This window comes from Polaribacter sp. WD7, assembly GCF_003335085.1.
Classification (GTDB): Bacteria; Bacteroidota; Bacteroidia; order Flavobacteriales; family Flavobacteriaceae; genus Polaribacter.
This window is the reverse complement of record NZ_QPEJ01000018.1, coordinates 692,055-749,725: the sequence shown is the minus strand read 5'-3', so window position 1 is coordinate 749,725 and position 57,671 is coordinate 692,055. Positions and strand designations below refer to the sequence as shown.

Below are 57,671 nucleotides of genomic sequence, written 5' to 3'. Positions count from 1 at the left end.
CTACACATTAAAATTTTAAAGCAAAACATACATTCTAAGTTTACACCAAAAAAAAAGCATCTCAATTGAGATGCTTTTCGCGGTCTGGACGGGACTCGAACCCGCGACCCCCTGCGTGACAGGCAGGTATTCTAACCAGCTGAACTACCAGACCGTTGCTAATAGCGGATGCAAATATAATACAGATTTTTATATACACAAGTATAAAATCAAAAAATTATTTGATTTTTTTTCGATTAATTAAATAAGTCGTTAAGATTTCTTGATACCCTTTTTTAATATCTACAGGAACATAATTTATCTGATATTGTAAACATTTATTTTTCAGTTCTTTAAAATAAAAAGATACCAATTGACTATATTTTTGCTGTATATTTTCTGCATAAACGTTAATTTCTGATCCTGTTTCTACATCAATAAATTTTTTGGGACTATTATCAAAATTAAAATCAAATTCTGTCTCTGCATCAAAAGTGTGAAACAAAACAACTTCATGTTTGTTGTATTTTAAATGCCGTAATGCTTCAAATAACTCATTATTTTCTTTTGTAGTCTGAAACATGTCTGTGAACAAAAAAATTAAAGATCGTCTATGAATTTTATCTGCAATTTCATGTAAATATTGGTAAGTTTCCGTTGTTGCATTTGATGTTTTGGTGAGAAGCTGCTCTAATTGATGTAACAACATTTTTCTATGACGTTCACTTCCTTTTTCAGGCGCATAATACTCATAACTATCTGCATATATACTTAATCCTACAGCGTCTCTTTGACGCTTTAACAACTCCATTAAAGATGCAGAAGCTACAGCAGCAAAACCTACTTTATTTAAATTATCTATTGTTTGCTTTTTAACAACAGGGTAATGCATTGACGCAGAATTATCTACAATAATATGACATCTTAAATTAGTTTCTTCTTCGTATTTTTTTGTATATAATTTTTCTGTTTTAGCAAATAATTTCCAATCTATATGTCTTGTACTTTCTCCTTTATTGTATAGTTTATGCTCAGAAAATTCTACTGAAAATCCGTGAAATGGACTTTTATGCATACCTGTAATAAACCCTTCCACTACTTGTTTTGCCAAAAGATCTAAATTTTTAATGTCTGAAGATTGTACTTCTGATAAATTCATAGCTATTTCTTTATATCTTGTGCTCTTATTAAATTATCTGTTGTTTGATGCAATTTTTGCAACAAACTCTTTTTGTAGTTTGTATTACGTCCTAAAAACTGCTCTAAAACAACATACGCTTCTTTAGAAGAATAATTACCTATAGAACTTGCCAACCATCCTTTCGGAAAAAAAATATCTCCTGTTAATTGTACTTCTTCTAGTTTTTCTAAAACTGAATTTAAATGTTTTGTTGACGATTGATGCCTTAACGGATGATGAATATTTTGTAAAGCTATTTGCACCCAAGATTCCTTTTCTCTATTCTCTTTTTGCAACAACGATTTCATAAAATTATCTCTCTCTATTTCATCAGAAGATAAAGAAGGTAACAACCACTTAAAACGTTTTAAGCGATCTGGATTTGTAATTCTATTTTGTTGCTCCTTTAAAATTTCTGCAACCTTTGAGTGATTTATAATTGCTAACTGCATCGCTAAAATAGTATACTCATTTTCATTTAAAAATAAATTCTGAATTGATTTTTCTTTAGCCCAAATTTTATACAAATGCTCTTTGCCTTCTTTTGAAATAGCGATAGATTGAAACAGTCTAAATATTGTTTTTTTAAGATTAGAAGGCAAGTTACTTTCTAATAGTGCAAAAATGCTTTTTTCTGTTGACCTTTGTAATTCTTGCTGTTGCACATTTGTTAAAAATTGCCAATATATGTTTTGCATATTATTAGACAGGTAATTGGTAATCAATTCGTTTTTTTCTGATTGAATAGCATCTAAAAAAACATTAAACGTTTGTAAAGGTGTAATTTCTCCTATCAACATATTTTCATAAAGGTTGATGTATTGATACCCTCTAGAAACCTGATCTTTAATATTCTTATAATCGTTAATGTTATCTTTGTAAATTGGAAAAACACCGTACCCAAAACCGTTTGTATTGTATAAAATTTGACCAGGTTTAAAATCTTTTGTTGCAGAAGTAATATCAAAGGATTTACCCATATTTCTTATGGTAATATTTTTAACGTAACCCCTAGCATCTAACAGCTGAATTTTAAAAGATTGTGTCCAAATTTTGTTTGTCTCATCTTCTGCCTTTTGATGAATTATAAATTTGGTTACGTTTCCTTTTTCATTGGTTTCTATTTCTTCATAAAAAATGGGTCTTCCAGAAGAATTTACCCAAACATCACTCCAACTTTTTATATTTCCGTTCGCATTTTCATCAAAAATAGCTACCAAATCATTCCAATCTGCGTTATTATTTTTATAACTTTTAATATATTTTTGAATCCCTTTTTGAAACTCATATTCGCCTAACAAAAATTCTAGTTGACGCATCATAATTGGCGCCTTGTTGTAAATAATTCTTCCGTATAAAGAACCTGCATTTTTTAAGTTGTCTAATTGTTGACGAATTGCATTTGTTCCTTTTGTTCTGTCTTCTGAATATGCACTTGGGTAATGAGACATCATAAAACTTAACTCATGATTTACTTGAGGGTACACAGGGTTTACAATTTTATCTGCCATAAAATTAGCAAAGACCTCTTTCATCCAAACATCATTAAACCAACGCATAGTAACCAAATCTCCAAACCACATATGAGAGGTTTCATGAGCAATCAATTTAGCCCTTCTTAATTTTTGAGTTTGCGTTGCATTTTTATCTAAAAACAATGAAGATTGCCTGTACTGTATAGCGCCAACGTGTTCCATTCCTCCATATTGAAAAGGCGGAATCGCAACAAAATCCATTTTTTGAAATGGGAATGTAACCGCTGTGTAATTTTCTAGAAAATCTATTGAATTTTGATGAATTTTAAACACCTCATCAACACTTTCACCTATTTTTTCTTCATTATTTTCTCTATATAAAAAGCGCATATCAAACGCTCCTGGATTTTTAATTTCTTCTGTAAATTTGCCTGCTACAAAAGAAAATAAATAAGAACTCATTACATCTGAAGTGGCAAAATTATGCTCTACAAAATCATCTATCTCTAATGCACTTTCTTCAAAAGCTCCTGCTAAAACATTCCAATCTTTTGGCGCAGTAATTCTTAAGTTGTACTTTGCTTTTAAGTCTGGTTGATCAAAACAAGGAAACAAAGTACTTGCTCTGTCTGGCACTAATAATGTATATAAAAAATCTTGATTTCTATTTAATGATTTCTCTCCTGCATCAAAAAAGATTTCAACTGAATTCTCTCCTAAATTCAAATTCTTTTTATCAATAATAAGATGTTCTTTTTGATGATTGATTTCTGCTGTAGCTCCATTTATTTTTAAGGATTTAAGTTTAGATGCGCTTTCATTAAAATCTAAAAAAACATCATATTTTAAATCTTTAACAGTAAATACCAACGCTAATCTAGCATCTATTACTTTACTTTTTTGTTTCGGAATTTTAAAATGAAGGTTGTAAACAAGGTCTGTAATCTGTTGTTTTCTATACTTGGCTAATTCGTGAGAAATACCTTTTTTCAATTGTAATTCTTCTCTTTTAGAAGAACAACTTAAAAAAGATAATATTGCAATAAAAAGGAGTATTAATTTTTTCATCTTTTTCTTTTAAAATTTACAAATATCAAAGTTGTTATTAATTGTGTAAACATATGCGTTTACTATACTTTTATCTGTAAGGATAACAGGCACATTTATTCTATGGTATGCTTCAGTTTCAAATTTATCTAAAACTTTCCAGTTATTTATTAAATTGGTAGATGTAAATAAAAATCCTTTTACTTCAGAGCTCAAGTTGGTCTCTCTAATTCCCGGATACCCTGTTTGTTTTTGCCATTCATCATCAAATGTAAAGCCCTTTAACATTGCTTTCGTAAATTTTCCTTCAATTTCTTTTAATACGTGTTCATTTTCGCAATTTGGCTTTAACGTACCATAAACAAACAATGCTTCTTTTATCATAAATCGAAACTACTAAACTCCTAAAATAAAAAAAGGTTTGACGTTAGCCAAACCTTTAGATTATATAATATTGTTAAACTACTATAATGCAGCATCAATTTTACCTGTATACACGTTTTTAGGAGCAACTCCTACTTGTTTGTCTACCACTTCACCGTTTTTAAAAATTAAAACAGTTGGTATATTTCTTACCCCATATTTAGCTGCAAATTCTTGATTAGCATCTACATCTACTTTACCTACAATGGCTTTACCATCATACTCTGTGTGAATTTCATCAACAATTGGCCCAACCATTCTACAAGGACCGCACCAAGCTGCCCAAAAATCTACTAATACAGGTTTGTCTGATTGTAATACTACTTCATCAAAAGTTGCGTCTGTTATTTCTAATGCCATTATCTATTTTTTAAGAGTTATTATTTTTTTGTAAAAGCAAAAGTAAACATTTTATTTACTTATTTATTTTCAAAAAATTGCTTTTTATTATTTATGTATCAATTGTGTTTATTCCTAACCTAAAATAGTTCTGAGGCAATAGCATGAATATTATCACTTTTACCCATAGAGTAATAATGTAGTACAGGAACTCCTGCTGCTAACAACTCTTTAGATTGATTAATAGCAAACTCAATACCTACCTGTCGTACATCTTTATTGGTCTTGCATTTATCTACTTCAGAAATTAACTCTTCTGGTATGTCAATTCTAAAAACCTGAGGCAACAACTGCAAATGTTTTTTTGTGGCTATCGGCTTAATACCTGGTATTATTGGTACATTAATTCCTGCTTTTTTAGCTGCATCTACAAACGCAAAATATTTCTGATTGTCAAAAAACATTTGTGTAACTACATAATCTGCCCCTGCATCTACCTTCTCTTTCAAACGCTTTAAATCGGTTTGCAAAGACGGCGCTTCTAAATGTTTTTCTGGATACCCTGCAACACCTATACAAAAATCTGAACAGTTATTTGTTTCTACAACATTGTGCAAATACTTACCTTTATTTAAATTTTTAATTTGTGCTACTAAATCTTTAGCGTAAGCATTTCCATCTTTGTTAGGAATAAAATATTTTTGATGACTCATGGCATCACCTCGTAATGCCATAACATTTTGAATTCCTAAATAATGGCAATCTACCAACACATACTCTGTTTCTTCTTTGGTAAAGCCTCCGCACAAAACATGAGGTACAGTATCTACATCATATTTATGCTTAATAGCCGCACAAATGCCAACAGTACCCGGTCTCATTCTAGTAATTTTTCTATCTAACAAGCCATTTCCTTTATCTATATAAACATATTCCTCTCTAGAAGTGGTAACGTCTATAAATGGCGGATTAAACTCCATTAACGGATCTATATTGTCATACAATTGCTGAATGTTATTTCCTTTTTTTGGCGGAATAATCTCAAATGAAAACAATGTTTTTCCGTTTGCCTCTTTTATATGATCTGTAATCTTCATTTTCTATTTCTTGGGCGTTCCCTTTCAGGTCTCGCTTTACGTTTTATCTTTTTTGCTTTGTTATCGATACAAATTTTTTCGTTCCTCAAAATTCACTCAAACTGACAGCCAAAAAGGATGCCACTTCAATCGCTAACGCAACTTGTTTGCCAGCGTTATTGTGTAATCTAATAAAACAATTTTTATGTATTCAAATATTTATTTTAAGACCCTTTTTAAGGTTTAAAAAACCAAAAAGAATCTATTTGTTTAATGCTCTGCTAAATTAGGATGCAACCATTTTCTAGCTTTCTCTTTCGCAATACCCTTTCTTTCTGCAAAATCTTCTAACTGATCGTTTGTTATTTTACCCAATCCAAAATATTTAGCTTCTTTATTGGCAAAATAGTATCCAGAAACTGCAGCAGCTGGCCACATAGCTAAACTTTCTGTTAGACTAACACCTATTTGATTTTCTACATCTAGCAGTTCCCAAATCGTTTCTTTTTCTAGGTGATCTGGACAAGCAGGATAACCGGGTGCAGGACGAATTCCTTTATAACTTTCTTTAATTAGTTCATCATTTGTTAATGCTTCATCTGCAGCATATCCCCAATGTTTGGTTCTAACTTGTTTATGTAAATATTCTGCAAAAGCCTCTGCAAAACGATCTGCAATAGCTTGTGCCATAATTCCGTTATAGTCGTCATCTTTAGCTCTATAACTATCTGCTAGTTCTTGTGCTCCAAAAATAGCTACACAAAAAGAACCGATATAATCTATTTTGTTTGATGAATTTGGCGCAATAAAATCTGCCAAAGCAATATTCGGAATTCCATCACGTTTTTTCAATTGTTGACGTAACGTTCTAAAAACAGCAATTTCTTTACCTTTCTTTTTTACAGAAATATCATCATCATTTATGGTGTTCGCTTCAAATAATCCAAAAATAGCTTTTGGTTTTAGTAATTGTTTAGCAACAATTTCTTTTAGCATTGCTTGTGCTTCTTCGAACAGTGTTGTCGCTTGCTCTCCTACAATTTTATCGGTTAAAATATCTGGAAATTTTCCGTGTAAATCCCAGCTTCTAAAAAACGGACTCCAATCTATAAATGGTACCAGTTCTTTTAAACTCAATTGGGCTAACGTTTGAATTCCAAGAGATTTTGGTTTGATAATTTCTGAGGTTTCCCAATCGATTTTATACTTACGTTTACGAGCTTCTTCTATAGAAATGTATGATTTTTCTTTGCCTCTTTTTAGAAACTTAGTTCTAAACTCGTCGTACTCTTTTTTCTTTTTTGCAACATATTCGTGCGCTGTTTGTTTGTTTAACAAATCACCCACAACAGTAACTGCCCTAGATGCATCGTTTACATGAACAACTGCATTTTTATATTGTGTATCTATCTTAACTGCTGTATGTGCTTTTGAGGTTGTTGCCCCTCCAATTAACAAAGGAATGTTCATGTTTTCACGCTCCATTTCTTTAGCCAAATACACCATTTCATCTAAAGAAGGTGTAATTAAACCGCTTAAACCAATAGCATCTACATTTTCTTTTTTAGCGGTTTCAATTATTTTTTCTGGAGGAACCATAACTCCTAAATCCACAATTTCGTAATTGTTACATCCTAAAACAACACTCACAATATTTTTACCAATATCATGAACATCTCCTTTTACGGTTGCCATTAAAATTTTACCTAAAGCTTGCTGTTCTTCTCCTTTTTCTGCTTCTATAAAAGGGTTTAGATAAGCTACTGCTTTTTTCATTACCCTTGCAGATTTTACCACTTGAGGTAAAAACATTTTTCCTGCTCCGAACAAATCTCCCACCACATTCATTCCAATCATTAAATGCCCTTCTATGACCTCAATTGGTTTTGCAGCTTCTTGTCTTGCTTGTTCTACATCTTCTATAATAAAAGCATCAATACCTTTTACCAAAGCGTGCGTAATTCTAGCTTGTAAAGGATTTTCTCTCCAAGATAAATCTACTGTTTTTGATTTTGCGGTTCCTTTTACAGTTTCAGCAAAATCTAACAAACGTTCTGTGGCATCTTCTCTTCTATCTAGAATTACATCTTCTACATGTTCTAATAAATCTTTAGGAATATCGTCATACACCTCTAACATTGTAGGGTTTACAATTCCCATATTCATTCCATTTTGAATGGCATAATACAAGAAAACAGAGTGCATTGCTTCACGAACAATATTATTTCCTCTAAATGAAAATGAAACGTTACTTACACCACCACTTACAGAAACATTGGGTAAATTTTCTCTAACCCATTTTGTAGCTTCTATAAAATCGATAGCATTTTTTCTATGCTCGTCCATTCCTGTTGCTACAGGAAAAATATTTAAATCGAAAATAATATCTTCTGAGGCAAAACCTACTTTATTTACCAAAACATCGTAAGATCGTTTTGCAATTTCAATTCTTCGTTCGTAATTATCTGCTTGTCCAACCTCATCAAAAGCCATTACAATTACCGCAGCTCCATAACGTTTTATTTGTTTGGCTTCCCAAATAAACTTTTCTTCTCCTTCTTTTAAAGAAATGGAATTTACCACACATTTTCCTTGAACTACTTGTAAACCTGCTTCAATAATGTCCCATTTAGAACTGTCTATCATAATAGGAACTCTACAAATATCGGGTTCTGCAGCAATTAGATTTAAGAAACGAACCATTGATTCTTTTCCATCAATCAAACCATCATCCATATTAATGTCGATGATTTGCGCACCTCCATCTACCTGATGTCTTGCAATATCTAGAGCTTCATCAAATTTTTCTTCTTTAATTAAACGTAAAAACCTTTTAGATCCTGCTACGTTTGTTCGCTCTCCAACGTTTATAAAATTGCTATTCTCGTTCAAGATTAATGGTTCTAATCCTGATAAACGCATGTATTTCGTTTGGTTTATTTTCATCTTCTTTCTACCCTACTAATTAAGACTCTGAGATAAGTTCTGCATGAGGTCTTGGTTCGTATTTCGACGCTATATCTGCAATTACGCGAATATGATCTGGACTGGTTCCACAACACCCGCCAATAATATTTATTAAATTCTTTTTTAAATACTCTTCAATTTGTTCACCCATTTCTTCTGGAGTTTCATCATACTCTCCAAAAGCATTTGGTAAACCTGCATTAGGATGCGCAGAGATTGCAAATTCTGTTTTATTGGCTATAGCTTCTAAGTGGGGTTGTAATAAATTGGCTCCTAAAGCACAATTAAAACCTACAGATAATAACGGAATATGAGATACTGAAATTAAAAAAGCTTCTGCTGTTTGTCCAGACAAAGTTCTTCCTGAAGCATCAGTAATGGTTCCACTTAACATTACAGGAACTTGAATATTGCGTTCATCTTTTACCTCTTCAATGGCAAACAATGCTGCTTTTGCATTTAGGGTATCAAAAACCGTTTCTACCAATAATAAATCTGCTCCACCATCTAATAACGCTTCTACTTGTTGTTTATAGGCAATTCTTAACTCGTCAAAAGTAACGGCCCTGTAACCAGGATCGTTAACATCTGGAGACATACTTGCTGTTCTATTTGTAGGTCCTATAGAACCTGCGACAAAACGAGGTTTGTGTGGTTCTTTAGCCGTAAATTCATCCGCAACTTCTTTAGCTATTTTTGCAGACTGATAGTTTAGTTCGTACACCAAATCTTCCATTTGGTAATCTGCCATAGCTATTGTTGTTCCAGAAAACGTATTGGTTTCTATAATATCTGCACCTGCTTCAAAATACTTACCATGAATGGTTTTTATAGCTTCTGGTTGGGTTATAGATAGTAAATCGTTATTACCTTGTAACGGAGTTGGATAGTCTTTAAAGCGTTCTCCTCTAAAATCTTCTTCTGTAAATTTATAGGCTTGTAACATAGTACCCATTGCACCATCTAAAACTAAAATTCTTTCTTGTAAAGCTTTGTAAATATTTGACATATTTTAATATTCTTTAATATGTCATCAGGAAAAGTGAAGTTTTTTCGCTGTTATCTTTCAATTTTTTTCCTGAAACGTAATTCTGGATAAATTGTAGAATGTAGCACCTTCTTTTATCTTTAAAATAAAGATCTTGGTTTTACCAAGACAAGGGTTGCTAAGGTTTCAACGGGTCTAATCCCTCTACCTTTCGTGATAACGTATTAATAAGTTTATGAACTAAATTCGATACAAAGTAACGAACTTTTTTTATGATTTAATAATGAATATCAATTTTCTTTAAAACTATCATCATAATAAAATAGTTATTCAAAAATATCTGATGATAAATATCTATCTCCTCTATCGCAAATAATAGCTACTACTACACCCTTGTCTATAGAATTGGCTACTTTTATTGCTGTAGCGACAGAGCCTCCACTGCTCATCCCAGAAAAAATACCTTCTTCTTGCGCCAAACGAATAGTCATTTCTTTAGCTTCTTCTTGACTAACTTCTAAAATTTGATCTATTTTATTAGGTTTAAAAATAGCTGGTAAATATTCTTCTGGCCACTTTCTAATTCCTGGAATTTTAGCTCCATCTTTTGGTTGTGCTCCTATAATTTTAATAGCTTCATTTTTACCTTTAAGATAATCTGATACACCTGTAATGGTTCCTGTTGTTCCCATAGCAGAAACAAAATGCGTTACCTGACCTTCTGTATCTCTCCAAATTTCTGGACCTGTTGTGTTATAATGAGCTTTAGGATTATCGAAATTATCAAACTGATTTAAGCGAAAATATCCTTTTTTATATTTTAATTTTAAAGCATAATCTATAGCACCTTCCATACCTTTATCTGCAGGCGTCAAAATTACTTTTGCGCCATATGCACGCATGGTTTTTACTCTTTCTATTGTAGAATTCTCTGGCATTGTAATTACCATATTTACACCCAACACTTTTGCCATTAGTGATAAAGCAATACCTGTATTTCCACTAGTTGCCTCTACTAAAGTATCTCCTTTTTTAATATTTTTCTTTTTTATGGCTTCAGAAATCATGTAATAAGCAGCTCTATCTTTTACACTTCCTCCTGGATTGTTCCCTTCTAGTTTTAACAGTAAGGTTACGCCTTCTTTTTGAAATATGTTTTGCGCTTCCACCAACGGTGTATTTCCAACAAAATCTATGATACTTTTAGTTTTCATTTAATTTCTCTTTTGAAATATTTTATTTTCTGATTGCACAGTAACAACCGAGTTTTCTGGAATAGATTCTGTAATGCAAACATTTGCTCCTACCACAGAGTTGGCTCCAATAACTACATCTCCTCCTAAAATTGTTGCGTTTGCATAGATAACAACTCCGCTCTGTATGGTTGGATGTCTTTTGGTTGATGCCAAACTTTTCTTTACTTGAATTCCTCCAAGAGTTACTCCTTGAAATATTTGTACATCATCTCCAATAATAGCAGATTCTCCTATAACAATACCTGTAGCATGGTCTATATGAAAAGATGCTCCTATTTCAGCTCCTGGATGAATATCTGTACCTGTTGCACCATGAGCAAACTCACTCATCATTCTTGGTAAAATAGGAACTTCTAATTTTAATAATTGATTGCTTAAACGATAGACCGCTATGGCATAAAATCCTGGATATGCTAAATAAATTTCATCTAGACTTTTAGATGCTGGATCGTTTTTATGAGCAGCTATAGCATCTAAGTCTAATTTTTCTCTAATTTCTGTAAAGTAACTTTCGTAAGCAGCCCATATTTCTGCTCCGTTTTCTAAAGATAATCTTTCTATAATCTTTAAAAATTGCATTCTTGTTTCAGGACCACTTTTTGACAGGTGGTTTACATCAAACAAATTATTGATTAATTGTTTGGTAAAGCTAGCTACAGCATCTCTTAAACACATGCTGTAATTTGTAAATGTAATTTTTGACACTACTTCTTTCATCAATATTAGGCTTCTGGAGCTAATTCTACTTCTAGTCCGTCTATTTCTGGAGTCATTTGTATTTGACATCCTAATCTACTGTTATCTTCTACATAAAACGCTTCTGCTAACATGGCATCTTCATCATCAGACATTTCTGGTAATTTGTGATCTGATTTTATATAACATTGACAGGATGCACACATTGCCATACCGCCGCAAACGCCTATTGTACCTTCTTCTGCTAATTCATAAGAACGTACAACTTCCATTAGGTTCATTGCCATATCGGTTGGTGCTACAACTTCATGTGTTTCACCATTTCTGTCTGTTATTTTTATATTGATGTCTTGCATCTTATTTTATTTTATAATGGTCTGCAAAGTTACACAAACCTGACATTGTAAATAAACAATTTATTAGAATAAAGCATTTTGTTTCAAAAAAGTTTAGCCCAGATTGAAGCATTTGTTTGAGCTCTTTTTACCTTTTTTGGTAAAAAAGCGAGTGCTGAAAGCTGGAAATAGCTTCTAATAAATAGTATTTTTTACCTGTAAGATGTTTGAAACCTTATAAGTGTTGAACTTGTATTATTCTATAGCTTTTACTACGGCCTTTGGTGCTTCTTTTTTAGTACCATCAAAACCTTCTACACCACCAACAGTTGTGTACTTCATTACATATTTTTTGTCTGGAAAAATACGTTTGTACGCACTTTGACACATTAGTGTTGCTTCATGAAAACCACATAGAATTAACTTTAGTTTTCCTGGGTATGTATTTACATCTCCAATAGCGTAAATACCTTCTATATTGGTTTGGTAGTCTAATGCGTTGTTTACTTTAATGGCATTTTTTTCTATTTCTAAGCCCCAATTTGCTATTGGTCCTAGTTTAGGTGATAGCCCAAATAACGGAATAAAATGATCTGTATCTATAATAAAACCGTCTTCTCCTTTTTTCTCTACAACTACACCAGTTACCTTATCTTCTCCAATAATACCTTTTACTTCTGCAGGCGTAATTAAATTGATTTTACCTAGATTTTTTAATTCTTGAACTTTTTCTACAGAGTCTAATGCACCTCTAAATTCGTTTCTTCTGTGAATTAATGTTACGTCTGATGCTACATTTGATAAGAAAATTGCCCAGTCTAAAGCAGAATCTCCTCCACCAGAAATTACTACTTTTTTGTCTCTGTACAATTCTGGTTCTTTTATAATGTATTCTACACCATTATCTTCAAAATTTGCAATATTAGGTATTAAAGGTTTTCTTGGTTCAAAAGACCCTAAACCTCCTGCAATAGCTACTACTTTTGCATGGTGTTTTGTACCTTTATTGGTGGTTACTATAAACGTACCATCTTCTTGCTTGTCTATAGTATCTGCACGTTCTCCTAACGTAAAGCCTGGTTCAAATTGTTTAATTTGCTCCATTAGTTTATGCGTTAAATCTCCTGCTAAAATTTCTGGATAAGCTGGGATATCATAAATTGGTTTTTTAGGGTAAATCTCTGAACATTGCCCTCCTGGTTGCGCTAAAGCATCTATTAAGTGACATTTTAGTTTTAACAAACCTGCTTCAAAAACTGTAAATAATCCTGTTGGTCCTGCACCAATAATTAGTATATCTGTTGTAATCATATTGCTTAAATTTGTCAATTTTGAGATTTCTTGATACGTTTTTTTTTATTCTTTAAAAAACACTCAAAATGACAGTTTTTCTTTTATTTTTCTACTAAACTTTTTGTGAATTCGTTTAGCTTTTCTACTTTTTCTTCAAAGTTTCCTTTGATGGTTTTTCTATATTCGTTTAGGTTTTTTACTAAATCGTCTACATTTTCTGGAATAACATCTTCAAAAAATTGACGTAATCTTTTAGCGGTTGTTGGCGATTTTCCGTTTGTAGAAATTGCTACTTTTACATTTCCTTTTGTTACAATTCCGCCCATATAAAAATCGCAATATGGAGGGTTGTCTGCTACGTTTACCAGTTTTGCTTCTGCCCTACAATCTTTCCAAACTTGAACATTTACTTCTGGAATATCTGTAGTAGCTACCACCATATGTCTACCTTGCAAATATTTTTTATTGTAACTATCTTTTACTAAGGTAACACATCCTTTTTTTGCCAATTCTATAGTACCTTCTCTAAACATAGGAGAAACCATTAAAACCTTGGCATCTGGACTAGATTTTAAAAGAAATGTTAATTTTTCTTCGGCAACAAAACCCCCACCAACAATTAAAACGTTTAAGTTTTTTGCTTTTAAAAATATGGGATATAAATTATTTCTTTCCACTAAATTAATCCTCTTAAATCGTTAGCATAAAATGTATGCAATTCTGCAATGCTTTGTCGATGATTTACAACTTCACCTAACAAAATAATAGCAGGGTTTTTTAAATCTTTTTCTGCAACTATATCTTCTATAGTATCAACAGTACCTATACCTACTTTTTCATCAGGTCTTGTGCCATTTTGAATAATAGCTACTGGTAAATTGTGCTTACCCTCTGCTTTAAACAGCGCTACTATTTGAGCTAACTTACTCATACCCATTAACACGACAACTGTTGCGTTTGATTTTGCAGCAAGTTTAACGTCATTAGATAATTTGTGCTCTTTAGTTGTACCTGTTATAACCCAAAAGCTTTCTGCACTTCCTCTTTTAGTAACAGGTATGTTTTGGCTAGCAGCAACTGCCATTGATGATGAAATACCTGGCACCATGGCAACTTCTATACCAAAATTGGCTGCATACTCCATCTCTTCTGCACCTCTACCAAAGATAAAAGGATCACCTCCTTTTAAGCGCACTACATGTCCGTCTAATTTTGCACGAGAAACAATTAACTCATTAATTTGTTCTTGTTGATATTTATAACAACCTCTTCGTTTTCCTACAAAAATCTTTTCGGCATTTGGATTGATATACGCTAGCAATTTTTCATTTACCAAAGCGTCATACAACACAACATCAGCAACCTTTAGAGTTTTAATCGCTTTTATAGTGATTAAATCTACATCTCCAGGACCAGCACCAACTACTGTTAACTTTGGTATTTTAATACTCATTTTTTCTATTTAAATAGCTTTTGCTGCTACGGTTGTTTCTGCTTGCCTATATGCTCTTACTTTGTCTAAGAAAAGACTAGCATCATTGATATACTTTCTTGCAAAATCTTCTGTAGGTGCAAATTTATTAATTTGATAGATAAACTCAGAGAAAGTAGTTGTTAAATCTATTTTTTGTGATGCCACAAACAAATCATCAAACTGCGCAATAATACTTGCATGGGTATTTGTTTTTTTATTTGCTGATAATAATGATGCTTTTGCTGAATTTACCATAGATTGGTATGCATAATAGATTGCGCCAGAATATACTTGGTTTTCTAAGGCTTCTTTTGCATTTTCTATTTTTTCATCACTTTCTAAAAATAAAGTCGCAATTAAATCGATTACTACTCCGGCACATTCTCCTATACCAATTGCTTTGACATATTTTTCTTCTTCACCCCAATCTATAAAATCTTCTTGGGTTAAATTGGTAACATCTTGTAAGTCTTGTAAGAAGTTATAGAAATATTTTTCTCCTTTTTCTTTATAATAATCAACAAATTGTTTTCCGTTTGCATTTGCTTCAAAATCATTTAAAATTCTGCGTAACGCTTCTGGTCCTCTTCTACTTGGTACCTTTACTACTTTGTCTGCAAAAACACCATTTCCATCACCTAAATTACCACCACCTAACAATACTTGTAATGCTGGTGCAATTAATTTGTCTGATGTTCTTACCGTCATCCCTTGAAAACCAATATTTGCCATATTGTGTTGGCCACAAGCATTCATACAACCGCTAATTTTAATTACCAAATCTTGGTTTTCTAAATACTGAGGATATTCTGCTGCAATAACTCTTTCCAATTCTTCTGCAATACCTGTACTACTTGCAATACCCAAGTTACAGGTATCTGTACCAGGACAAGCTGTTATATCTACTGCTTTATTGTAACCTGCTTCTACAAAACCTAATTTTTCTAGTTCCTGATAGAAGTAAGGTACTAAATCTTCTTTTACAAAAGGAATTACAATGTTTTGACGTAAAGTTAATCTTACTTCTCCTGCTGCATATTTGTCTACTAAATCGGCTAACAAACGTGCTTTATCTGTATAAAAATCTCCTAATAATACTTTAATACCGATAGCTACATATCCTTCTTGTTTTTGTGGAATTAAGTTGGTTGATTTCCACAAAGTAAAAGCTGTTTCATCTTTAATAGTAACTTGTGTTGCTTTTACAGCAACAGGAACTGATGGCACATATGCATCTGCATCAATAGGAACACTTTTTAAAGCAATGGCTTTTTGTTCTTGTGCAATTAATTCTCTAAATGCATCTAAACCAATATCTTTTAATAAGAATTTCATTCTAGCTTTAGCTCTACTTTTACGCTCACCATATCTATCAAAAATTCTTAAAACACCTTCCATTACTGGAATAATTTTATCTGATGGCAAAAAGTCATATAAAACATCTGCATGTCTTGGTTGAGAACCTAAACCTCCTGCAACTAAAACTTTAAAACCTCTTACACCGTCTTGAATTTTAGCAATGTAGCCTAAATCATGTAAATAAGACAACCCAGTATCTTCATCTGTAGAAGAAAAAGAAACTTTAAATTTACGTCCCATTTCTTGACAAATTGGGTTACGCAAAAAGAATTTATACAATGCATCTGCGTACGGAGAAACATCAAAAGGTTCGTTTACATCTATACCTGCCGTTTCTGATGCAGTTACATTTCTAACTACATTACCACAGGCTTCTCTTAATGTAACATCATCACGTTCTAGTTCTGCCCACAACTCTGGAGTTCTATTTAAATCTACATAGTGAATTTGTATATCTTGACGGGTGGTAATATGCAATCTTCCTCTAGAATACTCATCAGAAACTTTAGAGATTCTTCTTAATTGATTGCTCTTTAACTTACCATAAGGTATTTTTATACGAATCATTTGTACGCCTTCTTGACGCTGACCGTAAACACCTCTTGCCAAACGTAGGCTTCTAAATTTTTCTTCGTCTATTTGTAGATTATTAAATGCAGCAATCTTATCTGCCAATTCAATAATATCTCTTTCTACAACTGGATTTTCTATTTCTGTTTCAAAACTTCTCATCTCGTTATCTATTTTATAAAACCTACTCCTACAGTATTGTTTGTTTTTGGATTAATTAAAATAAATGAACCATTAGATTTGTTGTCTTTATAAGCATCGAAAGACAATGGTTTACTTAATTTTAATTGTATATCTCCTATTTGATTTAACTCTAATTCTGATGGATTTTCTTCTACCCCAGAAAAATCTGTTTTAATAATACTTTTTAGTTGTGTAATTTTTGCCTGAGCATCGTTTACACCGTGTTTGATATAGTATCTTTGTGATGCTTGTAAAGGTTCTTTATCCATCCAACAAATTGTAGCATCTAATTGTTTTGCTATGGTTGGCTGTTCAGCTACTTTTACCAACATATCTCCTCTGCTTACATTAACGTTGTCTTCTAAAGTAATGGTAACAGAACTTCCTCTTTTTGCTTTTTGATATTCTTTATCAAAGAAATTAATACTCTTAACCTTAGATGTCGTTAAAGATGGAAGTACTGCAACTTCATCTCCTACTTCTATATCTCCTCCGTAAATTTTACCTGCATACCCTCTATAATCATGATACTCTTCCGTTTTTGGTCTGATAACCGTTTGTACAGGAAAACGAGTTTGAGATTCATCATTAATATCATCTGCATCTAATCTTTCTAAATGGTGCATTAAGGTTTCCCCTTGATACCAATCCATATTATCAGACTTATCTACTACGTTATCTCCTTTTAAGGCAGATAATGGAATAAACGTTAAATTTTGACCTTTGTACTCGCTTTTACTAGCTAAGTATTCGATTTCTCCTTTGATTGCATTGAATTTTTCTTCAGAAAAGTCAACCAAATCCATTTTATTTACAGCAATTACAACATCTTTAATTCTCAATAAATTATTGATGAAAAAGTGTCTGTACGTTTGCTCTACAACCCCGTTTCTAGCATCAATTAAAACAATAGAAGCTTGTGCTGTAGAAGCACCAGTTACCATGTTTCTGGTATATTCTATATGCCCAGGAGTATCTGCAATAATGAAACTTTTTGAAGGTGTAGAAAAATAAATATGTGCTACATCAATAGTAATTCCCTGTTCTCTTTCTGCTACTAAACCATCTGTTGCTAAAGAAAAGTCTAAATAATCAAACCCTCTTTGGCGACTTTTTTCTTCTATGGCTTCTAATTTATCATCAGTTAGTGATTTTGTATCGTATAAAATACGACCAATCAAGGTACTTTTACCATCATCTACACTACCTGCTGTTGCTATTTTTAATACTTTCATTTTTATTATTTTGTGGTTATTGGTTTATGGTTGTTGGTTATTCACTAAAAACTACCAACTAAAAACCAGTAACTATAATTTAGAAATACCCTTGTTGTTTACGTTTTTCCATTGCTGCTTCCGAACGCTTATCGTCAATTCTTGCACCTCTTTCTGAAATGGAAGAATCTCTAATTTCTTCAACAACTTTTACGATATCTACTGCATCTGACAATACTGCAGCGGTACAACTCATATCTCCTACAGTTCTAAATCGAACCATTCTTTCTACTACTTCTTCCTCTTCATCTCTATACACAACAGCATCATCTGCAGACCATATCATACCGTCTCTAACAAATGTTTTTCTTTTGTGTGCAAAATAAATAGAAGGAATTTCAATTTCCTCTTGTTCTATATAAGACCAAACGTCTAATTCTGTCCAGTTAGAAATTGGAAAAACACGTACATTCTGGCCTAAATCTATACGACCGTTTAACATATCAAATACTTCTGGACGTTGATTTTTCTCATCCCATTGTCCAAAATCATCTCTAACAGAAAAGATTCTTTCTTTTGCTCTCGCTTTTTCTTCATCTCTTCTAGCTCCTCCAATACATGCGTCAAAACCAAACTCTTCAATGGCATCTAATAAAGTTTCCGTTTGCAACATATTTCTACTTGCGTATCTTCCTGTCTCTTCTTTAACTCGTCCAGAATCGATATTATCTTGTACATTTCTTACAATCAACTCAACCCCTAATTCTTCAACTAATCTGTCTCTAAATTCTATAGTCTCCGGAAAATTGTGTCCAGTATCGATATGCATTAAAGGAAAAGGAATTTTTGCAGGATAAAATGCTTTTTGTGCCAAACGCACTAACGTTATACTGTCTTTTCCTCCAGAAAACAGCAACACAGGTTTTTCAAACTGTGCAACTACTTCTCTAAAAATAAAAATTGCTTCACTTTCTAAAGCATCTACTTGTATTGTCTCTTTGCTCATTTTTATATTTTTTTAGATGTGTAAACCACATTCGCGGTTACTCTCTACTTTTGTCGGATCGAAATATGTAAATTCATTCGGCAATTCTCTTTCTTCTAGATAAGTATCTAACTCTTCATCAGACCAATTGTAAAAAGGACTTACTTTTACAATACCATCTTTACTTTGAGAAACTACATCTATACTATCTCTAAAAGCTGTTTGCCCTTTTCTTAAGTTTGTAAACCAAACATCTGGTTGATGTTCTGCCATAGCTCTAGAGAATGGCTCTAGTTTTACTTGCTTTGTAAAAACTGCGTGTTTTGGATCATCAATAGATGGCACTCCTAACACAATGTTTCTATGCGCAACGGTTTGCTTTGGCACATACAAATGAATATTTAAATTCAATTTTTGAATAATTTCTTCTGCATGTTTATAAGTCTGTACAGTATTATAACCTGTATCACACCAAATTACTTTAATATCTTTTTTAACCTCGGTAACTGCTTTTAAGATGGCCACTTCGTAAGGTCTAAAATTTGTAGTAATTACTGGGTTTTCTGATAAAGAAATAGCCCATGTAATAATTTCTGATGGACTTTTACCTTGTAATTCTTTATTTACTTGTTCTAAATTTAGGTTCATTATTTTCCCCATTTTATTTTATTCCAGATTCTTTCGTGAAAGAAATACAAAATCAACTTTGTTAAAAAATCTACTGATGCTATTGAGGTTGCTAGAGCTATTTCTCCTGTTAAAATATAAGAAACCACTAATGTATCTAGTGTTCCTACAACTCTCCAGCTTAAAGCCTTTATAACACTGCGTAAAGGTTTTTCAGAGTTCTTATCTTCTTCAAAACCCTTACCCTGTGTTTTTTTGCTAAAAATGATTTGGTTTAAAATCATAAAAAATCAATTCAAATATTACCCTATTTGTTTAGTAGGGTATGCAAACATACATCAAATATTACATTATAGTCGTATAAAAAACTTAAAAATAAGCTAAACCCTATAGATTTAGTAGATTAATAAAAAAATATAGAAATTTTTAAGAATATGTAATTACTACAAGGTTATCGTTCTAAAATAAACATTGCTTTAATTGAAGGTTTTTAGCAATCACAGAGATCTGCCAGCGTTGTGTTTCTAAAGATTTCTAATGAACTGTCTCTAACTTGAATCATTAGTTTGTGAACTGCACATGTATTTTCATCAGGACAATCAGCACATTTTTCGTAAAAATTTAAACTTACACAAGGCACCATTGCTATTGGTCCTTCTAAAACACGCATGACCGATGTCATTTGAATGTCTTTTGGTTTTTTTAATAAGTAATAACCACCACCTTTTCCTTTTTTAGAACCTAAAAAACCGTTTTTTCGAAGTGTTAGCAATATGCTTTCTAAAAACTTTAAAGAAATATTTTCACTATTAGATATCGTGGCAATTTGAACAGGAATATTTCCTTCTTGCCTTGCTAAAAAAGTAAGTGCTTTAATTCCGTATTTTGTTTTTTTAGAAAGCATATAGCAAAACTAAGCAAAATAAATCTAATTAATTTACTTCTAATGCTTGTTGAACATCTAAAATGATATCTTCTACATTTTCTAAACCTACTGAAACTCTTACTAATCCATCTGTTATTCCAACTTCTAATCGATCTTCTTCTGATAAACGCCCATGTGTGGTTGATGATGGGTGAGTAACAATAGTTCTTGTATCTCCTAAATTTGCAGAAAGTGAACACATTTTTATACTATCTAAAAATTTTCTCCCAGCTTCTATCCCTCCTTTAATTTCAAAAGCAACTATGTTACCTCCTAACTTCATTTGTTTTTGAGCCACTTTGTATTGAGGATGTGATTGTAAAAAAGGATATTTTACCAATTCTACATTGGGGTTCGTTTCTAAAAACTCAGCTAATTTTAGCGCATTTTCGCAGTGTTTTTCAACTCTGATAGATAGCGTTTCTAAACTTTTTGACAATACCCATGCATTAAAAGGTGACATTGCAGGCCCTGTATTTCTAGCAAATAAATAAATCTCTCTTATTAAATCTTCTCGCCCAACAGTAACTCCTCCTAAAACACGACCTTGACCATCTATCAATTTTGTAGCTGAATGGATTACCAAATCTGCACCAAACTTGATTGGTTGTTGAATGTATGGAGTTGCAAAGCAATTGTCTACAATAAAAATTAGATTATATTTTTTTGCTATACTGCCAATTAATTCTAAATCTAAAATATCGACTGCAGGATTTGTAGGTGTTTCTATGTATAAAATTTTTGTATTCTCTTTGATTAAACTTTCTACTATATCAACTTCATCTACCTTAAAATAAGACGTTTCAATATTCCATTTTGGCAAGTATTTGGTAAACATACTGTGTGTTGAACCAAATACAGATCTACAAGAAACAATATGATCTCCTGCATTTAACAATGCTGCAAATGAAGAAAAAATGGCAGACATACCAGTAGCAAAAGCATACCCAGCTGCTGCTCCTTCCATAGCTACAATTTTATCAACAAATTCAGTTGTATTAGGATTTGTAAATCTACTGTATAAGTTTCTTTGTTTTTCTTCTGCAAAAGAAGCACGCATCTCTTCTGCATCATCAAAAACAAAACTTGAAGTTAAATATAATGGTGTTGAATGTTCAGAAAACTGAGTTCTTTCAGTCTGAGTTCTTATAGCTTGGGTTTCAAAGTTTTTCTTCATTTCTATTATGTAAACTATCGTCTTTTTGTAAACTAATTATTTTAATATCGATGTCTTGACACAATTTTTTCTCATTGTTCAAAAAAATTAATTGTCTTTGCCGCAAGAAGGCTCAAAATGACAGTCTTTTTTTTTATTTGGCAAGTCTTAAAATATCACCAAAAACACCTCTTGCGGTTACTTTAGATCCTGCTCCTGCTCCTTGAATTACAATAGGTTGCTCTCCATAAGACTCTGTATAAATTTCAAAAATAGCATCAGAACCTTTTAAAGATCCTAAAGGAGTATTCTTAGAAACAGACACTAACTTTACAGCTAAATCGCCTTTATTTTTAGATAAATCTCCACTTAGTTCTCCAATATATCTTAATACAAAATTAGATTTTTGGTTTGATTTTATTTGTTCATATTCATCATTTAACAAATCTATTTTTTCAAGAAACTCATTTGCAGTTCTTTCTCTTAGGTTTTTTGGAATTAAATTTTTAATCTTAACATCATCCAATTCATTTTCTAAATCTAATTCTCTTGCTAAAATGAGTAATTTTCTAGCTACATCATTACCTCCTAAATCTTCTCTTGGGTCTGGTTCTGTAAAACCTTTATTTATAGCTTCTTCCAATACTTTAGAAAACGGAACATCTTCTACTGAAAATGTATTGAATAAATAGCTTAGTGAACCTGAAAAAACTCCTCTAATTTTAGTAATATTTTCTCCAGACTCGTGCAACAATCTAATGGTATCTATTAATGGTAAACCTGCACCTACGTTGGTTTCATATAGGTATTGCTTTTTATATTCTTTTAACTTTCTTCTTACTTCTTGATAAAATTCGAAAGACAAAGTGTTTGCTATTTTATTGCACGATACCAAATCAAAACCAGCCTCAATAAAAGGAATATAGTTACTTACAAAAGAAACACTAGCGGTATTATCTACAGCAATTAAATTTTCTAAATGATGCTCTTTTGCAAATGTAATAACATCATCTATAGTTTTAGAACTATCTCCTTTATGCATCAAATCGTCTTGCCAACTTATAGCTACTCCATCTTTATTTAATAATATCTTTTTTGAGTTTGCAACCGCAAAAACATTTAACTGTATTTTGCGCCTTTCTAAAACTGATTGCGTGTTTTCAATAATTTGGTCAATCAGGGTTCCGCCAACCAAACCTTTTCCAAAAACGGCAATATTTATTTTTTTGGTAACTCCAAAAACCTGACCATGAATTACATTAACAGCCTTATTTAGTTCTTCTTTTCTTACCACCAAACTTACATTTTTACCCGTAACCGTGTTGTTAAACAATACGGGCACAATTTGATTTTTGATAAGCGCGTTATAAGGGTGATGAAACTCGCTTAAATCTTGCCCTATAATAGAAATTACAGCAACTTCTTTTATAACAGAGATTTGATGAACATCTTGAGATTGAAAATCATTTTCAAACTCTTTTTCTAATGCATTTACTGCTTTTTTTGCATCTTGTCTATTTACAACAAAACCAATTCCGCGTTCTGAAGAACCTTGAGAAATAATACTAACACTTATATTATACTCACTTAAAACCTTAAAAATTCTAGCATCTACCCCAACTTTACCCAACAAACCTCTACCTTCAAAATTCAATAATGCTACGTCATCTATTGTAGATATCGTTTTAATTCCTGTTTTAGAAGACTTTGAGGTAATTAACGTACCTTGATCTTCGTTATTAAACGTATTTAAAATACGTAAGTTGATATTTTTTTCTACTAAAGGAATTATAGTTTTTGCATGTAACAATCGGGTACCAAAAGTAGCCAACTCATTGGCTTCAGAAAAAGACAATTCTTTTATCTTCTTAGCATCAGCAACCAATTTAGGGTCTGCAGTAAAAATTCCGTTAACATGTGTATAATTTTGTAATTCTGCTGCATCTAGGTAATTGGCTAATAAAGCCGCAGAATAATTACTACCATTTCTACCTAAAGTAGTTGTTTCATTATTTTTAGTAGATGCTATAAAACCAGTTACAACATTAATTTTTGTGTTATTTCTTTTAAAATAATTACTAATATTCTCTAATGAAACGCTATTAATAGGGGTTGCATTACCAAAAGTATCATCTGTAATTAACAAACCTCTTGTATCTGTAAATTTTGCTGGAATTCCATTTTCTTGCAATAAAGCAGTTACCGTTTTAGCTGCTACAATTTCTCCTTGTGCTAAAATTTGGTCTTTTACTTTATTACTATAATCTCCTAACAAATAAATTCCTTCTAAGAGTGTATTTACAAGCTTGAATTCTTTAGAAAAATCAACATTTATACCTGTTATATTTTGGTATTTTTCAATATCATGTAATTTTTGTTGATATGCTTTTTTGTGAGCAGCAAGCTGAATTACTTCTTCTAAATTGTCAGTTGTATCTCCTCTAGCAGAAATAACTATTGCTATTTTTTCTTTGGATTCAACTTTGGATTTTATAATGTTAATTGCATTGTAAATTCCATCTCCATTAGCTAATGATTTTCCTCCAAATTTTAAAATTTTGATTTTTTTATCCTTAAAATCTGGATTAAAAATTGGTGCAATTATTTTTTCTAATTGATCGTATTCTATCAAAAAGGCATCATGACCATGCACAGAGTTGATTTCATTATACGTTACATTTTCTTTAGTTAATGCAATTTTTTTGTGAGTCTCTCGATTTTCTTCTGCTGTAAAAAACAAATCAGAATCTACTCCAATAATATGAATATTTGCACTAATTGTATCTAAAACGTCAATCGATTTTTCTCCTCCAACAGTAACATCAATTGTTTTTAAAAGTTGATTCATCAATTTATAAGATGACAATTGATAACGTTCTTGTAACTTTTTACCATGATGCAACAACCAACTCTCTACATTAAAGAATTCTGAATTTTCTTTTTTTGAACGATGAAAACGTTCCTTAAAAGATTCTGGTGTTCTGTAGCACATCATTGCATGCATGCGCGCATCATGAACTGGGTTTTTAGAGTTTACTAAAAATTGTTCTTGAATTTGACAATTGGCAATTAACCAATCTGTAGATTTCCAATCTGTTGCTATTGGAATAAAATGCTGCGTTAATGTATTTTTTAACACAACCATTTCCCAAGCAATTCCGCCGCCTAAAGAACCTCCAATCAAAGCAAAAAGTTGCTCTATTTTTAGTTTTTTCAAGCCTTCTAGAAAAATTCTAGCAATATCTCTAGCAATAAAATCTTTATAATTGTCTATTAAAAACTCATCAAATCCGTTACCCGGAATATTAAAAGACAATACTGTATAGTTGTTGGTATTGATTGCTTTTGCTTTACCAACAATATCTCTCCACCAACCATTTTTACCACCAACTTCACTATTACCAGTTAGTGCATGATTGATTAAGATTACTGGTGCTGTACCTAATTGTTGTCCAAAAATTTGATAACTCAAATTCAGTTCATTTGTTTTTACACCAGACTCAGTTGTAAAGTTTTTTATTTTAATATGCTCTAATGGCTGTCTCATGCGTAGGTAAATTACTACAAAAATTCTTAAAAACTATAATGAATACACCCTTCAGGTTTTAAAAACCTGAAGGGTAGTTGTATTAAATTTTTGAAAAAGCAGTTTTTAAATCTGTTTTTAAATCTTCTATATCTTCTATACCCACAGATAAACGAATTAAATCTTGAGAAACACCAGCACTTTCTTGTTGTGCTTCGTCTAATTGTTGATGTGTTGTACTTGAAGGATGAATGATTAACGATTTTGTATCTCCTATATTTGCTAATAAAGAAAAAATCTTAGTTTCATTAGCTATTGTTTTTGCAGCTTCAAAACCACCTTTAGCACCAAAAGTTACAATTCCGCTTTGTCCTTTAGGTAAATATTTTTTTGCTAAGGTATTGTACTTACTACTTTCTAAACCAGGATAGTTTACCCATGCTACTTCTTCTTGTGCTTCTAACCATTTTGCCAATTCTAAAGCATTTTTAGAATGTTGTTGAATACGAACAGGTAACGTTTCTAAACCTTGAATAATATTGAATGCATTTGTTGGGCTAATTGCACCACCAAAATCTCGTAATCCTTCTAAGATTAGTTTAAAAGTATATGATGCTGCGCCTAAAGTTTCATAATATTTTAAACCATGGTAACCTGCAGATGGCTCTGTAAATTCTGGAAATTTACCATTAGACCAATCAAAAGTACCCCCATCTATAATTGCTCCTCCTAATGAGTTTCCTTGACCTCCAATATATTTTGTTAACGAATGAATCACAATATTAGCCCCGTGTTTTAATGGGTTTAATAAGGCTGGTGTTGCCACTGTATTATCTACAATAAAAGGTACTTGTGCTGCCTTAGAATGTACAGCAATTGCCTCTAAATCTAACACATCTAACTTAGGATTACCTAAAGATTCAACAAAAAATGCTCTTGTATTGTCTTGAACTGCCTCTGCAAAATTATCAGGATTAGAAGCATCTACAAATGTAGTTGTAATACCCAATCTAGGTAAGGTAACATTTAATAAATTATAGGTACCACCATACAAGCTACTAGAAGCCACAATATGATCTCCAGCCTTTAATAGTGTTAATAATCCTGTAGAAATTGCAGCTGTACCAGAAGCAAAAACAACAGCTCCTATACCTCCTTCTACAGCTGCCAAACGCTCTTGTAAAATTTGATTGGTAGGGTTGTTTAAACGCGTGTAAATAAAACCCAATTCTGCTAAGGAAAATAAATTTGCAGCGTGGTCTGCATTATTAAAAACATAAGACGTTGTTTGGTAAATAGGCACTGCTCTAGCTCCTCCATTTGCAGTAACATCATGTCCTGCGTGCAACGCATTTGTTGCTAATTTGTGTGTACTCATTTTTCTATTTTTTTGAGTTAATAAATCATTAAAACAAAAGTCAAATGCATCAATTTTATTTTGATGTACTTACTAGAAAAATGTTATTAAGAAATAGAATTTTCTATACATAGAAACTTCTTTTTTGTTATCTATCCAATCTCATATTTGAGATACCAAAACAAGTTTGGTACTTGGGTAGAATTTAGCACCTTCTTTAAAAGTTAAAGGGTTGCTAAGGTTTCAACGGGTCTAATCCCTCCGCCTTTCTTGATAACATTTCAATAAGTTATTGAACTTTGTAAGTACAAATATTGCAACAGAAATATTTAAAATCCAAATAAAAACAACTTTATTTTATTTTAAGTGAGATTTTCATAACTATTAGTTAAAACTATTATCTAATAAATAATTTTTCTAGAAATTTGATGAAATTTATAATAATGATGTAAATTTGCACTATTACTAAGAGGAAAAATTTGAACTGATTGCAACCTCTTGTGCTGAAACGACTTCAGCACCCTTTATATAGTATTAGGAGATTTGTCAAAAAAACTCTATGATATGTTAAGGTCAAAAATGCTAAAGCAGTAATATACTACTTCTTTTAGCGACAAAGCAATCAAAAAAATTATATGTTCCTTTTTTAAGGAATACTAATAAACAAACTCAATTTATTGATTGAGGGTTATTTTAATTAAACAGATACATTAAATTATGTCGTATTTATTTACATCAGAAAGTGTTTCAGAAGGACATCCAGATAAAGTTGCAGATCAAATTTCTGACGCTTTAATTGATAATTTTTTAGCTTTTGACAAATCTAGCAAAGTAGCTTGTGAAACCTTAGTAACTACTGGTCAAGTAGTATTAGCCGGAGAAGTAAAATCTGACACCTACTTGGATGTTCAAAAAATTGCTAGAGATGTAATTAACAAAATCGGTTACACTAAAGGCGAATATATGTTTGATGGAAACTCTTGTGGAGTTTTATCTGCCATACACGAACAATCTCCAGATATTAATCAAGGTGTAGATAGAGCTAAACCAGAAGAGCAAGGTGCTGGAGATCAAGGAATGATGTTTGGTTATGCTACTGATGAAACTGAAAACTATATGCCATTGGCATTAGAACTATCTCACAGACTATTGATTGAGTTGGCTGAATTACGAAGAGAAAATGAAGCCATTACTTATTTAAGACCTGATGCAAAATCTCAAGTAACTATAGAATATTCTGATGATAATGTTCCTCAAAGAATTGACGCAATCGTAATTTCTACGCAACATGATGATTTTGATGAATCGGAAGAAGTAATGTTGGCAAAAATTAAAAAAGATATTATTGAAATTTTGATTCCGAGAGTAGTTGCAAAATTACCGATTCATATTCAAAAATTATTTACAGATAACATTACTTATCATATTAACCCTACTGGTGTTTTTGTAATTGGTGGTCCTCACGGTGATACTGGTTTAACAGGTAGAAAAATTATTGTAGATACTTATGGAGGAAAAGGCGCACATGGTGGTGGAGCATTTTCTGGAAAAGACCCAAGTAAAGTAGATAGATCTGGAGCGTATGCAACAAGACATATTGCAAAAAACTTAGTTGCAGCTGGTTTGTGTAAAGAAGTTTTGGTTCAGGTTTCTTATGCTATTGGTGTTGCAAAACCAACTAGTATTAATGTAGAAACTTACGGAACAGCAAAAGTAAATTTAACCGATGGAGAAATTAGTAAAAAGGTTGAAGAACTTTTTGATATGCGCCCTTATTTTATAGAACAACGCTTAAAATTAAGAAATCCTATTTATTCTGAAACTGCAGCCTATGGTCATATGGGTAGAACTTCTGAAATAAAAACCGTTACATTTACCAATCCTATGGGAGAAACTATTTCTGAAGAAGTAGAAACATTTACTTGGGAGAAATTAGATTATGTAGACAAAGTAAAACAAGCCTTTACATTATAAACAAAAAACCTCATTAAAATGAGGTTTTTTTATGCTTTATTTTAAAAAAATAATCTCAAGCCTAAGAAAGAACTTGAGATTAAAACAATTAACAAACTACTAAATTTACTGTATAGTAAGATAAGACCCTTTGAAACTCTGATTTAGTACCATCATAACCAAAGGCTTACCAATTTGGTTTCTTTTAACTTCAATAGACGCTTTACCATTTGCCATTTCTATAGATTCGCTTCCTGTTGGTGTTCCTAAACTTTTTATCGTTTCTCCACCAGAAAGACATTGAAAATATACTCTTTCTTCATAATCTAAACAACGTAATCCTTTTGCATCTTCTGCAATAGCGGTAACTAAATAATTACCGTTTTTTAATGCTTTATAAGATAATTGTAAGCTTTTTGCTTTTCCGTTTTTTGTGAATCTGTAATTGACTTTTAACTTATCCGTTACAGTTTTTCCATCTGCAGTATAACCTACCGATTCGAGAATATTTTCTCCGTTTTTAAATTGTAAAGACCAATTTAAACCTGAAGCAGGAAAAGCTTTTGTATCTCTATTTTTTATACCTAAACTTTTACCATTTGAAAATAATTCGACCTTAGCACAATTACTGTACACACTTATGTCTCTTTTTAATCCTTTTGGCCCTTGACGCTCTGTCCAGGTATGAGATTCTATGTATGTAAAAGGCTCTTTACCCCAATAACTTTTAAACACATAAAATGCATCTTTTTTATTGCCAGCTCTATCTACTAACCCTTTTTGATTCATATACGGAATAGCATTTTCTGGTCTTAAAGGAGTACCAAAATCTTTAAATGCCCATTGTGCATTTCCAATAAAAGTTGAATCGTTTTCTGAAATTCTTAAATGCCAATCAAATAAATCTACAATATAGTTTTCTGACCAATCTCCAATTTGAGCAATGTTAGCTACATCTGTTTGCACGATAGCTTCTTCCCAACCATCTGATTGAATTTTACCTTCTCCTGTAATTGGGTTTTCTGTATGGCGCCCAAGGTGACTTGACCCTCCGTATTCTGTATGTAAAAAAGCTTTGTACTCTTTTTTGTATTTATTTATTGCTTTTTGATAACTTTTGTAGCTTCCAGAATACCATCCAGACCAAATTGAAGGAGAAAAAACATCTACAATATCTGCTCCTTCATAGTATTTTCTAATGGCTGTTTTTCTTGTTGGATCTAATTTGTGCGCTAAATCGTTTAATTCTGATAAAAATTCGGTCATTTTTTTTGTGCTCCCTCCGTCTTCAAAATCTGGCAACCAGTACATTTCGTTACCTAAAGACCAAATAATAATACTTGGGTGGTTGTAATTTTGGTTGATGATTTCGGTTAGCATGTTCTTGGTGTTCTTTTTCCAATTGTTATTGCCTACACCACCTCTACACCAAGGCAATTCATCCCAAACTAAAAGACCTAATTCATCACAGGCTTTGTAAATTTCTGGGTCTTGAGGATAATGGGCTAAACGCACGAAATTTGCTCCCATTTCTTTTATCAACTCCATATCTGCTCTATGCTGTGCGTTGCTCATTGCTGCTCCAACACCAGCATGTTCTTCGTGCCTATGCGTACCTCTTAGCAATACTCTTTTGCCGTTTAAAAAAAAGGCTCCATGTTCTTTAAATTCAAACCACCTAAAGCCTACTCTATCATTAACTTCATCTACAATATTTTCATTATTAATTAAAGCCACTTTAATAGTATAAAGATTAGGAGTATCTGTAGACCATAGTTTAGGATTATTAATTTTAGGGAAGTTAATTTTTACTTTTCCATTAACAACATCAAAACTATTTTCTGCCACAATCTTTCCTGAATCTTCTGTAATTGTTGCTTTTACTTTTAATGATTCTTTAGCATTTACAACAATTACAGATGCTTCTACAGAAGCTGATTCAAAAGAGACTTGGGGGGTTATATATTTAAAGTTTTTTAAAAATGTTTTTGGTTTTTCTTGCAACCATACATCTCTAGTAATTCCTCCAAAAATAAAGAAATCACTTTTTTGAGAAGGTATTATTTCTGGATTATAACTATTATCTGTTCTTACATAAATTTCATTTACTCCATTTTTAATAGCCGAAGAAATATCAACAGTAAAGCCAATATAGCCGCCTATATGACCACCTACTTTTTTAGCATTTACATAAACCTCTGAGGTAATATTTACACCTTCAAAATACAGTTCGTAAACTCTATTTTCTTTTTTAGAAATACTTATTGTTTTTTTATACCAACTTGTATTTCTTCTGTAACCTGGTTCTAAATCTGTAGCGTCTAAGCTATTCCATGAATGTGGTAGATTTATAGCTTCCCAATTTTGTATTTGAGAAACCTCTGAAAAATTTTGAGTACTATTTTCTAAGTATTGCCAATCTTTATTGATATTTTCTTTTGTACGTAATATATTTTTTTCTGTATTATAATTACATGAACACAGAGAACATAGTATTACTAAAGAAATAAATATTTTAATTATTGAGATATTAAATGACATTGATAAAGTTTTCATCAAAATTAATTAGAAATACTATTTTAACTCTCTATTATTATCAGTTATTTTATTTTTTTTAACCTTGTTAAAGCTTCTAAAAAATAATAATCTCCATACACAATAGGCTCATCCATTTCTGCTCTTTTAGACCAATCTCCAGAGCTATGATTTAAAATAAAAGGAGCTTTTACATTTTCTGCAAGAATATAATTCTTAGACTGTAAACTATTGAGTACTTTTTTACTATAGTTCAGATAACTTTCGTTATTTGTATAACCATATAGTTCTATTAAAGCTGAAGCTACTATAGCTGCTGCAGAGACATCTCTTGGTTCATTAGGGATATTTGGGGCATCAAAATCCCAGTACGGGATTCCGTCTTCAGGCATATTTTTATGACCTGTAAAAAATGAAGCTGTAGCTTTAGCTTGCTCTAAATATTTTGGGTTTTTAGTATACCTATATGCCATAGTAAAACCATAAATTGCCCAACCTTGACCTCTTGCCCAAGAAGAATCGTCACTAATTCCTTGGTGTGTAACTCGTGTATTCACCTTACCATTTTCTGGATTATAGTCTAATACATGCCAAGTACTATTATTGGGTCTAAAATGATTTTGTAAAGTTGTATTTGCATGGGCTACTGCTATTTTATGATACATACTGTCTTTAGAGATTTTTGTAGCTTCAAAGAGTAGCTCTAAATTCATCATATTATCTATGATTACTGGAAAACTCCATTTATGTTTGTTAAAATCCCAAGAGCGTATACTTCCTACTTTTTCATCAAACCTAGTAATTAGGGTTTGTGCACTTTTTACAACTATATTTTTATAATGCTGATTTTCAAAACTTTTTAAACCATTACCAAAACTACAAAATACTTTAAACCCCATATCATGGGTATGGTTATTAAACTTTTCTTTTTCTACAAAAGCAGTCCATTTTTTTGCAACCTCTTTATATCTATTGTCTTGGGTTAGTTCAAAAATTTGCCATAGATTTCCTGGGAAAAATCCACTTGTCCAATCTTTAGATGGTACTTTTTTTATTTTTCCTTCTTTAATAGTATAACTTCTAGGAAAAGCTAAAGAATCTATAGGATATTGTAACAATTGCTCATACCTGAGATTTAATAAAGAATCTACAGAAATGTCTTTTTCATCAACTTTTTTTAAATTGGGTTTACAACTTGTAATTAAAGTTGTAAACCCAATAATGAAGACAAATAAAATTATTTGTTTATTGTTATCCATATTAATAACCTGTATTCTGTGGTAATAAATTTGGATTTCTTGCTAATTCATCTGGAGGCAATGGTAATAGATAATCTCTATTAGCGTCAAAACTTGGTTTTGCACCTTCTAAACCAGAAGCTCCAAAAACATCATTTCCTATTCTTCTTCTAGCAATATCATACCATCTTTTAAACTCAAAAGCCAATTCTAATCTGCGCTCTTCTAAAACTGCAGTTCTTAAAGCGTCTTGAGACAATCCAGAAAGATCTTCTGGAAAAGTAGAACCGTTTCTAGCTCTTTCTCTAACTCTATTAATATAAGAAAGTGCTTCTGCAGAACCTGCTTGAACTTCGTTTAATGCTTCTGCAGCAATTAATAGTACCTCTGCATAACGAATCATAGAATAATTGTGTTGAGAAGCCCTACCATTGTTATTAGCTGTAGTACCTGTAAATCTGGTATATTTTGCAATGTGAGGACGATTTACAGCTCTACTATTAAAGTTTCTATAATTTGTAAAAGGTTCTACGTTTCCGTCAAAAACTCCTGTTGCATCAAAACTTACAGCTTTTCTATAATCTCTATCATCCCAAGAATTGTAAACAGTTAAAGAAGGTACTGCTACAGACCATCCGCCTCCAATACCATATTGTTCATCTGATCTTATTCCTGTTAGTGCTGGTTGATAATCTTGACCTGCATCACCGCTTCTAAAACCATTAAAATCTAATGCAAAAATTGGTTCTAAAGATCCGTCAATTGTATTTGCATTGAAAAGATTTTGAAAATCTGATTCTAAAGCAAGGTTGTAAGCAGATTCATTATCTATAACACCTTTTGCTTCATTGTATGCCTCTTGAAAATTACCCATTGTCAAGTGTACTAACGCTAAATAAGAATGTGCTGCAGATTTAGCCGGTATTGTTCTAGAAGCCTGTCTATTAGGCAACCATTGTTTTGCAAATTCTAAATCTGACAAAATTTTAGCGTATACATCTGTTGCAGAAGTTTTACTGATAGACCCTGCTGCTGCTGCATCTGTTACTGGTTCATCTAAATAAGGAATATCTCCAAACTGTCTTACCAAATGAAAGTAAGCAAATGCTCTAATAAAATAAGCTTGCGCTAAAATCGGATTTTTTTGCTCATCTGCTGCATCTACCAATTCTGCTCCTGCAATAGCTTGGTTTGTAGCAGCAATCATTTGATAGGTTCTTCTCCAAAAATCTGGAATCATACCGTTATCTGCTGGTACATTAAAGTCATTATGCTGAATTCTTCTGGCAGCAGTTGTAGGGTCTCCTATATCTACCATATCACTTCGTAACATAATAGTTAAAGACATTTTTCTTCCCCAGAAATCTTCATGAGTCATATGTCCATACGCTCCGTTTACTGCTGTTTGAATATCTTTTGTTGATTGAAAAAATCCTTCAGGAGCTAATAACCCTACTGGTTCTTCTTCTAAATCTGAACATCCTACTACGGTCAAACCTATAAGTAAGAATAGAAATTTGTATGCTGTTTTCATCTTTATAATTTTTTATTTAGAATTTTAAGTTTACACTAAAGTTAACCGATCTTAATGTTGGATAGTTTCCAAAATCAAATCCATTGGTTGTATTAGCTGCAGCGCTATTTCCTCCACCAGAACCAAAATAACTTACTTCAGGGTCTAACCCAGAATAGTTGGTTATTGTAAATAAATTTTGTGCGCTTATTGATAATCTTACATTTTGTAAGCCTAATTTTTCTACAGCATCATTAGGTAAAGTATACCCTAAGGCTATATTTTTTAATCTTATATAACTACCATCTTCTACAAAACGAGAAGAAATTTCTTTACCTCTTAATCTTGCGCGAGGAATATCTGTATTTGTATTTGTTGGTGTCCAAGAATTTAAAATAGCTGTAGTTGCATTAGAATCTCCGTTAAACAACTGAACTGCAGTTAAATTCATAACATCTCCACCTTGAGCTCCTTGGAAGAAGATATTTAAATCGAAATTTTTATACGTAAAGTTATTTGTAATACCAAAAGTAAAGTCTGGTGTTGGGTCTCCTATAATTTGTTGATCATCTGTAGAAATATCACCACTACCATCTAGGTCTGTAAATAATTGATCTCCTGCTTCTCCTCCTGGTAATAATGCTGTTCCTGCTGGTAAACTTCCACCTTGATATACACCTCTGTATTCAAATCCCCAAAAAGCACCTAATACTTCTCCTTCTCTTAAAATATGAGTACGATCTATATTAAAATAGCCTGGTGATGCATCTAAAAATAAATCAATTCCTTCTTCATCAGATAAAGAAATAACTTCATTTCTATTTGTTGATAAGTTAAAATCAGTAGTCCATCTAAAATTTTCTGTACTAATATTTCTTGTATTAAGATTAATTTCTAACCCTTTATTATTCACTTTTCCTACGTTTCTTAAGCTACTAGGGTTTAAAAATCCAAAATATTGAGGTTGCCCATTATCTGCTAAAATTAAATCTTCTGTATCTATATTATAATAATCTAATGATAGAGATACTTTGTTATTGAATAAGCCTAAGTCTACACCAAAATTAGTTTGTAAAGAAGTTTCCCATTTTAAATTAGGGTTAGCACTTTGTAACGGAGTTACCGCACTTATAGTTTGTGCATTGGTTACAGCAAAAATATTTTGAAAGCTAGCTAATGATTGAAAAGGAGCTATACCTTGGTTACCTGTTTCCCCATAACTTGCTCTTAATTTTAAATTTGAAATACTTTTACTGTTTTTCAAAAAAGCTTCATTAGAAACTTTCCAACCTAAAGCAAATGAAGGAAAAATTGCTATTTTCTCATTAGCAGCAAAATTAGATGCACCGTCTCTTCTAACTGTAGCTGTAAATAAATATTTATCATCATAATCATAATTAATTCTTCCAAATTGTGATTGAATCTCAGATTCTACCAAAGAAGAAGTAGGTATAAGTTGCACAGAACCCCCTCCTAAATTACGATAAGAAAAAGAGTCTGATGAAAAGCCTTGTGCGCCAGCAGCAAATCTTTCTCTCATATCTTTTTGATAAGAATATCCTGCCAATAAAGTTAATTTTCCTTTATTGATATCTGTTGTATATGTTAAGTAATTTTCGCTAATTATATTAGTTCTTCTTTGATTACCTACTAATGCTCTACCACCTACATTGCCTCCTGCTGTAGTAATCAGAGTTGAGGGTCTAAAGACTCCTAAGGTTTCGTTATTTGCACTAAATCCAAAAGTAGTTTTAAATGATAAGTTTTCTAAAATATCATAGTTTGCATATAGATTAGCTCTAAAAATATCTGTCTTAGTTTCATTAACTCCTTCTGTTGCTACAGCAAATGGATTGTCAATATCATCTCCTACACCATTAACAGTATTTAAACCATTTGCATCTAAAACACCTAAATCTGGTGCAAACCTGAACGAGCCAGAAACCACATCATCTCCACCACCATTAGCAGTAGCTCCTGTAGATTGTGTTGGAACTCCATTTTCTGCACCTCTACTTCCAAATAAGTTCATGCCTAACTTTAATTTATCTGTAACTTGCGCATCTATATTTGATAGAAATGTAAATCTTTCAAAAGCTGAATTTATAACTACACCATCTTGCTTGAAGTAGTTTGTAGAAGCGTAAAAATTTAACTTATCTGTTCCTCCTGAAAAAGAAAATTGATGATTTTGAGTACTACCTGCTCTAAATAATAAATCTTGCCAATCTGTATTTCCTGATCCTTGAACATAGGCAGGATTAATAGCTTGCTGGTAAATTGCAAATTGATCTGCATTTAACAAATCTAACTCGTTAGAGGTATTCTGCACAGAGTAATTAGAATTCAATTCCATTACAATTTTACCTTTTTTACCTTTTTTTGTGGTTACTAATACCACTCCATTAGACCCTCTAGAACCGTATATTGCTGTTGCAGAAGCGTCTTTTAAAATTTCCATAGAGGCTATATCATTGGGCTGAGGAAAAGTAGCACCTACAAAACCATCTACAACAATTAAAGGAGAACTAGTAGCACCAATTGAAGTATTTCCTCTAATTTGAATATTAATTGGCGCCCCTGGTTGACCACCGTTATTAGATTGTACAACAACACCAGCTGCACGACCTTGTAATGCTTGCGCCGCATCTAATACAGGAAAGGCATTCAATTCTTCTGATTTAACTGATGAAACAGCTCCTGTTACATCACTCTTTTTTCGAGTTCCATAACCTACAACAACTACTTCTTCTAAAGTACTTGCATCTTCTACTAGTGCTATATTTATAGTACTTTTACCTGCAACATTTACTTCTTGTTGTTTATAACCTAGATAATTAAAGATTAATACACTGGATGCACTCTTTACGGTAACACTGTAATTACCATCAAAATCTGTTGTTGTTCCATTAGAAGTTCCTTTCTCTTGAATGGTTACTTGAGGCAAAGGATCTCCTGTTGCTTGATCTGTTACCTTACCTGTTATTTTAGTCTGCGCAAGTATTGCAACACTAAACAACAAAAAAGTAAGTAAACTTAAATTTGATTTTAACTTCATAATTTTTACTAATTTGAATTATTGTGTGATTTAATTTGGTGAACCAAATTGGTTTACCAGTTTGGTTCACCAAATATATAATTTTTTATTACAATGGCAATCTTTTCTAAAAAAAAAGTTAATTCTGTATAGATTTAAGATTTGATAAATACATCTCATTGTAACTAATTATATATTGGAATGATTAATAGAAATAGATAATAGTCAAAAAAGAAATGATAATAATTGCAATAAGCAATATTTCGGTTAGCGTTTCTTTAGTGGATCTTTTCATGTGATAAAACTAACCGAAAACATAAAAATAAAAGTCCTAAAAAAGGGGTAAAATCATACAAACCCCTATTTACATTGACTTAAATAAAGCTTTTTTATTTCAAAAATTAATACTCAGAAAACTTTTTTTGATACTGAGATGGGGTTTCTCCATATTTTTTTTGGAAAGATTTACTGAAATACTTAGGGTTTTTGTAACCTACTTTATAACTAATTTGAGAGATGTTTAGTTGTCCCTTTTCTAAAAGTTCTGCAGCCCGTTTCATTCTTAAATGTAAAATGAAATCGTTAGGAGTGTAATTTGTCCATGCTTTAACTTTTACAAAAAGCATTGTTCTACTTACACCCAATTCTGAACAAAAGAATGGAATATCAAAATCTTCATTTGCTATATTTTCATTTACAACTTGAAGTGCTTTTTTAAATAATTTTTCATCCATAGATGATACTACATCACCAGAAGTAGGCTTTAAATCTCCATTAAATTTATCTCGAAGACTTTGTTGAGTTTCTAAAATATTACGAATTCTTAGCTTGAACTCATTAATATCAAAAGGTTTGCTAATATAATCATCTGCACCACTTTCTAAACCATCTAACTTATAAATTAACGAAGTTCTTGAGGTTAATAATATAATAGGTATATGACTGGTTTTAATATTCTTTTTTATTGCTGCACATAACTCTGTACCAACCATTACTGGCATAATAACATCACTTACTATAAGATTAGGAGTGTGTTTCATTGCTTTTTTTAAAGCAATTTCCCCATTTTCTGCTTCAAGTATGTTATAATCATTTATCAGTAATTGCTTCATAAACTTGCGCAAAGGTTTATTGTCTTCTACTATTAAAATAGTTTCTTGTTCTGGTTTAACAATTGCGTCAGAAAGATTGTCTTCTAAAATTAAAACAGGCTCTTTCAATTGGTTTATATATTGAGATACATCATCACTAAATTTAAAATCTTTACTAATTTCTTCTTCTAACAAATGATTTTTACCTAATGGTAATTCTACTGTAAATATTGTTCCTTTTCCATTAGTATTATCTTTTACATTGATACTTCCTTTATGAAGTTTTACAATGTTTTTTGCTATAGAAAGTCCTATTCCTGTACCTTTAGTATAGGTGTTTCCTGGTTCATTGTTTATAGCAACTTCAAAAAAACGATCAAATATTTTATCTTTATTTTCTTCAGAAATACCAACACCAGAATCTTCTACAGCAATTGAGATAAGGTTATCTATTTTTTTAACTGTAAAATAAATTTTACCTCCTTTTGGAGTGTATCGAAAAGCGTTAGAGATTAGGTTATAAAAAACGCGTTCTAATTTGTATCTATCATAATATACCAATATAACATCATCACTAGTATTAAATGTATACTCAAAATCTCCAGATTTTGCATGTTCACTAAATGATAAATATATTTCTCTTAAAAACTTTACAATGTTTCCTTCTGCAGCTTCTATCTTGAACAAATCATTTTCAAATTTTCTAAAATCCATTAACCTATTAATTAAAAGTAATAGATGATTTGCATTGTTTTCTACAACTAATAATTTTTTGTATAAAGTACTAGAACCTTTAAAATCGCTCAAAACCTGTTTTAATGGCCCTAATATTAAAGTTAAAGGTGTTCTAAATTCATGAGATATGTTTGTAAAAAACTCTAGTTTTGCCTTGTTGGTTTCCTCTATTTTTTCGTTTTCTAATTGTTCTAAACCAAGTTCTAATTTTAACTTGGTTTTACTTTTCTGTACATCAATTAAAAAGTAAAGAGCCACTGCAATTGCTATACCATACAATAAAAAAGCCCACCAACTTCTCCATGGAGCAGGACTTACATTAATTTCTAATTCTGTTGCGTTGCTATTCCAAACTTCATTATTATTAGCTCCTTTTATTTCAAAAATATATTTACCCGGATTTTGAATGGTGTATGTTGCAGAATTTCCTGAAGTAAAAACCCAATCTTCTTCCAAACCTCTTAACCTATATTTATAGGTATTATTTTTAGAGTTTATAAAATTAGGGATAGCAAATGATATGCTAAAGTTTCCTTGATCGTGTGTAAGTGATAACCGGTCTGTAAACTGAATTGTATTTTTTAAGACAGTAGAAGAACTATCTATTTTAATTGATTTATTTTTAATTTTAAAATCTGTTAAAATAACTTGGGGTGAATAGTTGTTTTTTTTGATAGCACTTGTATTGAAGGATGTAATTCCATCAGGTCCACCAAAATACATTGTAGATGTACCTATTTTTAAACTTGCGTTATCATTAAACTCGTTACTAATAATACCTTCTTTTTGGTTGTAGATGCCTATTTCATTTTTAATGATGTGGTAACTAATTATTCCTTGATTGGTACTAACCCAAATAGTTGAATCATCGTCTTCTAAAATACTATGAATAGAAGATATTGAAGTATTTTTGGTAGCTAGCTCTACTTTTTGAAAAGCATCTCCTTTTAACTTATACAAGCCTTTTGCTTTTGTTCCTACCCAAATTGTTTGTTTAGAGTCTTCAAAAACCGAAGTAATGTCATCTCCAGATTGTATTTCTGAATTGTAAAAAAATCTGACAATAGTATTTGTAGGGGTTATTTTATTCAATCCTTCTTGTGTACCAACCCAAATATTATTTTTGCTATCTATTTTTATGGTTCTAATTAGGTCATTAGATAAACTATTTGAATTGTTAGCATCATGAACATACGTTTTAAAGGCATTGGTTTCTCTATTATAATGAATCAATCCTTTACCAAAAGTACCCAACCAATACGTGTTCTTTTCTTTTTTTATAGAATAAACACCTATATCATCTAAATAGGATTTTAAGGCACTATTAAAGGGGCTTTTTGTTTCTTTTTTTTCTTTAATATCGTAAAAACGGATTCCTGAACTAAAGCTACCAATCCACAATAAATCATTATCAACAAGTAAAGATTTTACATTTTTATTGTCTAATTTAATATTATTATCTAATCCTAAAACTATATCCTCTCTAACATTAAAAACATCTACACCATTACCTTCTGTTCCAAAAAACAAATATTGATTTTTATATTTCTCTACAGAGCTTACTACACTATAACTCAGCCTTTTTTTAAAAGTACTGGTTGTATAGTTTATAAAATTACTATTGGATTGATCCCAGAAATTAATACCTCCATAATAAGTACCTACCCAAATACTTCCTTTTCTATCTTTAAATAGGGATTTTACACTGTTTTTACTTAAACTTTTGGTATCGTTAACATTATTTTTAAGTGTAATCAGTTTGTTTTTTGGTCTTATAATAAAAAGTCCATTATAAGTTCCTACCCAAAGATTTCTTTTATTGTCATAAAGTAATCTCCTAACATTTTTATAAATTTTGTCATTAACTTGATGTTCTTTAATTGTTTTTAAAGATGAATTATAAACTAAAACTCCATGCTGTTTTGTTGCTAAAAGAAGGTTGTTTTCTTCTTCAATAACATCTTGTACATTTAGTATTTTAGAGTGTGCGATTTTAAATAAAATCTTATTATTTTCTCTAGAAATAACCTTACTTAAGCCTTTAGCTGTACCAACAAAAATTTCTTTTTTTGAAGTCTCTAAAATAACATTCACACGATTGTTTACTATACTATTTAGGTTTTTATCTTGATGAAAAAAATTGGTAAAACAATTCTTACTTTTATTGTAAACTGAAAGCCCGTTAGAAGTCCCTATCCATATTTCGCCATTAGACAATTCTTTAATGGCTAAGATTGTATTGTTACAAAGTGAGTTTTTTTCTTTATTTTTAAAAAAGGTAGTAAACTCATTTTTTTGTGGACTATATCTGTTTAGTCCATTATAGGTGCCTATCCAAATATCTCCATCTCTATCTTGAATAATAGATAGAATATCATTATTACTAATAGAGTTTGCTAAGAAACTATTTCTATAGACCGTAAATGTATTGCCATCATATTTATTTAAACCATCTCTGGTACCAATCCACATTTGCCCTAAATTATCCTGGCAGATTGCAATTGCAGAACTTTGAGACAAACCCTCGGTTGTAGAAATATGTTTAAAATGTATATTATTTTGCTGAGCAAAATTTAAGATAGCACAACATAAAAAAAAGGTAGCAAAAAAGAGAAATTTTTTAGTCATTACTATTAAGTGTAATTAAATTTTTAAAAATACTTTTTTGTTATTCTGATAATTTTACGCACACAATAATATGATTTCTCATAATATTTAGAATATTTTTCACAAAATATAAAATCTTTTTTTGTTCTAAATAAAATTTTTAACATATATTTGGATAACCAATCTGGTTAACCAATTTTAAAAAACACTACTTTCATGAAAAAATATCTTTTTTTAGTACTGTTACTTTATTTGACTGTCTCTTGTAAAGAGGTACTTCAAAACAAAATATTAGTCAATTCTAAAAAAGATCTTTATACAGCCATTGAAAACGCAAAACCCGGAGATTATATCATCTTAAAAAATGGTATATGGAAAGATGTGGCAATTCAATTTAGAGGAAAAGGAACTAAAGAAAATCCAATTACCATTGTTGCAGAAACAGCTGGAAAAGTGAGTTTAGAAGGTAAATCATATTTAAAATTTGGTGGTGAGTATTTAGTTGTAAAAGACTTATTGTTTCAAAATGGGTACTCCCCTTCTAATGCCGTTGTTGACTTTAGAATTGATAAAAAAATTGCAAATAATTGCAAATTGACTAACTGCGTTATCTTAGATTTTAACAAACCAAAACGAGATAATTCTGATTTATGGGTACAATTTTGGGGTAGAAATAACGAACTAAGCAATTCTTACCTTGCAGGAAAAACCAACAAAGGCCCAACAGTTAGAGTAAGTATTGAGGGAATTGAAAGCATAAATAATTATCATCAAATTATAAACAATCATTTTGGACCAAGACCTGTAAAAGGTGGCCCAAGTGGAGAAACGATTCAATTAGGAAACAGTTACACGTCTATGTCTCCAAGTTATACAACAGTGGCAAATAATTTATTTGAAAAATGTAATGGTGAAGTAGAAGTCATATCTAGTAAAACCAACTTTAATACCTTTAAAAATAATGTTTTTTACATGAGCGAAGGTTCTTTGGTTACCAGACATGGTAATTATGCAACTATTGATAGCAATTATTTTATTGGAGATGGCGTAAACGAAAATATTGGAGGAATTAGAATTATTAACACAGGACATTGGGTTGTAAATAATTATTTCTACAACTTAATAGGAGAGCATTTTAGAAGTCCGTTAGCGGTTATGAACGGAATTCCGAAATCGCCACTAAACAGATATAACCAAGTTACAGACCTTGTTGTTGCTTACAACACATATGTAAACTGTAAATCGCCTTGGCAATTTGGTGTGGGGCAGAATTTGGCTCAAAAAGAAGTTTTACCAAAATCAGAAATTCGTTCTGCAAGACCAATTCGAGCTACAATTGCCAATAATGTTATTTACAATAAAAAAGGCTATAGAGACATTGTTGTAGAACACGACAAGGCAGATGGTGTAACTTTTGCAAGTAATGTAGTTAATAATAATGGCATTGCTTTTAACGATTTTGATAAAGGGATTCTCAAAGAATCTTTAGAATTGAAGAAAGTATCTGATTATCTTTTTATCCCATATGGAGCTTTTAATGAAATCTATCCTTACGAAGGTTTCGATTTTAATTCCATTGAAAAAGACTTATTTGGAAATTCAAGAAAAAATAATACGAGTATTGGCGCAACAGTTTCTACAGAAATTCAAAATCCTAACATTTTAGATAAAACAAAATATGGTACATCTTGGTTTTCCAACGAAGTTGAACCTAGAGAACCAGTAACACATATTGTTACTGCAGCTGAAGATATTCAAGCAAAAATTGATACTGCAGAAAATGGAGATATCATTAATTTAAATTTTACCAACTCTCAAATTGATAAATCCATTATCATCAATAAAACAATTACTATTACTGGAAATGGAAAAGCAACTCTAAAATATAATGGTAAAAAAGAAACACCTTTATTTTCTTTACAACCTAAAGGGAAATTAACGGTTGAAAAGTTGAGTTTAAAAGGAGATCATACCAACTATCTTTTTGCGAGTTTGCAAAAAAACATGTCGCATCATTTTGGCTTATCTGTTTCAAAATGCGAAATCAGCGACTTTAACTATGTTTTAAAGGTGTATAAAGAATCTTTTGCTGAACGAATTACCTTTAAAAACACATCCATTTTTAATTGTGAAAATGGATTGGAATTGTCTGAAGAAACAAACGATAAAGGAGATTATAATACAGAATATTTAACTATTAATAATTGTGTATTTAATACCATTCAAAAAAATGTAATTAATTATTACAGAGGTGGTTATGACGAATCTACAATTGGTGGAAATTTATCAATTACCAACTCAACTTTTACCAACTCGGGTTCAAAAGAAAAGAATAATATCTTATTGAATCATAGAGGAATTATAAACGTAAATCTTAGTAACAATACATTTAAGAACAACAAGATAAAATTAGTTTCTTTATTATGGGGAGCAAAAAACAACAAGGCTTCTAATAATACAATTATCAATTCTGGCAGAATAAAAACTGAAGAGAACTTAAAACTTAAATTAATGTACTAAACCCATTCCTTTGTTCGGTGTTCCAAATAAATAATCAGTCAAAAAAATGCTAAAACTCGTATCTACTTTCTTTATTTTATTTTTTATTTTTTCTTGTGATAAACCTCAAAAAAAGGAAAATCAAGAAAAAAAACACAATCATCCAAACTTGATTTTAACAGTAAAAAGTGTTGCTGAAATTAAATCAAAGTTGGGAGCTATTCCTCTTTTTGACAAGACTCTGAAAGAAGTTCAAGAAGAAGTAGATTTGGAAATAAACAAAGGAATCGATGTGCCAATTCCTAAGGACATGGCAGGTGGCTATACACATACGCAGCATAAATTAAACTATGCAATTATGCAAAAAGCGGGTGTTTTATTTCAGCTTTTAGAAGATGAAAAGTATGCTATTTACATTAAAGAAATGTTATTACAATATGCTAAAATGTTTCCATCTTTAGATAGACACCCTCAAATAAGAAGCTATGCTAGAGGTAAATTGTTTTGGCAGTGTTTAAACGATTCTAATTGGTTAGTTTATACAAGTCAGGCATACGATTGCATTTATAATTGGTTATCCAAAGAAGAGACAGAATACCTTAATAAAACACTTTTTAAACCTTATGCAGATTTTCTTTCTGTAGAAACTCCACAATATTTTAATAGAGTACACAACCACTCTACTTGGGGTAATGTTGCTGTAGGTATGATTGGTTTAGTTATGGATGATGATGAACTTGTACATAGAGCCTTGTATGGCTTAGATAAAGAAGATTTAGACTTAACTGCAAAAGATAATGATGGTGGTTTTATTTTTGATAAAGACGGAAAAGCTGGTTTTTTTGCCAATTTAGATTCCCCTTTTTCTCCAGATGGCTTTTATACAGAAGGGCCATACTACCAACGTTATGCAATGTATCCTTTCTTAATTTTTGCAGAAGCATTACAAAACAAAAAACCAGAACTCCATATTTTTGAATATAAAAGTGGTATTTTAATTAAGGCAGTAAATGCTTTACTAAATTTAACGGATGCAGACGGCGAATTTTTTCCACTAAACGATGGACAAAAAGGGATGTCTTACTACACCTCTTCTTTAGTTTCTGCTGTAGATATTGCCTATTATTACGGGTCTAAAAAACCTGATTTGTTATCAATAGCTAAAAAACAAAACAAGGTGCAATTAGATGCAACTGGCTTAAGTGTTGCGTTAGGTTTAAAAGAAAATAAAGAGCAACCTTTTATAAAAAATTCCCTAGAATTAACCGACGGTTCTAAAGGTGATGAAGGCGGAATCGGAATTTTAAGGCATCAAAATGATAATGAAACCTTAGCCTTGGTGCTAAAATATACTGGTCAAGGTTTAAGTCATGGACATTATGATAAATTATCGTTTTCTATGTATGAAAATGGCGAAGAAGTTTTACAAGATTATGGTTTGTCTCGTTTTGTAAATGTTGAACAAAAAAACGGTGGAGGTTATTTAAAAGAAAATAAAACTTTTGCAAAACACACAATAGCGCATAATACAATAGTTCAAGATGAAACTTCTCATTTCAACTACGATTTTGCAACGGGCAGCAAACATCATTCAGAAAAATATGTGTTTGATGTGTCTAATCCTGATTTTCAAATTGTAAGTGCTATTGAAGAAAATGCGTATCCTGATACAAAATTACACCGAACCATGATTATGGTAAAAGATGCTAATTTGAAAAAACCTTTTATTTTTGATATTAACAAAATAACATCAAATCAAAAACACAACTACGATCTACCTTTTTATTATTTTGGGCAAATTATTTCCACGAGTTTTAATTACGATGTTTCAAAAACATTTTCTCCTTTGGGGAACAAATTTGGCTATCAACATTTATGGAAAGAAGCGAGTGGAAAAGCAGATTCAGAAAGCATTCAGTTTACCTGGTTAAACAATAGAAAATTTTATACAATTACAGCGGCCACAGATAAAACGGATGCACTTATTTTAGCTAGAATTGGTGCAAAAGATCCTGAATTTAATTTAAGAACAGATCCTACATTAATAATCAGAAAAAAAGGTGCACAAAATACTACGTACGCATCTATTATAGAATCTCATGGAAGGTATAACCCAGTAACAGAAAAAGCCACAAATGCGTATAGTAATTTTTCAAAAATTGAAATTTTAAAGGATTCTAAAACCTATTCCGCATTTAAAATTCATTTTAAAAATGAAAAATCGAGAACATTAATTTTATCAAATTTAAATAATTCAAAAAACAAAAAACATTCAGTAAACATTAAATGCAAAAATTACAATTGGTCAGGAGTTTACTATTATAAATAAAACAATTTAGAAATTATGAAAACATTTGGAGCTAGTAAAAAATTTTTATTCGCAGACGACATAGAATGGGAAACAGTGGGTGAAGGGGTAAAAAGAAAAATAATGGGTTATGACGATAAAATTATGTTGGTTGTTGTTGCTTTTGAAGAGGGAGGTATTGGGAACGAGCATAAACATTACCATTCTCAAGTAACCTATGTAGAGAGTGGGACGTTTGAGTTTTCTATTGGAGGAGAAACAAAAACTGTAAAGGGTGGAGATACTGTCTACATTCCCCCTCATGTATTACATGGTGCTGTTTGTACAAAAAAAGGCACTTTGATAGATGTTTTTAGTCCAATTAGAGAAGACTTTATGGAGTAATCAACCATCCAAAAAAATATTCTTTATAAAAAAATGTATATTTAGTAAACCAATTAAAATAAAAGATACATTTATGAAATATGATTTTATTTATAGAAATGCGTCTATAAACTTTAGTTTTATTTCATAAATAAAAAATTATCTTAGCTACCCGTAAACTAGCTTATATTATGAAATTAGAGATACTTACAAAATCTGAAAACTCTGACGTTCAAAAAGAAATTATTTCTAAGATAAGAGATTTAATTAATTACAAAAACTTAGAGCCAGGAGATAAATTACCTTCAGAAAGAATGCTTTCTGAAAAATTTGAAGTGTCTAGAAGTAACGTAAGAGAAGCTATTCAAAAATTGGAGTTTTATGGTTTATTAAAATCCATTCCTCAAAGCGGAACTTTCGTTGCAAATATTGGTGTTATTGCAATGAATGGAATGATAGAAGATATTTTAAGGTTGGATGAACCTGACTTCAAATCTTTGGTAGAAACCAGAATACTTTTAGAACTAAAAACATCTAGATTAGCCGCTTTAAGAAGAAGTGAAGAAGATTTAGCCAGCATGGAAAAAGCACTAAATGCTTACAGAGATAAAGTGTTAAACGGTGAAGATGCTGTTCAAGAAGATTTATTATTTCATTTAGCAATAGCAAAAGCTTCTGGCAATAGTACTATGAATACGTTTATGTTAATTATTACTCCAGAAATTATTACCAATTTTAGAAAGCATCATGTTTGCGATGCTAACATGTCTAAAAGAGGTATTACGGATCATCAAGCCATTTTTAATGCCATAAAAGAACAAAACCCGCAATCGGCAAAACAAAAAATGAAAGACCATTTCAGAGAGTTGTATTCATATTGCTACAGCTAAGAAGGTATAAGCACCTTATTTCTTTTCTTCTGTAAGATGTAGTTTTCTTAAGTTTTATTGTACTCCAAAAAAAGCAGCAAATCTTTTTATAAAAAGATTTGCTGCTTTTTATAAAAAGGTTATATTTGGTAAACCAATTTGGTAAACCAATTTAACAGAAGTATAAATGAAGATAAAAGGACTACGATGGTGGGTTATAACATTAATTTTTATAGCTACTGTTATAAACTATATAGATAGAACTGCTTTCGCCTTATTATGGCCTGAAATGGGAAAAGATTTAGGCATGGATAAAGCAGATTACGCAATCATGCTCAACGTATTTATGGCTTGTTATGCCGTAGGTAAATTTGCTTCAGGTAAATTATATGATAAAATAGGTACTCGATTAGGATTTACTGTATCTATCATCATATGGTCTGTTGCTTCTGCTTTTCATGCTTTTGCAAGGGGGATAGTTACTTTATCTATATTTAGAGGACTTCTAGGAATTGGTGAAGCTGGTAATTGGCCAGGGGCCGTAAAAAGTAACGGAGAGTGGTTTCCTGTAAAAGAAAGAGCCATTGCGCAAGGTATTTTTAATGCAGGAGCCTCTATTGGTAATGTCATTGCACCATTTGTCATTGTATTTTTGTACGCTCATTTTGGATGGAAGACAACTTATATCATATTAGGAGCAGTTGGGCTGTTATGGGTAATTCCATGGTTATTTTTAAATAAATCTACTCCAGAAAAACATCCTTGGGTTACAGAAGAAGAAAGAAGTTTAATTCTTTCTGATAGCATTGATAATCATAAAGGTGGTACAAAAAAATCAAAAAGTTTATCAGTTTATAAAATTTTGAGTTATAAAGAATCTTGGGGAGTATTACTTTGTAGGTTTTTTATAGAACCAATATGGTGGTTTTTTGCAGGATGGATGCCAATTTATTTAAACGATAAATTTAATTTAAGTATAGAAGAAATTGCAGCAACTATGTGGATTTCTTACTTAATGGCAGCAGCTGGAAGTATAGTTGGTGGAATGTTTACAAAAAGATTGATGTACAAAATGTCTGTAGATGGTTCTAGAAAAATTACAATAGCTTTGGGTAGCCTACTAATTTTAATCGCTTTTGTATGTATTATAACTCTAGTAAAAGCAGGAGACTTTATGTTGTTTATTTACTTTGCTGGTTTGGCATTATTCGGTTTTCAATTTGCTATAGGTAATATTCAGACCATTTCTAGCGATTTATTTAAAGGATCTTCTGTAGGTACACTTGCTGGTTTAGCAGGAACTGTTGCTGCGGTTTCACCAATGATTATCAATTGGTTTGTCGGTCGAATTACTACAAATTCATACACACCTGCATTTATTGCTATATGTGTTTCTGTGATTTTAGGAGTACTATCAATTCTTTTATTCATTAAAAAAATAGAACCTGTAAAAGAGTAAATTAATTAAATTAAAAATATGAGCAAATTAGACAAAAAAGTTGCTATAGTTACTGGTGCTACTGGTGGCATTGGTTTTGAAGTAGCAAAAAAGTTAGGACAAGACGGATTTATCGTAATCTTAAATGGTTTGAACGATAAAGAAGGAAAAGATAAAACAGAAACTCTACTAAACGAAGGTATAAACGCGTTCTATTACGGTTTTGATGTTACGAATGAAGAAGCTGTTAACACAAACATAAAAGCCATAGGAGAAAAGTTTGGACGAATTGATGTTTTGGTAAATAATGCAGGTGGTTTAGGAGGTAGGTCTCGTTTTGAAGAGATGACTACAGAGTTTTATAAAGCAGTAATGGCTTTAAACTTAGATTCTGTTTTCTATGCCTCTAGAGCTGCAATACCTTATTTAAAAAAAGGAGAGAATGCCTGTATAATAAATTATACCTCAATTGCTGGTTGGAATGCTGGTGGACCAGGGGCTGGTATTTATGGGACGTCTAAAGCAGGAGTTCATGCAATAACAAGAGCTTTAGCAAAAGACTTGGCGGAATACAATATAAGAGTGAATGCAGTTTCTCCAGGAACTATAGATACTCCTTTTCACACACAAATAAAATCCACTAAACCAGAGGTGTTTGCTTCTTGGAAAAATAATATTTTATTAGGAAGACTAGGGCAACCAGAAGAAGTTGCTACTGTAGTTTCTTTTCTAGCTAGTGATAATGCATCATTTCTAACTGCAGAAACTATACAAATTGGGGGTGGACAAGGATTGGGAATTTAAGTTTTTAATCTGTTTTAAAAAGACGATATTAAAGTTTTTACTTAAATAATGGATTAAAATTTTTCCTAGAAAATGTTATTATAAAGTGAATCCCATTTAGAAGATGATGCAAAAAAAGCGGTTAAATTGAGTAATTTTTAGAAGTAAGACAGATAAAATTATACCTGCCTTTGTAGGCAGATGGATTGAAATTAAGCTTTTTTGTTTAAAATTCATTTGTCTTCGATACGATTTTTTGAAAAAAATTGCTCTGACTGACATGAATTTTCTTATATCGAACTAACGTTAGTATAGGTAGTTTAGAGCTAACTTTTAATTTAATTATTCTTGAAAAGATATTTTTTTTAAGCTTATATAATATAAAATCTAAACTACCTTAAAATAATCTTTAATCACATTAGCAATTCTTTCTTTATCAGTATCCGTCAAACTAGATCCAGAAGGCAAGCATAAACCTTTTTCAAATAGACTTTCAGAAACAGTTGTACCATAATATGGGTATGAAGAAAATACTGGTTGTAGGTGCATGGGTTTCCATAGTGGTTTAGATTCAATATTTTCTTCTAATAATTTTATTCGTAAAGATTCTCTATCAAACTTTGTTTGTTTTTCATCAATTGTAATTACACTTAACCAATGATTTGAAAAAAAATTATTGCACGGTTCTTCTAAAACTTGAACCTCATCAATATATTGAAATAAATTCTTATAAAATTGATGATTAGACCTCCTTAACGATATATACTGATGTAAAACTTCCATTTGCCCTCTACCAATACCAGCAAGTATATTACTCATTCTATAATTATAACCAATAGTAGAATGCTGATAATGAGTCGTTTCATCTTTCGCTTGAGTTGCTAAAAAAATTGCTCTATCTTTTACTGTTTTGTTCTTACAAATTAACGCACCTCCTCCAGAGGTTGTTATAATTTTATTCCCATTAAAAGACAAAACACCAAAATCACCAAATGTTCCACATTTTTTCCCTTTATAAGAAGAGCCTAAAGACTCTGCTCCGTCTTCTATCAAAATAATATCGTATTTCTTAGCTATTGCTGCAATTTCTTCGATTTTTGAAGGCATCCCATATAAATGTACAATGACTATAGCTTTTGGTTTTTTCCCTTTAGACATGGAACTCTTAATAGCCTTCTCTAAATAAATTGGAGAAATATTGTAGGTATCTTTTTCAGAATCTACAAAAACAGGAATTGCTTTTTGGTAAATAATAGGGTTTGCAGATGCAGCAAAAGTAAGACTCTGACAAACAACAACATCACCTTCACTTACCCCTGCTAAAATTAAAGATAAATGTAACGCAGCTGTACCTGATGAGAGACACACTACTTCTTTTTCTGTACCTAACTCTTTTTTTAGGGCACTCTCAAATTCGTCAATATTTTCACCTAAAGGAGCAATCCAATTGGTATCAAAAGCTTTTTGTATATATTTCATTTCTTCACCACATAGATGAGGTGGAGATAACCAGATCTTTGACATTATTCCATATTTCTATTTCGTAAAGATATGTGTAATAGTTTATAAATAAAAAGTCTTAATAGCTCTCTAAGCTATTCTATTTTCTTATACAAATATCTTAAACCAAATTTACACAAGAGATTCTATTTCTAAAAAAACACTCTACTTACCACCTATTATTTGCTAATATATAAGTATTTGCAAAAAAAATATAAATTATAAATTTTCACAAAAACATGACATATTATGATTTAAAATTCATTTTGCTACAATAAAAATAAATAAAGCTTTTTTTTAAAATTTAAGAATTTTACCTATTTCGAAACTTGTCTTTATAAAATACTTTTGACTAAAATAATAAAACATCATAACTATGAAATCCTCCATTTTAACTCTCTTTAGCCTTTTTATTCTTTCAAATCTTAGTGCGCAAAACTTAAAACATGATTTTGGTGTGTTTTTGGGTACTACAAACTTAAGTAGCGATTACGGAGAAAGTAAAGCTATAATGGATGGCACTAATAACAGTGGTACTTCTTTTGCTATTGCACATTATTTACAATTTTATGATAGATTAACAAGATGGGATCGATATTCTGCCTCACGTTTCATAAATCATATTATGGTTAAAACAGAAATTCGTTACAGTAATAGCACAAATCTACAAAACTTTAGCACTGCCAGTAAAGGAAATTCTGCTGCTGCAGAAAAAATAAGAGCAATGAGAGGTTCTTTATCTGTAACTAACTTAGGTACTAATTTAGAATACCATTTATTTTCTTTAAGAGACTTTGCATATACTAACAGATCTGTAATTAGTCCTTATGTAAGTCTTGGGGTTAATTATTCTATGTATAATAGAGATATTTCTTCTGTAATGGGAGATTGGAGACAAAAGCAAGAAATACTACCTAAAGGATATATTGGAAACGATGATTTATTTTTAGGAGAAGACGAATCATTCTCTATTTCAGGAAATTTAGGAACTCGTATAAAAATAGCTAACAATACAGATGTTGTAACTCAATTTGGCTATCAATATTTTATGGTAGATGATTTAGAAGGAATAAATACAAACGTTCCTCAAAACACAAGTAATGACTGGTTGGTAAATTTTCAACTTGGTCTAGTTTATCGTTTGTAATTTTTTTTCAAGAAATATAAATATTACAAAACACTAATAGTTGATTTTTTTAAAGAACTTTTTACAAAGCACTAATTAAAAAAACAACAAAAAAGCCTAATCTATAATAGATTAGGCTTTTTTTGCTCCCCCTCTTGGGCTCGAACCAAGGACCCTCTGATTAACAGTCAGATGCTCTAACCAACTGAGCTAAGGAGGAGTTTGCTTCCCGTATTTGGGTTTAGCGGTTGCAAATATATATCTTTTTAGAATATCCCCAAATACTTTTTAATTTTTTTTCAATAAAAAGTTTATTGTTATAATTAAACTTTAAAAGTTGTTTAACAACTAAAAATTGTATTTTTGTTGGTTCGAGACGCTTACACAAAAAGCAGAGACTAAATTATGGACAAATTTTCGTTTTTAAACGCAGCACATACAGGTTTTATTGCAGATTTGTATGATAAATATTTAACCAACCCAGATTCTGTAGAACCTAGCTGGAGAAGCTTTTTTCAAGGCTATGATTTGGCCAACGAAAACTATTCTTTAACTGACCAAGAGGAAATAGAAATACCTCAAGAAGTACGTAAAGAATTTTTAGTAGTAGACTTAATTAATGGCTACAGAACAAGAGGGCATTTATTTACAAAAACAAACCCTGTAAGAGAAAGAAGGCAATATCGCCCAACACTAGATGTAGAAACTTTTGGTTTAACAAAAGATGATTTGAATAAAGAGTTTTCTGCAGGTGAAATTTTAGGTTTAGGAAAAACAACACTCTCTAATATTATTGACTTTCTTGCACGCGTATATTGTGATTCTATTGGTGTAGAATACACATATATGCGTAATCCTGATAAATTAAAATGGTGGCAAAATAGACTTAATAAAAATGCCAATCATCCAGATTACACAGCAGATGCTAAAAAATATATATTAGGCAAATTAAACCAAGCTGTTACTTTTGAAAGTTTTTTACAAACCAAATATGTTGGTCAAAAACGATTTTCTTTAGAAGGTGGAGAAACATTAATTCCTGGAATTAGTGTAATGCTTAGAGAAGCCGCTGAAAAGTACGGGGTAAAAGAATGTGTTTTAGGTATGGCACACAGAGGGCGTTTAAACACCTTAGTAAACATCTTTAAAAAACCAGTTAGAGAACTTTTTAGTGAATTTGAAGGAAAAGATTTTGAAGATGAAGATATAGATGGTGATGTAAAATACCACTTAGGACTTACACTCAGCAAAACTTATAGAGATGGTAATAAAATCAAAATGAATTTGGTTCCAAACCCATCGCACTTAGAAACTGTTGCCGCAGTTGCAGAAGGTATTACAAGAGCAAAAATTGACAGAAAATATAACGGAGATTCTGGTAAAATTCTTCCTATTGTAATTCATGGAGATGCCGCTATCGCTGGTCAAGGCATAGCCTATGAGGTAGTGCAAATGGCAAAACTAAATGGTTACAAAACAGGAGGAACTGTACATATTGTAGTAAACAATCAAATAGGTTTTACTACTAACTATTTAGACGCACGTTCTAGTACCTATTGTACTGATGTAGCAAAGGTTACTTTATCTCCTGTTTTGCACGTAAATGCAGATGATACAGAAGCTGTTTGTCACGCTATGGAAATGGCATTAGAATACAGAATGCGCTTTAAAGCAGATATTTTTATTGACTTATTAGGTTATAGAAAATATGGTCATAATGAAGGTGATGAACCTCGTTTTACGCAACCTAAACTCTATAAAGCAATTTCTAAACACAAAAACCCGAAAGATATTTATGCTTCTCAATTAATTACAGAAGGTTCTATAGATACTAACTATGTAAAAGAAATTACTTCTGAGTTTAAAGAGATGTTAAACCAAGAGTTTGACAAATCTAAAGAAGATAAAACTTCTAAAGTCAAGGAGTTTATGGAATCTACTTGGGAAGGTTTTGAGCGCCAAGATTTAGAAGCTATGTTAACGTCTTTAGATACTAGTTATTCTTTAGAAGGTTTACAGAGCATTGCAAAAGTGGTATCTACTGTTCCTGAAGGAGCTAAATTTGTAAGAAAAGCAGAACGCATTTTACAAGGTAGAGCAAAAATGGCTTTTGAAACCAATCAGTTAGATTGGGGTATGGCAGAAAATTTAGCCTATGGTTCTTTAATGGAAGAGGGTTTTAACGTACGTATTTCTGGGCAAGATGTAGAAAGAGGAACATTTTCTCACAGACACGCTATTTTACGTGACGAAATTACTGAAGAAAGAATAAACTTACTGAACATAAACCCGAATACAAAAGGAAAAATGACGATATACAATTCGTTATTGTCTGAATACGGTGTTTTAGGTTTTGATTATGGTTATGCACTAGGAAACCCAAATACATTAACCATTTGGGAAGCTCAGTTTGGAGATTTTTCTAACGGTGCACAGATAATGTTTGACCAGTATATTTCTGCTGCAGAAGATAAATGGAAAGTTCAAAACGGAATTGTAGTATTATTACCTCACGGATATGAAGGACAAGGTTCTGAGCACTCCTCGGCAAGAATAGAACGTTATTTACAATTGTGTGCAGAAGATAATATGACCGTTGCAAACTGTACAACACCTGCAAACTTTTACCATTTGTTACGCCGTCAAATGAAACGTAACTACAGAAAACCTTTAATTGTTTTTACTCCAAAAAGCTTATTACGTCACCCTAAAGCAGTAAATTCTATAGAAGAATTGGCTAACGGAAGTTTTCAAGAAGTTATAGACGATACGCTTAACGTAGACGAAGTAAAGAAAATGGTATTCTGTATGGGTAAATTCTATTACGATTTATTGGCAGAAAGAGAAGAACTACAAAGAGAAGATGTTGCTTTAATTAGAATAGAACAACTGTTTCCTTTACACCATGAAAAAATACAACAAATTATAGACAGATATCCAAACGTTGAAGAATATATATGGGCACAAGAAGAACCAAGAAATATGGGGGCATGGAGTTATATGTTACAACGTTTTGAGTTGAAAAACTTAAGTGTACGTTCTCGTAAATATTATGCAGTACCAGCAGCAGGTTCTAGTACACGTTTTAAAAAGCGTCATAGAGCTGTTATTGATAGCGTTTTCGATAATAAATAAGCCCGCGTTAAGGATTGAAACGGCATCCTTTTTTACTGTTAGTTCGAATAAATTTGTGAAGAATTAACAAATTTGTATGAAGAACAAAGTAAAAAAGATATAGTGGAAAGCCTGTTAAAACGCCAAAAAAAATAAAAAGTAAAATTAATAAAGCGCTGAAATATTTTATTTTAGCATCAGAAAAAAAGATACCAATGAGTGTTTTAGAAATGAAAGTTCCTTCTCCAGGAGAATCAATAACAGAAGTAGAAATTGCAACTTGGTTAGTTGAAGACGGAGATTATGTTGAAAAAGATCAACCTATTGCAGAAGTAGATTCTGACAAAGCAACCTTAGAATTGCCTGCAGAAGAAAGCGGAATTATTACGTTAAAAGCAGAAGAAGGTGATGCTGTAGAAGTTGGTGCAGTAGTTTGTTTAATAGATATGAGTGCTGCAAAACCAGAAGGTGATGCTGTACCTACTAAAACTGAAGCTCCAAAAGAAGAAAAGAAAGTTGAAGTTGCTGCTCCAAAAGCAACTACCTATGCTACTGGAACAGCTTCTCCTGCAGCTAAAAAAGTATTGGCAGAAAAAGGAATAGACACTTCTGCTGTAAAAGGAACAGGTAAAGATGGTAGAATTACCAAAGAAGACGCTGTAAAAGCAGTGCCTTCTATGGGTACACAACCAGCAAACGGTTCTAGAGGTACTGAGCGTAAAAAAATGTCTATGTTACGCAGAAAAGTTGCAGAGCGTTTGGTATCTGTAAAAAATGAAACTGCAATGTTAACTACGTTTAACGAAGTAAACATGCAGCCAATTTTTGATTTACGTTCTCAGTACAAAGAAGATTTTAAAGCAAAACATGGTGTAGGTTTAGGTTTTATGTCTTTCTTTACCTTAGCCGTAGTTAGAGCATTAAAAATGTACCCTGATGTTAACTCTATGATAGATGGAGATTTTCAAATAAAACACGATTTTCAAGATATTTCAATTGCGGTTTCTGGGCCTAAAGGATTAATGGTTCCTGTAATTAGAAATGCAGAAAACTTGTCTTTTAGAGGTGTAGAATCTGAAGTAAAACGTTTGGCTTTACGTGCTAGAGATGGGCAAATTACTGTTGACGAAATGACTGGTGGTACCTTTACCATTACAAACGGTGGTGTATTTGGTTCTATGTTGTCTACACCTATTATTAACCCTCCACAAAGTGGAATTTTAGGTATGCACAACATTGTTAACAGACCTATGGCTGTTAATGGACAAGTTGTGATTCAACCAATTATGTATGTTGCGTTATCTTACGATCATAGAATTGTAGATGGACGTGAGTCTGTAGGTTTTTTAGTTGCTGTTAAAGAAGCACTAGAAAACCCTGTAGAATTGTTGATGGACAATAACCCTACCAAAAGCTTAGAAATGTAATCCAACATTTGGGTAAATAACTTTGTTTTATAAATATTTTAAAATCCTGAGCTTTTGCTTGGGATTTTTTTTTTTAGATTTTTATAAATTGCTTCAATAAACTTTACAAAATGAAAGTTACAGCCAAAAAAAATGAACAAGTTGCCAATATGGTTTTTGCGTCAATTTATCCACATTACTGGAAAAGGTTAGAAAAAAACGGGAGATCAAAAAAAGAGTTTCATCAAGTTTTAGAATGGTTTACTGGATATAATGAAAAAGAAATACAGCAGTTAATTGACGACAAAATAACGTTTAAAACATTTTTTGAAAATGCAAAAATCAATCCAAATGAACACCTAATTAAAGGAGTGGTTTGTGGGTATAGAATTGAAAAAATAGACATAGAATTTGAAATCTATAAACGTTGCAGACAAATGGAAAAATTAATAGATGAACTGGCAAAAGGCAGAAAAATAGAAAAGATTTTACGTACTTAACAATAAAAAACGTTACGTCTTTTTATTTGTTTTTTTATAAGTAGCTATATCCAGCTTTCCATTATATCTTTTTTTCGTTCCTCAAAAAAGGATGCCATTTCAATCTGGGCTAAGCTTGTTTGTAAACCTATTTGATTTACTAGAAAGAAGTATTTTTACACATTATTTTTTAGGAAAAAATACTAGCTTTGCTAAATAAGTTTACAAAAACTTTTACTGATCGCTTTTCAGTATTAAAAAATTGCACAAACGTATTTACGTTAATAAAGAAAAAGACTATGAAAAAAATTATCCCATTATTGATTTTATTATTTCACATAAGTTGTGAAAAAGAAGTATTACTTGAACAAGAAATAAAGGTTAGCTTAATAAATATAACACCTGACTCATCCGAAAATTGTGAAAATGGTGGGTTTAAAATTGAAACTGGAATTGATACAGATAATGACGGAATATTAAAAACTTTTGAAGTTCAATCAACAAATTATATTTGTAACGGAACGAATGGCAATAACGGACTAAATAGTCTAACAAATATATCTGAGGAAGCTAAAGGTGAGAATTGTGAAAATGGAGGTTATAAAGTTGAAACAGGTATAGATAATAATGTTAACGGACTACTAGAT

At 31.5% G+C, this 57,671-nt stretch carries 40 protein-coding genes, 2 tRNA genes and 2 riboswitches (1 of these 44 only partly in view); of the genes, 12 read left to right on the top strand and 30 right to left on the bottom strand.

The genetic code is table 11. The annotated features are described in order from the left end of the window. Positions 1-80: 80 nt before the first annotated feature. From DUT90_RS12605 to DUT90_RS12495, 23 genes are all read right to left on the bottom strand, one after another. A tRNA-Asp gene (locus tag DUT90_RS12605) sits at positions 81-154 on the bottom strand. A 63-nt stretch (positions 155-217) separates the two neighbouring features. Further along, positions 218-1,138 carry a DUF58 domain-containing protein gene (locus tag DUT90_RS12600; RefSeq protein ID WP_114427533.1) on the bottom strand — a complete coding sequence of 307 codons (921 nt, stop codon included), beginning with the start codon at positions 1,136-1,138 and terminating at the stop codon, positions 218-220. 2 nt (positions 1,139-1,140) lie between these two features. Beyond that, positions 1,141-3,702, bottom strand: a complete 2,562-nt coding sequence (locus DUT90_RS12595) for a M1 family aminopeptidase (protein ID WP_114427532.1) — start codon at positions 3,700-3,702, stop codon at positions 1,141-1,143. Positions 3,703-3,711: 9 nt separating this feature from the next. Continuing rightward, positions 3,712-4,065, bottom strand: a complete 354-nt coding sequence (locus tag DUT90_RS12590; protein ID WP_220222566.1) for a gamma-glutamylcyclotransferase family protein — start codon at positions 4,063-4,065, stop codon at positions 3,712-3,714. A gap of 81 nt (positions 4,066-4,146) precedes the next feature. Beyond that, entirely contained in the window at positions 4,147-4,464 is a 318-nt protein-coding gene (gene trxA, locus DUT90_RS12585; RefSeq protein ID WP_114427531.1) for a thioredoxin, read from the bottom strand. Positions 4,465-4,583: 119 nt separating this feature from the next. After that, positions 4,584-5,540 (bottom strand): methylenetetrahydrofolate reductase [NAD(P)H], encoded by a 957-nt coding sequence (gene metF, locus DUT90_RS12580; RefSeq protein WP_114427530.1) that lies wholly within the window; start codon positions 5,538-5,540, stop codon positions 4,584-4,586. A gap of 249 nt (positions 5,541-5,789) precedes the next feature. Beyond that, positions 5,790-8,465, bottom strand: coding sequence for a methionine synthase (gene metH, locus DUT90_RS12575; RefSeq protein ID WP_114427529.1), 2,676 nt, complete (start codon positions 8,463-8,465; stop codon positions 5,790-5,792). A 19-nt stretch (positions 8,466-8,484) separates the two neighbouring features. After that, positions 8,485-9,495 (bottom strand): homocysteine S-methyltransferase family protein, encoded by a 1,011-nt coding sequence (locus DUT90_RS12570; protein ID WP_114427528.1) that lies wholly within the window; start codon positions 9,493-9,495, stop codon positions 8,485-8,487. A 47-nt stretch (positions 9,496-9,542) separates the two neighbouring features. Further along, positions 9,543-9,697: riboswitch (SAM riboswitch) on the bottom strand. A 103-nt stretch (positions 9,698-9,800) separates the two neighbouring features. Beyond that, positions 9,801-10,688, bottom strand: coding sequence for a cysteine synthase CysM (gene cysM, locus DUT90_RS12565; protein ID WP_114427527.1), 888 nt, complete (start codon positions 10,686-10,688; stop codon positions 9,801-9,803). After that, positions 10,689-11,447, bottom strand: a complete 759-nt coding sequence (epsC, locus tag DUT90_RS12560) for a serine O-acetyltransferase EpsC (RefSeq protein WP_114427526.1) — start codon at positions 11,445-11,447, stop codon at positions 10,689-10,691. 5 nt (positions 11,448-11,452) lie between these two features. Next, positions 11,453-11,782, bottom strand: a complete 330-nt coding sequence (locus DUT90_RS12555; RefSeq protein ID WP_114427525.1) for a 2Fe-2S iron-sulfur cluster-binding protein — start codon at positions 11,780-11,782, stop codon at positions 11,453-11,455. Positions 11,783-12,016: 234 nt separating this feature from the next. Continuing rightward, on the bottom strand, positions 12,017-13,072 hold the full coding sequence (locus DUT90_RS12550; RefSeq protein WP_114427524.1) for an NAD(P)/FAD-dependent oxidoreductase: 1,056 nt from the start codon (positions 13,070-13,072) through the stop codon (positions 12,017-12,019). 83 nt (positions 13,073-13,155) lie between these two features. Further along, positions 13,156-13,731: a bifunctional precorrin-2 dehydrogenase/sirohydrochlorin ferrochelatase gene (locus DUT90_RS12545; protein ID WP_114427523.1), complete on the bottom strand. Its 576-nt coding sequence runs from the start codon at positions 13,729-13,731 to the stop codon at positions 13,156-13,158. Next, positions 13,731-14,507 carry a uroporphyrinogen-III C-methyltransferase gene (gene cobA, locus DUT90_RS12540; protein ID WP_114427522.1) on the bottom strand — a complete coding sequence of 259 codons (777 nt, stop codon included), beginning with the start codon at positions 14,505-14,507 and terminating at the stop codon, positions 13,731-13,733. Before cobA ends, DUT90_RS12545 begins: the two co-directional genes overlap by 1 nt. A gap of 9 nt (positions 14,508-14,516) precedes the next feature. After that, positions 14,517-16,619 (bottom strand): HEPN domain-containing protein, encoded by a 2,103-nt coding sequence (locus DUT90_RS12535; protein ID WP_114427521.1) that lies wholly within the window; start codon positions 16,617-16,619, stop codon positions 14,517-14,519. A gap of 8 nt (positions 16,620-16,627) precedes the next feature. Beyond that, complete coding sequence (locus DUT90_RS12530) at positions 16,628-17,875, bottom strand: sulfate adenylyltransferase subunit 1 (RefSeq protein ID WP_114427520.1); 1,248 nt, start codon at positions 17,873-17,875, stop codon at positions 16,628-16,630. A 79-nt stretch (positions 17,876-17,954) separates the two neighbouring features. Next, positions 17,955-18,860 carry a sulfate adenylyltransferase subunit CysD gene (gene cysD, locus DUT90_RS12525; RefSeq protein ID WP_114427519.1) on the bottom strand — a complete coding sequence of 302 codons (906 nt, stop codon included), beginning with the start codon at positions 18,858-18,860 and terminating at the stop codon, positions 17,955-17,957. A gap of 12 nt (positions 18,861-18,872) precedes the next feature. Further along, positions 18,873-19,487: a phosphoadenosine phosphosulfate reductase family protein gene (locus DUT90_RS12520; RefSeq protein ID WP_114427680.1), complete on the bottom strand. Its 615-nt coding sequence runs from the start codon at positions 19,485-19,487 to the stop codon at positions 18,873-18,875. After that, entirely contained in the window at positions 19,487-19,750 is a 264-nt protein-coding gene (locus DUT90_RS12515; RefSeq protein WP_114427518.1) for a DUF2061 domain-containing protein, read from the bottom strand. Before DUT90_RS12515 ends, DUT90_RS12520 begins: the two co-directional genes overlap by 1 nt. 206 nt (positions 19,751-19,956) lie before the next feature. Further along, a complete protein-coding gene (locus DUT90_RS12510; protein WP_114427517.1) occupies positions 19,957-20,370 on the bottom strand; it encodes an Rrf2 family transcriptional regulator in 414 nt (137 codons plus the stop codon). A 28-nt stretch (positions 20,371-20,398) separates the two neighbouring features. Further along, positions 20,399-21,568 carry an O-succinylhomoserine sulfhydrylase gene (locus DUT90_RS12505; RefSeq protein WP_114427516.1) on the bottom strand — a complete coding sequence of 390 codons (1,170 nt, stop codon included), beginning with the start codon at positions 21,566-21,568 and terminating at the stop codon, positions 20,399-20,401. A gap of 133 nt (positions 21,569-21,701) precedes the next feature. Next, the gene (thrA, locus tag DUT90_RS12500; protein WP_114427515.1) at positions 21,702-25,094 is read right to left on the bottom strand and encodes a bifunctional aspartate kinase/homoserine dehydrogenase I; all 3,393 of its coding nucleotides are present in this window, start codon (positions 25,092-25,094) and stop codon (positions 21,702-21,704) included. An 82-nt stretch (positions 25,095-25,176) separates the two neighbouring features. Then, a complete protein-coding gene (locus DUT90_RS12495) occupies positions 25,177-26,451 on the bottom strand; it encodes an O-acetylhomoserine aminocarboxypropyltransferase/cysteine synthase family protein (protein WP_114427514.1) in 1,275 nt (424 codons plus the stop codon). 124 nt (positions 26,452-26,575) lie between these two features. After that, a riboswitch (SAM riboswitch) is annotated at positions 26,576-26,710 on the bottom strand. Between the two features lie 437 nt (positions 26,711-27,147). Here DUT90_RS12495 and metK point away from each other — a divergent pair. After that, on the top strand, positions 27,148-28,404 hold the full coding sequence (gene metK / locus DUT90_RS12490) for a methionine adenosyltransferase (protein ID WP_114427513.1): 1,257 nt from the start codon (positions 27,148-27,150) through the stop codon (positions 28,402-28,404). A 105-nt stretch (positions 28,405-28,509) separates the two neighbouring features. Here metK and DUT90_RS12485 read toward each other — a convergent pair whose 3' ends face one another. The 5 genes from DUT90_RS12485 to DUT90_RS12465 all read right to left on the bottom strand — a co-directional run bounded on the left by DUT90_RS12485 (position 28,510) and on the right by DUT90_RS12465 (position 41,160). Further along, on the bottom strand, positions 28,510-30,924 hold the full coding sequence (locus DUT90_RS12485; RefSeq protein ID WP_114427512.1) for a glycoside hydrolase family 2 TIM barrel-domain containing protein: 2,415 nt from the start codon (positions 30,922-30,924) through the stop codon (positions 28,510-28,512). Between the two features lie 59 nt (positions 30,925-30,983). Continuing rightward, positions 30,984-32,177: a glycoside hydrolase family 88 protein gene (locus DUT90_RS12480; RefSeq protein WP_114427511.1), complete on the bottom strand. Its 1,194-nt coding sequence runs from the start codon at positions 32,175-32,177 to the stop codon at positions 30,984-30,986. A gap of 1 nt (position 32,178) precedes the next feature. Continuing rightward, complete coding sequence (locus tag DUT90_RS12475) at positions 32,179-33,690, bottom strand: RagB/SusD family nutrient uptake outer membrane protein (protein ID WP_114427510.1); 1,512 nt, start codon at positions 33,688-33,690, stop codon at positions 32,179-32,181. 16 nt (positions 33,691-33,706) lie between these two features. Further along, entirely contained in the window at positions 33,707-36,727 is a 3,021-nt protein-coding gene (locus DUT90_RS12470; RefSeq protein ID WP_114427509.1) for a TonB-dependent receptor, read from the bottom strand. 380 nt (positions 36,728-37,107) lie between these two features. Further along, positions 37,108-41,160 carry a two-component regulator propeller domain-containing protein gene (locus DUT90_RS12465; protein ID WP_114427508.1) on the bottom strand — a complete coding sequence of 1,351 codons (4,053 nt, stop codon included), beginning with the start codon at positions 41,158-41,160 and terminating at the stop codon, positions 37,108-37,110. Positions 41,161-41,355: 195 nt separating this feature from the next. On the opposite strand from DUT90_RS12465, the gene DUT90_RS12460 reads away from it, so the two are divergent. From DUT90_RS12460 to DUT90_RS12435, 6 genes are all read left to right on the top strand, one after another. Then, entirely contained in the window at positions 41,356-43,659 is a 2,304-nt protein-coding gene (locus DUT90_RS12460) for a chondroitinase-B domain-containing protein (RefSeq protein WP_114427507.1), read from the top strand. Positions 43,660-43,705: 46 nt separating this feature from the next. Continuing rightward, positions 43,706-45,967, top strand: coding sequence for an alginate lyase family protein (locus tag DUT90_RS12455; RefSeq protein ID WP_114427506.1), 2,262 nt, complete (start codon positions 43,706-43,708; stop codon positions 45,965-45,967). Positions 45,968-45,982: 15 nt separating this feature from the next. Next, positions 45,983-46,330: a cupin domain-containing protein gene (locus DUT90_RS12450; protein WP_114427505.1), complete on the top strand. Its 348-nt coding sequence runs from the start codon at positions 45,983-45,985 to the stop codon at positions 46,328-46,330. Positions 46,331-46,500: 170 nt separating this feature from the next. Then, positions 46,501-47,199, top strand: coding sequence for a FadR/GntR family transcriptional regulator (locus tag DUT90_RS12445; protein WP_114427504.1), 699 nt, complete (start codon positions 46,501-46,503; stop codon positions 47,197-47,199). Positions 47,200-47,365: 166 nt separating this feature from the next. Beyond that, on the top strand, positions 47,366-48,637 hold the full coding sequence (locus DUT90_RS12440) for an MFS transporter (protein ID WP_114427503.1): 1,272 nt from the start codon (positions 47,366-47,368) through the stop codon (positions 48,635-48,637). Positions 48,638-48,655: 18 nt separating this feature from the next. Continuing rightward, complete coding sequence (locus tag DUT90_RS12435) at positions 48,656-49,420, top strand: SDR family NAD(P)-dependent oxidoreductase (protein ID WP_114427502.1); 765 nt, start codon at positions 48,656-48,658, stop codon at positions 49,418-49,420. Between the two features lie 366 nt (positions 49,421-49,786). Here DUT90_RS12435 and DUT90_RS12430 read toward each other — a convergent pair whose 3' ends face one another. Further along, positions 49,787-50,926 carry a DegT/DnrJ/EryC1/StrS aminotransferase family protein gene (locus DUT90_RS12430; RefSeq protein ID WP_114427501.1) on the bottom strand — a complete coding sequence of 380 codons (1,140 nt, stop codon included), beginning with the start codon at positions 50,924-50,926 and terminating at the stop codon, positions 49,787-49,789. A 349-nt stretch (positions 50,927-51,275) separates the two neighbouring features. Here DUT90_RS12430 and DUT90_RS12425 point away from each other — a divergent pair, with 349 nt between their 5' ends. Then, entirely contained in the window at positions 51,276-52,046 is a 771-nt protein-coding gene (locus DUT90_RS12425) for a THC0290_0291 family protein (protein ID WP_114427500.1), read from the top strand. A gap of 125 nt (positions 52,047-52,171) precedes the next feature. Here DUT90_RS12425 and DUT90_RS12420 read toward each other — a convergent pair. Then, positions 52,172-52,245 (bottom strand) — tRNA-Asn (locus DUT90_RS12420). Between the two features lie 185 nt (positions 52,246-52,430). Here DUT90_RS12420 and DUT90_RS12415 point away from each other — a divergent pair. From DUT90_RS12415 to DUT90_RS12400, 4 genes are all read left to right on the top strand, one after another. Next, positions 52,431-55,160, top strand: coding sequence for a 2-oxoglutarate dehydrogenase E1 component (locus DUT90_RS12415; RefSeq protein WP_114427499.1), 2,730 nt, complete (start codon positions 52,431-52,433; stop codon positions 55,158-55,160). 194 nt (positions 55,161-55,354) lie between these two features. Next, the gene (odhB, locus tag DUT90_RS12410; RefSeq protein WP_114427498.1) at positions 55,355-56,566 is read left to right on the top strand and encodes a 2-oxoglutarate dehydrogenase complex dihydrolipoyllysine-residue succinyltransferase; all 1,212 of its coding nucleotides are present in this window, start codon (positions 55,355-55,357) and stop codon (positions 56,564-56,566) included. Between the two features lie 110 nt (positions 56,567-56,676). Continuing rightward, positions 56,677-57,045, top strand: coding sequence for a DUF2200 domain-containing protein (locus DUT90_RS12405; protein WP_114427497.1), 369 nt, complete (start codon positions 56,677-56,679; stop codon positions 57,043-57,045). A 278-nt stretch (positions 57,046-57,323) separates the two neighbouring features. Further along, a protein-coding gene (locus DUT90_RS12400) for a hypothetical protein (RefSeq protein ID WP_114427496.1) crosses the window boundary here: on the top strand, positions 57,324-57,671 show its 5' end (the start). Its footprint extends 1,734 nt past the window's final position; only the first 348 of its 2,082 coding nucleotides appear in the window; it begins with the start codon at positions 57,324-57,326; its stop codon lies beyond the right edge, outside the window.

What these genes read in the sequence shown, in the direction of transcription:
- DUT90_RS12600 (WP_114427533.1), bottom strand. Translation starts at nt 1,138, where the DNA reads ATGAATTTATCAGAAGTACAATCTTCAGACATTAAAAATTTAGATCTT.
- DUT90_RS12595 (WP_114427532.1), bottom strand. Translation starts at nt 3,702, where the DNA reads ATGAAAAAATTAATACTCCTTTTTATTGCAATATTATCTTTTTTAAGT.
- DUT90_RS12590 (WP_220222566.1), bottom strand. Translation starts at nt 4,065, where the DNA reads ATGATAAAAGAAGCATTGTTTGTTTATGGTACGTTAAAGCCAAATTGC.
- trxA (WP_114427531.1), bottom strand. Translation starts at nt 4,464, where the DNA reads ATGGCATTAGAAATAACAGACGCAACTTTTGATGAAGTAGTATTACAA.
- metF (WP_114427530.1), bottom strand. Translation starts at nt 5,540, where the DNA reads ATGAAGATTACAGATCATATAAAAGAGGCAAACGGAAAAACATTGTTT.
- metH (WP_114427529.1), bottom strand. Translation starts at nt 8,465, where the DNA reads ATGAAAATAAACCAAACGAAATACATGCGTTTATCAGGATTAGAACCA.
- DUT90_RS12570 (WP_114427528.1), bottom strand. Translation starts at nt 9,495, where the DNA reads ATGTCAAATATTTACAAAGCTTTACAAGAAAGAATTTTAGTTTTAGAT.
- cysM (WP_114427527.1), bottom strand. Translation starts at nt 10,688, where the DNA reads ATGAAAACTAAAAGTATCATAGATTTTGTTGGAAATACACCGTTGGTG.
- epsC (WP_114427526.1), bottom strand. Translation starts at nt 11,447, where the DNA reads ATGAAAGAAGTAGTGTCAAAAATTACATTTACAAATTACAGCATGTGT.
- DUT90_RS12555 (WP_114427525.1), bottom strand. Translation starts at nt 11,782, where the DNA reads ATGCAAGACATCAATATAAAAATAACAGACAGAAATGGTGAAACACAT.
- DUT90_RS12550 (WP_114427524.1), bottom strand. Translation starts at nt 13,072, where the DNA reads ATGATTACAACAGATATACTAATTATTGGTGCAGGACCAACAGGATTA.
- cobA (WP_114427522.1), bottom strand. Translation starts at nt 14,507, where the DNA reads ATGAGTATTAAAATACCAAAGTTAACAGTAGTTGGTGCTGGTCCTGGA.
- DUT90_RS12535 (WP_114427521.1), bottom strand. Translation starts at nt 16,619, where the DNA reads ATGAGAAGTTTTGAAACAGAAATAGAAAATCCAGTTGTAGAAAGAGAT.
- DUT90_RS12530 (WP_114427520.1), bottom strand. Translation starts at nt 17,875, where the DNA reads ATGAAAGTATTAAAAATAGCAACAGCAGGTAGTGTAGATGATGGTAAA.
- cysD (WP_114427519.1), bottom strand. Translation starts at nt 18,860, where the DNA reads ATGAGCAAAGAGACAATACAAGTAGATGCTTTAGAAAGTGAAGCAATT.
- DUT90_RS12520 (WP_114427680.1), bottom strand. Translation starts at nt 19,487, where the DNA reads ATGAACCTAAATTTAGAACAAGTAAATAAAGAATTACAAGGTAAAAGT.
- DUT90_RS12515 (WP_114427518.1), bottom strand. Translation starts at nt 19,750, where the DNA reads ATGATTTTAAACCAAATCATTTTTAGCAAAAAAACACAGGGTAAGGGT.
- DUT90_RS12510 (WP_114427517.1), bottom strand. Translation starts at nt 20,370, where the DNA reads ATGCTTTCTAAAAAAACAAAATACGGAATTAAAGCACTTACTTTTTTA.
- DUT90_RS12505 (WP_114427516.1), bottom strand. Translation starts at nt 21,568, where the DNA reads ATGAAGAAAAACTTTGAAACCCAAGCTATAAGAACTCAGACTGAAAGA.
- thrA (WP_114427515.1), bottom strand. Translation starts at nt 25,094, where the DNA reads ATGAGACAGCCATTAGAGCATATTAAAATAAAAAACTTTACAACTGAG.
- DUT90_RS12495 (WP_114427514.1), bottom strand. Translation starts at nt 26,451, where the DNA reads ATGAGTACACACAAATTAGCAACAAATGCGTTGCACGCAGGACATGAT.
- metK (WP_114427513.1), top strand. Translation starts at nt 27,148, where the DNA reads ATGTCGTATTTATTTACATCAGAAAGTGTTTCAGAAGGACATCCAGAT.
- DUT90_RS12485 (WP_114427512.1), bottom strand. Translation starts at nt 30,924, where the DNA reads ATGTCATTTAATATCTCAATAATTAAAATATTTATTTCTTTAGTAATA.
- DUT90_RS12480 (WP_114427511.1), bottom strand. Translation starts at nt 32,177, where the DNA reads ATGGATAACAATAAACAAATAATTTTATTTGTCTTCATTATTGGGTTT.
- DUT90_RS12475 (WP_114427510.1), bottom strand. Translation starts at nt 33,690, where the DNA reads ATGAAAACAGCATACAAATTTCTATTCTTACTTATAGGTTTGACCGTA.
- DUT90_RS12470 (WP_114427509.1), bottom strand. Translation starts at nt 36,727, where the DNA reads ATGAAGTTAAAATCAAATTTAAGTTTACTTACTTTTTTGTTGTTTAGT.
- DUT90_RS12465 (WP_114427508.1), bottom strand. Translation starts at nt 41,160, where the DNA reads ATGACTAAAAAATTTCTCTTTTTTGCTACCTTTTTTTTATGTTGTGCT.
- DUT90_RS12460 (WP_114427507.1), top strand. Translation starts at nt 41,356, where the DNA reads ATGAAAAAATATCTTTTTTTAGTACTGTTACTTTATTTGACTGTCTCT.
- DUT90_RS12455 (WP_114427506.1), top strand. Translation starts at nt 43,706, where the DNA reads ATGCTAAAACTCGTATCTACTTTCTTTATTTTATTTTTTATTTTTTCT.
- DUT90_RS12450 (WP_114427505.1), top strand. Translation starts at nt 45,983, where the DNA reads ATGAAAACATTTGGAGCTAGTAAAAAATTTTTATTCGCAGACGACATA.
- DUT90_RS12445 (WP_114427504.1), top strand. Translation starts at nt 46,501, where the DNA reads ATGAAATTAGAGATACTTACAAAATCTGAAAACTCTGACGTTCAAAAA.
- DUT90_RS12440 (WP_114427503.1), top strand. Translation starts at nt 47,366, where the DNA reads ATGAAGATAAAAGGACTACGATGGTGGGTTATAACATTAATTTTTATA.
- DUT90_RS12435 (WP_114427502.1), top strand. Translation starts at nt 48,656, where the DNA reads ATGAGCAAATTAGACAAAAAAGTTGCTATAGTTACTGGTGCTACTGGT.
- DUT90_RS12425 (WP_114427500.1), top strand. Translation starts at nt 51,276, where the DNA reads ATGAAATCCTCCATTTTAACTCTCTTTAGCCTTTTTATTCTTTCAAAT.
- DUT90_RS12415 (WP_114427499.1), top strand. Translation starts at nt 52,431, where the DNA reads ATGGACAAATTTTCGTTTTTAAACGCAGCACATACAGGTTTTATTGCA.
- odhB (WP_114427498.1), top strand. Translation starts at nt 55,355, where the DNA reads ATGAGTGTTTTAGAAATGAAAGTTCCTTCTCCAGGAGAATCAATAACA.
- DUT90_RS12405 (WP_114427497.1), top strand. Translation starts at nt 56,677, where the DNA reads ATGAAAGTTACAGCCAAAAAAAATGAACAAGTTGCCAATATGGTTTTT.